The organism is Listeria immobilis (genome assembly GCF_014322765.1).
GTDB classification, from domain to species: domain Bacteria; phylum Bacillota; class Bacilli; order Lactobacillales; family Listeriaceae; genus Listeria; species Listeria immobilis.
On sequence record NZ_JAASTZ010000006.1, the window covers coordinates 115343 to 173013 of the forward strand.

58 protein-coding genes and 1 other RNA gene (1 of these 59 cut by a window edge) are annotated in these 57671 nt (G+C 36.8%); 45 read left to right on the forward strand and 14 right to left on the reverse strand.

The features are described from left to right. The first annotated feature begins 4 nt into the window (after window positions 1-4). Entirely contained in the window at window positions 5-256 is a 252-nt protein-coding gene (locus HCJ50_RS06125; RefSeq protein ID WP_185347810.1) for a TfoX/Sxy family protein, read from the forward strand. A gap of 58 nt (window positions 257-314) precedes the next feature. Here HCJ50_RS06125 and HCJ50_RS06130 read toward each other — a convergent pair whose 3' ends face one another. Beyond that, a complete protein-coding gene (locus tag HCJ50_RS06130; protein ID WP_185347808.1) occupies window positions 315-2042 on the reverse strand; it encodes an ABC transporter ATP-binding protein in 1728 nt (575 codons plus the stop codon). 322 nt (window positions 2043-2364) lie between these two features. Between HCJ50_RS06130 and HCJ50_RS06135 the strand changes: the two genes are divergently transcribed. From HCJ50_RS06135 to HCJ50_RS06180, 10 genes are all read left to right on the forward strand, one after another. Continuing rightward, on the forward strand, window positions 2365-3054 hold the full coding sequence (locus HCJ50_RS06135) for a Crp/Fnr family transcriptional regulator (protein WP_185347806.1): 690 nt from the start codon (window positions 2365-2367) through the stop codon (window positions 3052-3054). A 139-nt stretch (window positions 3055-3193) separates the two neighbouring features. Continuing rightward, the gene (gene fsa, locus HCJ50_RS06140; RefSeq protein WP_185347804.1) at window positions 3194-3838 is read left to right on the forward strand and encodes a fructose-6-phosphate aldolase; all 645 of its coding nucleotides are present in this window, start codon (window positions 3194-3196) and stop codon (window positions 3836-3838) included. A gap of 18 nt (window positions 3839-3856) precedes the next feature. Beyond that, entirely contained in the window at window positions 3857-4204 is a 348-nt protein-coding gene (locus HCJ50_RS06145) for an SH3 domain-containing protein (RefSeq protein WP_185347802.1), read from the forward strand. 115 nt (window positions 4205-4319) lie between these two features. Further along, window positions 4320-5528, forward strand: a complete 1209-nt coding sequence (lde, locus tag HCJ50_RS06150) for a multidrug efflux MFS transporter Lde (RefSeq protein WP_185347799.1) — start codon at window positions 4320-4322, stop codon at window positions 5526-5528. Further along, window positions 5518-5799 carry a helix-hairpin-helix domain-containing protein gene (locus tag HCJ50_RS06155; RefSeq protein ID WP_185347797.1) on the forward strand — a complete coding sequence of 94 codons (282 nt, stop codon included), beginning with the start codon at window positions 5518-5520 and terminating at the stop codon, window positions 5797-5799. Before lde ends, HCJ50_RS06155 begins: the two co-directional genes overlap by 11 nt. Window positions 5800-5801: 2 nt before the next feature. Beyond that, window positions 5802-6491 (forward strand): NAD-dependent protein deacylase, encoded by a 690-nt coding sequence (locus HCJ50_RS06160; protein WP_185347795.1) that lies wholly within the window; start codon window positions 5802-5804, stop codon window positions 6489-6491. 117 nt (window positions 6492-6608) lie between these two features. Continuing rightward, a complete protein-coding gene (locus tag HCJ50_RS06165; RefSeq protein WP_185347793.1) occupies window positions 6609-7943 on the forward strand; it encodes a hemolysin family protein in 1335 nt (444 codons plus the stop codon). A 67-nt stretch (window positions 7944-8010) separates the two neighbouring features. Then, entirely contained in the window at window positions 8011-8967 is a 957-nt protein-coding gene (locus HCJ50_RS06170; RefSeq protein ID WP_185347791.1) for a LacI family DNA-binding transcriptional regulator, read from the forward strand. Window positions 8968-9051: 84 nt separating this feature from the next. Next, window positions 9052-9417, forward strand: a complete 366-nt coding sequence (locus tag HCJ50_RS06175) for an RpiR family transcriptional regulator (protein WP_185347789.1) — start codon at window positions 9052-9054, stop codon at window positions 9415-9417. Between the two features lie 16 nt (window positions 9418-9433). Further along, window positions 9434-10045: an HAD family hydrolase gene (locus HCJ50_RS06180; protein WP_185347787.1), complete on the forward strand. Its 612-nt coding sequence runs from the start codon at window positions 9434-9436 to the stop codon at window positions 10043-10045. A 52-nt stretch (window positions 10046-10097) separates the two neighbouring features. On the opposite strand, the gene HCJ50_RS06185 is transcribed toward HCJ50_RS06180, so the two are convergent. The 3 genes from HCJ50_RS06185 to HCJ50_RS06195 all read right to left on the reverse strand — a co-directional run bounded on the left by HCJ50_RS06185 (window position 10098) and on the right by HCJ50_RS06195 (window position 12215). Beyond that, window positions 10098-10478 (reverse strand): MerR family transcriptional regulator, encoded by a 381-nt coding sequence (locus tag HCJ50_RS06185; protein ID WP_185347785.1) that lies wholly within the window; start codon window positions 10476-10478, stop codon window positions 10098-10100. 23 nt (window positions 10479-10501) lie between these two features. After that, on the reverse strand, window positions 10502-11248 hold the full coding sequence (locus tag HCJ50_RS06190) for an SDR family oxidoreductase (RefSeq protein ID WP_376698689.1): 747 nt from the start codon (window positions 11246-11248) through the stop codon (window positions 10502-10504). Between the two features lie 79 nt (window positions 11249-11327). Next, window positions 11328-12215 carry a PucR family transcriptional regulator gene (locus HCJ50_RS06195; RefSeq protein ID WP_185347781.1) on the reverse strand — a complete coding sequence of 296 codons (888 nt, stop codon included), beginning with the start codon at window positions 12213-12215 and terminating at the stop codon, window positions 11328-11330. 170 nt (window positions 12216-12385) lie between these two features. Here HCJ50_RS06195 and HCJ50_RS06200 point away from each other — a divergent pair, with 170 nt between their 5' ends. The 3 genes from HCJ50_RS06200 to HCJ50_RS06210 are packed head-to-tail and all read left to right on the forward strand — an operon-like array spanning window position 12386 to window position 14688. Beyond that, the gene (locus HCJ50_RS06200) at window positions 12386-12835 is read left to right on the forward strand and encodes a MarR family winged helix-turn-helix transcriptional regulator (RefSeq protein WP_185347779.1); all 450 of its coding nucleotides are present in this window, start codon (window positions 12386-12388) and stop codon (window positions 12833-12835) included. Further along, entirely contained in the window at window positions 12832-14184 is a 1353-nt protein-coding gene (locus HCJ50_RS06205) for an MATE family efflux transporter (protein WP_185347777.1), read from the forward strand. The genes HCJ50_RS06200 and HCJ50_RS06205 overlap by 4 nt, the downstream gene beginning before the upstream one ends. A gap of 60 nt (window positions 14185-14244) precedes the next feature. After that, entirely contained in the window at window positions 14245-14688 is a 444-nt protein-coding gene (locus HCJ50_RS06210) for a VOC family protein (protein ID WP_185347775.1), read from the forward strand. A 180-nt stretch (window positions 14689-14868) separates the two neighbouring features. Here the strand turns inward: HCJ50_RS06210 and HCJ50_RS06215 are convergent, their stop codons facing one another. From HCJ50_RS06215 to HCJ50_RS06225, 3 genes are read right to left on the reverse strand one after another with little or no spacing between them, the layout of a single operon-like run. Continuing rightward, window positions 14869-15504 carry a hypothetical protein gene (locus tag HCJ50_RS06215; RefSeq protein ID WP_185347773.1) on the reverse strand — a complete coding sequence of 212 codons (636 nt, stop codon included), beginning with the start codon at window positions 15502-15504 and terminating at the stop codon, window positions 14869-14871. Window positions 15505-15527: 23 nt separating this feature from the next. Beyond that, the gene (locus HCJ50_RS06220) at window positions 15528-15974 is read right to left on the reverse strand and encodes a GNAT family N-acetyltransferase (RefSeq protein ID WP_185347771.1); all 447 of its coding nucleotides are present in this window, start codon (window positions 15972-15974) and stop codon (window positions 15528-15530) included. A gap of 52 nt (window positions 15975-16026) precedes the next feature. Further along, window positions 16027-16761: a MerR family transcriptional regulator gene (locus HCJ50_RS06225; RefSeq protein ID WP_185347769.1), complete on the reverse strand. Its 735-nt coding sequence runs from the start codon at window positions 16759-16761 to the stop codon at window positions 16027-16029. Between the two features lie 79 nt (window positions 16762-16840). Between HCJ50_RS06225 and HCJ50_RS06230 the strand changes: the two genes are divergently transcribed. The 10 genes from HCJ50_RS06230 to HCJ50_RS06270 all read left to right on the forward strand — a co-directional run bounded on the left by HCJ50_RS06230 (window position 16841) and on the right by HCJ50_RS06270 (window position 24033). Beyond that, entirely contained in the window at window positions 16841-17560 is a 720-nt protein-coding gene (locus tag HCJ50_RS06230; protein WP_185347767.1) for a glucosamine-6-phosphate deaminase, read from the forward strand. Between the two features lie 145 nt (window positions 17561-17705). Further along, complete coding sequence (locus tag HCJ50_RS06235) at window positions 17706-17957, forward strand: hypothetical protein (protein WP_185347844.1); 252 nt, start codon at window positions 17706-17708, stop codon at window positions 17955-17957. Between the two features lie 12 nt (window positions 17958-17969). Next, on the forward strand, window positions 17970-18332 hold the full coding sequence (locus HCJ50_RS06240) for a hypothetical protein (RefSeq protein WP_185347765.1): 363 nt from the start codon (window positions 17970-17972) through the stop codon (window positions 18330-18332). Beyond that, entirely contained in the window at window positions 18323-19930 is a 1608-nt protein-coding gene (locus tag HCJ50_RS06245; protein ID WP_185347763.1) for a T7SS effector LXG polymorphic toxin, read from the forward strand. The genes HCJ50_RS06240 and HCJ50_RS06245 overlap by 10 nt, the downstream gene beginning before the upstream one ends. A gap of 5 nt (window positions 19931-19935) precedes the next feature. Beyond that, window positions 19936-20691 carry a G protein-coupled receptor family protein gene (locus HCJ50_RS06250; protein ID WP_185347761.1) on the forward strand — a complete coding sequence of 252 codons (756 nt, stop codon included), beginning with the start codon at window positions 19936-19938 and terminating at the stop codon, window positions 20689-20691. A 39-nt stretch (window positions 20692-20730) separates the two neighbouring features. Next, window positions 20731-21117: a hypothetical protein gene (locus tag HCJ50_RS15760; protein WP_260443054.1), complete on the forward strand. Its 387-nt coding sequence runs from the start codon at window positions 20731-20733 to the stop codon at window positions 21115-21117. A gap of 165 nt (window positions 21118-21282) precedes the next feature. Then, window positions 21283-21543, forward strand: a complete 261-nt coding sequence (locus tag HCJ50_RS15765; RefSeq protein ID WP_376699627.1) for a hypothetical protein — start codon at window positions 21283-21285, stop codon at window positions 21541-21543. Beyond that, window positions 21540-22364 (forward strand): hypothetical protein, encoded by an 825-nt coding sequence (locus HCJ50_RS06260; protein WP_185347759.1) that lies wholly within the window; start codon window positions 21540-21542, stop codon window positions 22362-22364. The genes HCJ50_RS15765 and HCJ50_RS06260 overlap by 4 nt, the downstream gene beginning before the upstream one ends. 1 nt (window position 22365) lies before the next feature. Beyond that, window positions 22366-23124 (forward strand): hypothetical protein, encoded by a 759-nt coding sequence (locus HCJ50_RS06265; RefSeq protein ID WP_185347757.1) that lies wholly within the window; start codon window positions 22366-22368, stop codon window positions 23122-23124. Window positions 23125-23253: 129 nt separating this feature from the next. Continuing rightward, the gene (locus tag HCJ50_RS06270; RefSeq protein WP_185347756.1) at window positions 23254-24033 is read left to right on the forward strand and encodes a hypothetical protein; all 780 of its coding nucleotides are present in this window, start codon (window positions 23254-23256) and stop codon (window positions 24031-24033) included. Window positions 24034-24068: 35 nt separating this feature from the next. On the opposite strand, the gene mbcS is transcribed toward HCJ50_RS06270, so the two are convergent. Continuing rightward, window positions 24069-25646: an acyl-CoA synthetase MbcS gene (mbcS, locus tag HCJ50_RS06275; RefSeq protein ID WP_185395641.1), complete on the reverse strand. Its 1578-nt coding sequence runs from the start codon at window positions 25644-25646 to the stop codon at window positions 24069-24071. A gap of 194 nt (window positions 25647-25840) precedes the next feature. Here mbcS and tadA point away from each other — a divergent pair, with 194 nt between their 5' ends. From tadA to HCJ50_RS06325, 10 genes are all read left to right on the forward strand, one after another. Then, window positions 25841-26311 carry a tRNA adenosine(34) deaminase TadA gene (tadA, locus tag HCJ50_RS06280; RefSeq protein WP_185347752.1) on the forward strand — a complete coding sequence of 157 codons (471 nt, stop codon included), beginning with the start codon at window positions 25841-25843 and terminating at the stop codon, window positions 26309-26311. 379 nt (window positions 26312-26690) lie between these two features. Continuing rightward, window positions 26691-28097 (forward strand): cytochrome ubiquinol oxidase subunit I, encoded by a 1407-nt coding sequence (locus tag HCJ50_RS06285; protein WP_185347750.1) that lies wholly within the window; start codon window positions 26691-26693, stop codon window positions 28095-28097. Further along, the gene (gene cydB / locus HCJ50_RS06290) at window positions 28084-29097 is read left to right on the forward strand and encodes a cytochrome d ubiquinol oxidase subunit II (protein ID WP_185347748.1); all 1014 of its coding nucleotides are present in this window, start codon (window positions 28084-28086) and stop codon (window positions 29095-29097) included. The genes HCJ50_RS06285 and cydB overlap by 14 nt, the downstream gene beginning before the upstream one ends. Further along, window positions 29097-30821 (forward strand): thiol reductant ABC exporter subunit CydD, encoded by a 1725-nt coding sequence (gene cydD, locus HCJ50_RS06295; protein WP_185380371.1) that lies wholly within the window; start codon window positions 29097-29099, stop codon window positions 30819-30821. The genes cydB and cydD overlap by 1 nt, the downstream gene beginning before the upstream one ends. Further along, window positions 30821-32560 carry a thiol reductant ABC exporter subunit CydC gene (gene cydC, locus HCJ50_RS06300; protein ID WP_185347744.1) on the forward strand — a complete coding sequence of 580 codons (1740 nt, stop codon included), beginning with the start codon at window positions 30821-30823 and terminating at the stop codon, window positions 32558-32560. Before cydD ends, cydC begins: the two co-directional genes overlap by 1 nt. Window positions 32561-32702: 142 nt before the next feature. Then, window positions 32703-33638 (forward strand): LPXTG cell wall anchor domain-containing protein, encoded by a 936-nt coding sequence (locus HCJ50_RS06305; protein ID WP_185380370.1) that lies wholly within the window; start codon window positions 32703-32705, stop codon window positions 33636-33638. Between the two features lie 263 nt (window positions 33639-33901). Next, a complete protein-coding gene (locus HCJ50_RS06310) occupies window positions 33902-34342 on the forward strand; it encodes an ester cyclase (RefSeq protein ID WP_038408019.1) in 441 nt (146 codons plus the stop codon). A 231-nt stretch (window positions 34343-34573) separates the two neighbouring features. Further along, window positions 34574-36088 (forward strand): gluconokinase, encoded by a 1515-nt coding sequence (locus HCJ50_RS06315; protein WP_185380369.1) that lies wholly within the window; start codon window positions 34574-34576, stop codon window positions 36086-36088. Window positions 36089-36371: 283 nt separating this feature from the next. After that, an RNA gene (gene ffs / locus HCJ50_RS06320) (signal recognition particle sRNA large type) lies at window positions 36372-36638 on the forward strand. A gap of 140 nt (window positions 36639-36778) precedes the next feature. Continuing rightward, window positions 36779-37420 (forward strand): hypothetical protein, encoded by a 642-nt coding sequence (locus tag HCJ50_RS06325; RefSeq protein ID WP_185347738.1) that lies wholly within the window; start codon window positions 36779-36781, stop codon window positions 37418-37420. Between the two features lie 208 nt (window positions 37421-37628). Here HCJ50_RS06325 and HCJ50_RS06330 read toward each other — a convergent pair whose 3' ends face one another. Further along, entirely contained in the window at window positions 37629-37793 is a 165-nt protein-coding gene (locus HCJ50_RS06330) for a hypothetical protein (protein WP_185347842.1), read from the reverse strand. Window positions 37794-38237: 444 nt separating this feature from the next. On the opposite strand from HCJ50_RS06330, the gene HCJ50_RS06335 reads away from it, so the two are divergent. From HCJ50_RS06335 to HCJ50_RS06370, 8 genes are all read left to right on the forward strand, one after another. Then, on the forward strand, window positions 38238-39602 hold the full coding sequence (locus HCJ50_RS06335) for a PTS sugar transporter subunit IIC (RefSeq protein WP_185347736.1): 1365 nt from the start codon (window positions 38238-38240) through the stop codon (window positions 39600-39602). 132 nt (window positions 39603-39734) lie between these two features. Next, window positions 39735-39956 (forward strand): hypothetical protein, encoded by a 222-nt coding sequence (locus tag HCJ50_RS06340; protein ID WP_185380368.1) that lies wholly within the window; start codon window positions 39735-39737, stop codon window positions 39954-39956. A gap of 1 nt (window position 39957) precedes the next feature. After that, a complete protein-coding gene (locus HCJ50_RS06345; RefSeq protein WP_185347732.1) occupies window positions 39958-40161 on the forward strand; it encodes a DUF3188 domain-containing protein in 204 nt (67 codons plus the stop codon). Then, window positions 40158-40622, forward strand: a complete 465-nt coding sequence (locus tag HCJ50_RS06350) for a DUF3284 domain-containing protein (protein ID WP_185347730.1) — start codon at window positions 40158-40160, stop codon at window positions 40620-40622. The genes HCJ50_RS06345 and HCJ50_RS06350 overlap by 4 nt, the downstream gene beginning before the upstream one ends. 250 nt (window positions 40623-40872) lie before the next feature. Beyond that, on the forward strand, window positions 40873-42609 hold the full coding sequence (gene dnaX / locus HCJ50_RS06355; protein WP_185347728.1) for a DNA polymerase III subunit gamma/tau: 1737 nt from the start codon (window positions 40873-40875) through the stop codon (window positions 42607-42609). A gap of 29 nt (window positions 42610-42638) precedes the next feature. Continuing rightward, window positions 42639-42956: a YbaB/EbfC family nucleoid-associated protein gene (locus HCJ50_RS06360; RefSeq protein ID WP_185347726.1), complete on the forward strand. Its 318-nt coding sequence runs from the start codon at window positions 42639-42641 to the stop codon at window positions 42954-42956. 110 nt (window positions 42957-43066) lie between these two features. Then, window positions 43067-43663 carry a recombination mediator RecR gene (gene recR, locus HCJ50_RS06365; RefSeq protein WP_185347724.1) on the forward strand — a complete coding sequence of 199 codons (597 nt, stop codon included), beginning with the start codon at window positions 43067-43069 and terminating at the stop codon, window positions 43661-43663. A 14-nt stretch (window positions 43664-43677) separates the two neighbouring features. Continuing rightward, on the forward strand, window positions 43678-43920 hold the full coding sequence (locus HCJ50_RS06370; protein ID WP_185347722.1) for a YaaL family protein: 243 nt from the start codon (window positions 43678-43680) through the stop codon (window positions 43918-43920). A 61-nt stretch (window positions 43921-43981) separates the two neighbouring features. Here HCJ50_RS06370 and HCJ50_RS06375 read toward each other — a convergent pair whose 3' ends face one another. Continuing rightward, complete coding sequence (locus tag HCJ50_RS06375) at window positions 43982-44824, reverse strand: aldo/keto reductase (protein ID WP_185347721.1); 843 nt, start codon at window positions 44822-44824, stop codon at window positions 43982-43984. 118 nt (window positions 44825-44942) lie between these two features. On the opposite strand from HCJ50_RS06375, the gene HCJ50_RS06380 reads away from it, so the two are divergent. The 3 genes from HCJ50_RS06380 (at window position 44943) to HCJ50_RS06390 (ending at window position 52736) form a co-directional block, all read left to right on the forward strand. After that, window positions 44943-45383, forward strand: a complete 441-nt coding sequence (locus HCJ50_RS06380) for an NUDIX hydrolase (RefSeq protein ID WP_187127534.1) — start codon at window positions 44943-44945, stop codon at window positions 45381-45383. Window positions 45384-45972: 589 nt separating this feature from the next. Beyond that, on the forward strand, window positions 45973-51981 hold the full coding sequence (locus HCJ50_RS06385) for a bacterial Ig-like domain-containing protein (RefSeq protein WP_185347719.1): 6009 nt from the start codon (window positions 45973-45975) through the stop codon (window positions 51979-51981). Window positions 51982-52103: 122 nt separating this feature from the next. Then, window positions 52104-52736: a cyclic nucleotide-binding domain-containing protein gene (locus tag HCJ50_RS06390; protein ID WP_246456478.1), complete on the forward strand. Its 633-nt coding sequence runs from the start codon at window positions 52104-52106 to the stop codon at window positions 52734-52736. A gap of 252 nt (window positions 52737-52988) precedes the next feature. Here HCJ50_RS06390 and HCJ50_RS06395 read toward each other — a convergent pair whose 3' ends face one another. The 4 genes from HCJ50_RS06395 to HCJ50_RS06410 form a co-directional block, all read right to left on the reverse strand. Beyond that, window positions 52989-54170 (reverse strand): MFS transporter, encoded by a 1182-nt coding sequence (locus HCJ50_RS06395; RefSeq protein WP_185347717.1) that lies wholly within the window; start codon window positions 54168-54170, stop codon window positions 52989-52991. 15 nt (window positions 54171-54185) lie between these two features. After that, the gene (locus HCJ50_RS06400; protein WP_185347715.1) at window positions 54186-54677 is read right to left on the reverse strand and encodes a PTS sugar transporter subunit IIA; all 492 of its coding nucleotides are present in this window, start codon (window positions 54675-54677) and stop codon (window positions 54186-54188) included. Between the two features lie 587 nt (window positions 54678-55264). Further along, a complete protein-coding gene (locus HCJ50_RS06405) occupies window positions 55265-56590 on the reverse strand; it encodes a 6-phospho-alpha-glucosidase (protein ID WP_185347713.1) in 1326 nt (441 codons plus the stop codon). Continuing rightward, window positions 56587-57671, reverse strand: the 3' portion of a protein-coding gene (locus tag HCJ50_RS06410) for an alpha-glucoside-specific PTS transporter subunit IIBC (RefSeq protein ID WP_185347711.1). It continues 505 nt past the right edge of the window; 1085 of the gene's 1590 nt are visible here — the last part of the coding sequence; the start codon falls outside the window, past its right edge; it ends in the stop codon at window positions 56587-56589. Before HCJ50_RS06410 ends, HCJ50_RS06405 begins: the two co-directional genes overlap by 4 nt.

The following is a 57671-nucleotide window of genomic DNA, read 5'->3' on the forward strand; positions in this document are numbered from 1 at the left end:
GAAAATGGTTGAACTGAGCGAACTCCCAAACATTGGCAAAGTTCTTGAGAAAGAACTAATCGAGTCAGGAATTAATACTCCAGAAGAACTAACTAATGTGGGAAGCAAGGAAGCCTTTTTACGAATGTGGGAAAATAATCATACAGCTTGTTTAAGCAAATTATGTGCAATTGAAGGGGCAATTCAGCATGTTAGATGGCATAATTTAGACGAAACAAAGAAACGTGAGCTAAAAAAATTTCACCAATCCTTATAAAATGAAAAAATCGACTTTGCGTTTGCATAAGTCGATTTTTTTATTTCCCGGGAAATAGTTATTTTAATTGTTGTTCAGCAAACGAAGCATATAGCGGGTGTGCTGCAACTAATTCACTATGCGTTCCATGACCAGTTATTTCTCCGTTTTCTATAAACAGGATTTGGTCAGCGTTAACAATGGTAGAAAGACGATGCGCGATAACAAAAGTTGTACGACCTTCCATTAAGTTAGCTAGTGCTTGCTGGACGATTTGTTCAGACTGGCTATCTAAGCTCGCTGTCGCTTCATCTAGCATCAGAATGTTTGGATTGCGTAAAAATGCTCGTGCAATTGCGATACGCTGTCTTTGGCCTCCAGAAAGCTTCACACCACGCTCCCCGACTTCGGTTGCCATTTTGTCAGGTAAGTCGGAAATAAATCCATCAGCATAAGCAAGCTTGGCAACATCCCAAAGCTCCTCTTCGCTAATTTCCCGGTCTAATCCATAGCATAAATTGTCACGAATTGTTCCCGAAAGCATGGCACTTTCTTGGGATACATAGCCAATTTGCGAACGCCAGGAATTAATTGAAATCTCGGAAAGCGGAATGTCCCCAACTAGTATTTTGCCAGCTTTTGGTTCATAAAAACGTTCGAGAATTGCAAATAAAGTGGATTTTCCTCCGCCACTAGGTCCTGCAAAAGCAATTACTTCGCCCGGCTTAGTATCAAACGAGACGTTTTTTAAAATTGGCTCTCCTTCATTATAAGCAAACGAAATATCAGAAGCATGAATCGTTTTTCCGCTAACGTCCACTTCTATACCTGTATTAAAATCTTCTTCTTTTTCATTTAAAATATCCGAAATTCGTTCAGTGGCTCCTTTGGCTTTTTGAAGTTGTGCAAAAAAAGTAGCGAAAGATGTCACTGGGACAATAATTTGGAATAAATAAAGCAAGAAGGCGATTAATGTACCAGTTGTCATTGTTCCGGCAGAAACGCGAATACCCCCATAGCCAATGATACCAACAATAACACCCATTACAACAAAGAAAATCAGCGGTCCTAATACAGCAACAACTTTAGCTTCCCGAATACCAAAACCAAATAGGCGATGAATACCTTGATGACCAGATGTAGTTTCAATCATTTCAGCATTAGACGCCTTTACAAGTCTAGCTTCAGCAAGTGTTTGGCTAATTGTACCAGTGAAGTCTGCTGTTTCGTTTTGCAGTCCTTTAGAAATTTTAAACATTTTTTGACCAAGCGGGGCTACAACAAGGGCAGTAATTGGAACAGCAATCAAAATAATAAGTGTCATTTTCCAGTCCATAAAGAACAAAATAGTAATAGCCCCAATGACTGAAATAATCCCTGTTACAAATTGTGGAAAATGATCAGCAATTAGCTCTTTCACAACTACCGTATCATTCACCATGCGACTTACCATTTCGCCAGTCTTCGTATTATCAAAGTAAGAAACAGGTAAGTGAACAATTTTTCTCCATAAACGTTCTCGTATGGTTGCGACGACTTTTTGCCCCATAAAGTTTAGCAGGAAAATCGAAAAACCATTCGTTATCGCTTGTAAAATAAAGGCAAGAACAATTAAAGCAATCATTTTTACATCAAGCGAGGCAATCGAAAAACCGTCGATCAAATTTTTAGTAAAGAGCGGAACAACCAAACCTGCGACAGTTGTAATTACGCTAGCAAATAAAGCGAAGAAAATAATCCAATTTGCTGGTTTGGCGCTAATGAGTAATTGAAAAAAACTCCGCCAGCTATATTTTTTTTGATTCATTCGTTTCATCCTTCCTAAAGTTCCAATTCTTTATCTATTTAAGTATAATCATTTTTAAAAATAATAAACCAGCCTAAAGTGGTAATTATTAAATTAATTTTAAAGTAGTAATTTTTTTGAAAAGTAACAAAAAGTTCAAAAATGCGACTAATATAGCTCTTTTAAAGATAAGTTTTTTAAGTATTTTATTATTTTTGTAAAATAGTTATCATAAATTAAAGATAACTATTTGCGATTCAAGTGACTAATATCACATTTTACATAGGTTTTTATGATATAATTATAGCGTGTTTTTTCAATACAATATAGCAAAGGAGAGAATATGCTATTTTTAAAAGAGCTTGAATCCAATCTAACGGTTAGCAATTTAATGGAGTTGTGCTTTGAACATCCAAATTTCAAAGACTACTGCTCGGTTATCCGCACGAAGAAGGGTGAGGTTCTAGAAAGTTTAAGTCCAACTGGAACAAAGGTTTATTTTGTTCTAAGTGGCATATACGGGATGATTGTAGAAAAAGATGCAGAAATGGAAGAAGAAAATTGTAAAGAAAGCATTATTCGTTTTTTGCAAAAAGGAGATAATTTTGGATTGTACCATCTCTTTTATGATGAATGGAGCCCGCACATTTCGATGCAAAGCTTAGGTCAGGGTGAAGTTATGGAAGTAGATAGTAATTTCTTATTTTCTATTTTTGATAAAGTAGATGAGAATAACTTTTTCATGGTTAAAGTGATGTCAGAAGAATTACGTGAAGCACATGCATTTGCAAAACTAAGCTTCTTAAAAAAAGAAGAACGAATTCGCAAAACCATTCTAAAATGCGCTCAAACTTTAGGAACATTTTCGGATAACGGGTTATTGCTACCGAAAGAAGTAACACAAGAAGTACTTGCAAGATACACGAACACATCACGAGAATATGTGGCTCAAACAGTCATGCATTTAATCAAAGAGGATATAATTAGAAATAGACCAAAACCTCTACTAGTGATGGATAAGAACCGATTGTAGAATATGTTTCACATGAAACTTTTTTAGAATGCTATGATGGCATTCTTTTTTTTGGAAAGCACTTCAAAAGCTTTATTGTTATTTTTGCGTTATAATGTCTCTGTAAATGAAAGCGTTTGATAAAAAGGAGGATGTTTTAATGAGATTTTTTATCGATACAGCGAATGTAGAGGAAATTAAAAAGGCAAATAGAATGGGATTTATTGCCGGAGTGACGACAAACCCATCCCTTGTTGCTAAAGAAGGTCGTGATTTTAACGAGGTCATTCAAGAAATCACGTCTATTGTTGACGGGCCGGTTAGTGGTGAAGTAGTAAGTTTAGAAGCAGATGGAATGATTGAAGAAGGTCGAGTTATTGCGAAAATCCATCCTAATATGGTAGTGAAAATCCCGATGACTGGGGAAGGTTTAGCAGCTGTCAAAGTGTTAACTGAGGAAGGAATTAAAACAAATGTCACATTAGTATTTTCGGCAGGTCAAGCATTATTAGCAGCTAGAGCGGGGGCTACCTATGTATCTCCATTTTTAGGAAGATTAGATGATATTGGTGATGATGGGCTGGTACTTATCCGTGATATTGCACAGATTTTTGAAATACATGGTATCCCGACAGAAATTATCTCTGCTAGTATTCGCCACCCAATTCATGTAATCGAATGTGCTAAAGCAGGAGCAGATATTGCTACAGTTCCTTATAAAGTGTTTGAACAAATGCTAAAACATCCTTTAACAGATAGCGGAATTGATAAATTTCTTGCAGACTGGGAAGCGGCAAAAAATTAGCTAGAGAGGATTAGAATTATGAATCGAACATTTATTGTAAAAACAGAGCATAAAAGTAATTATCCAGATCCACTTTTTGTTAATAAAAATGAACCTATTTGGGTTTTTCAAGAGGACACAGAGTACCCAGGTTGGATATTTTGTAAAGTGAAATCGTCTGGTAAAGAAGGGTGGGTGCCCAAACAAATTATTCAAGTCGGAAATGATAAGAAAAGTGGAACGGTAACAGAAGATTATTCTGCACGTGAATTAAATGTAAAGCCAGGAGACAAATTAGAAAGCAATCGCGAGTTAAATGGTTGGGTTTGGTGTGTGACAGAAGAAAATCAAGCTGGCTGGGTTCCGCTTGAAATTTTAGAGAGTTAAAATGTTTCACGTGAAACATTTTGCCTAAATATAGCAAAAAAGCGAAGGATTAGTTTTACTTTCGCTTTTTTTGTGGAATAATTAAGAGTAATGATAGAAGAATCTAGGTGGATTTATGGAAAGTTGGAAGAAAAATCTATATGTGGTTTGGATTGGCTGTTTTCTTACAGGAACTGGATTAAATTTAATTATGCCATTTTTGCCATTATATATTGAAGAATTAGGTGTACATAATCCCGATCAAGTAAGTTTATGGTCTGGAATTGCGCTCAGTTCCACATTTCTAGTGTCTGCTATTATGTCACCGATTTGGGGGAAACTTGCCGATCAGAAAGGGCGCAGAATCATGCTTTTACGTGCTTCTCTTGGTATGGCGGTAGCGATGATTCTTATGGGATTAGTAAGTAATGTGTATCAATTTGTAGGGTTGCGATTATTAATGGGGATTTTTTCAGGTTATATTTCCACAGCTAATGCGCTTGTTGCAACACAGGTTCCGCGCCATCGCAGTGGTTGGGCGCTTGGAGCACTTTCGACAGCAGCTGTATCAGGAGTATTGATTGGACCATTAATTGGTGGAGCTTTGTCAGATTCTTTTGGAGTTAGACCGGTATTTTATATTACAGGTGCACTATTGTTAGGGAGCTTCTTTTTAACACTTTTCTTTGTAAAAGAGAAATTTGTTCCAATAGAAAAAACGGAAATGCGCTCAGGTAAGGAAGTTTTCTTATCTCTCAAAAATCCTGGGTTAATTATTTCATTATTTATTACAACTATGATGATTCAAATTGCGTCTAATTCAGTAAATCCCATTTTGACTTTATATGTACGTGATTTAGCCGAAAATGCTCAAAATATTGCTTTTATTAGTGGGGTAATTGCTTCTGTTCCTGGTGTTGCAGCGCTTATAGCAGCACCAAGACTAGGGAGGTGGGGTGACCGAATTGGCTCGGAGCGAATATTACTTGGAGCGCTTATAGGTTCAATGGTACTGCAAATCCCGATGGCTTTCGCACAAAATCCATGGCAACTTGGAATATTACGTTTTTTATTAGGACTTACAGACGGGGCATTGCTACCAGCAGTTCAATCATTACTTGCCAAAAATACTCCTCGGGAAGTTTCTGGAAGAATTTTTGGATATAATCAATCCTTTCAATATATCGGTAATGTCATTGGACCGCTAGTTGGATCGAGTGTTGCTGCTCACTTTGGCTATGGAGACGTATTTTTAGTCGTTGCTGGTTTTATTTTCATCAATGTGCTAATCAGTTTTTATTTTAATCAAAAAATGCATAGAGAGAAGGGGAAACATGCGAACTGACTTAATAAAACTACCGGGAATTGGAAAGAAAATGGTTGAGATGTTAAATGAAATTGGAATTAATGAAATAGCAGATTTAAAGGAAAAAAATCCACTTGATTTATATATGGCGACTTGCGAAAAACGTGGCGAAAGAATGGATCCATGTGTTTTATACACGTATCGCTGTGCCGTCTATGTCGCAGAAACCGATTTGTCCGAGCAACAACCAGATTTACGGAAATGGTGGAACTGGAAAGATAAAACACATGCTAATGAAAAGGAGAAATAATAGTGAGCAATTTAGCGGAAGCAATTAAACAAGCTAGTCACATCGTTTTTTTGACAGGTGCGGGGGTTTCTGTGCCCTCCGGAATACCCGATTATCGCTCGAAAAACGGATTATATACTGGCATGGATAGTCCTGAATATATGCTTAGTCATACTTGTCTTGTACAAGAACCAGATAAATTTTATCAATTTGTGAAAGAAAATATGTATTATCCAGATGCCGTTCCAAATACGATTCATAGAAAAATAGCAGAAATTGCTCAACAGAAAGAGGTCACAGTCATCACTCAAAATATTGACGGGCTACATGAAAAAGCTGGGGCGAATAAGGTTATTAATTTTCATGGTAGTTTGTATCATTGTCATTGCCAAAAGTGTCAAAAAAGCATTCCAGCAGACACGTATTTACAGTCAAATATCCATGAGAAATGTCTTGGGATTATTAGACCGGATGTAGTGCTATACGAGGAAGCTATCCCGGAAACAGCGATAAATCAATCATTAGCAGCAGTCAATCAGGCTGACTTAATTATCATTGTGGGGACTTCTTTTAGAGTGAGTCCATTTTGCAATTTAACGGACTATCGAAATAAAAAGGCGCAAATTTTTGCTGTCAATAAAGAACAAATATTCTTACCATATCCTTTTGAAATGATAGAAAGTGATGCAATGAAAGTTTTTGCTGAGATTTGAAACCTTGCAGTAATGAGGGGAGCATGATAGAATTTTCTTAACCGGAAAAATGTCCGGAATATTTAGAGAAAATGAGCATTCGTTTTCTCGATGAAAATAAGGAGTGGAGAGTTCCATATGAACCCTGACCCCGAGAGTCAGCAGATTATCTTGCAGTTAATTCTTATTGTTGTGTTGACACTGCTCAACGCATTCTTTGCCTCAGCAGAGATGGCCCTTGTATCACTGAACAAAAATCGAGTAAAAAGCCAAGCCGCAACTGGTGATAAAAAAGCGATTTTACTTGCTAAACTTGTAGATGATCCAAGTAAATTTCTTGCTACTATCCAAGTTGGTATTACGCTTGCTGGATTCTTCTCCAGTGCGTCAGCTGCTACTAGCATTGCGACTAGATTGGAACCTGTTTTTGGAGGAAGTAGTTTTGCGAAAGAGTTATCGATTATTGTCGTAACAATTGTGTTATCTTATATCACGCTTGTTTTCGGTGAACTTTATCCCAAACGTTTAGCGCTTCAAAAATCAGAGGAAATTGCTCGAGTTTCTGTACGACCAATTATGGCGGTAGGTGTATTACTTCGTCCGTTTGTCAAATTTTTATCTTTTTCTACAGATGTTTTAGTGAAAATTACGAGAATGGAAAAGAATGCAGATGATGATAAGATGACGCGTGAAGAAATGCAGTTACTCATTGAAACTGGTCGACGTGATGGCGTAATTGAGGTAGAAGAATTACAAATGCTTCGTGGTGTTTTTGAAATGGATAATAAATATGCCCGTGAAGTGATGGTGCCGCGAACAGATGCATTTATGATAGACGCTGAAACAGAATCAGAAGCGCTTTGTGATGCATTATTAAATGAGAATTTTTCAAGAGTTCCCGTCTTTACAGGCGATCAGGACTCGGTGCTAGGTATTCTGCATATGAAAGATTTCTTTGCAGAAGCTAGGAAATCAGGTTTTGAAAATATTGATGTGAAGTCGCTTGTTAAAGAAGCATATTTTGCGCAAGAGACGATGTTTATTGATGATTTACTCAAAAACATGCAAAGAACACGAAATCAGATGGCAATTTTAATGGATGAATACGGTGGAGTTGCCGGAATTGTTACTGTAGAAGATTTATTAGAAGAGATTGTTGGCGATATTGACGATGAGAATGATGTGTTTTCAGATGAAGTGAAGAAAATTGATGATTCGACATTTATCGTGGAAGGCCGCATGACGCTTGATGATTTTAATAAAATGTTTCACGTGGAACTTCCTTCACGTGGGATAGATACTGTGGCTGGTTTTGTACTTACATTAACTGGGACAATTCCAGAAGAAGATGATAAAGTAGTTGTCGAATACGATAGCCTTCGATTTACAGTAGAAGAAATGAATGATGCTAGACTTGTCTCTGTTCGTGTGGAAAAAGATTTTCGCACAAGCGAGTTAGAACAGCTAGCTTAAAGATAAAATGAAGAGTGCGGTATGAGAAATCTAGCCGCACTTTTTTCTTAGGAATGAGGTTTTTAGGATGCCGAATATTAAAGAAATTGCCAAATTGGCAGGAGTTTCCGTGACGACAGTTTCGCGTGTGCTTAATAATCATCCATATGTGGCGGAGGAGAAGCGAGAACGTGTTCAAGCAATTATTGATGAACTTGATTATTCTCCTAACCGTATTGCTACAGACTTGGCGCTTGGGAAAACTAATACAATTGGTATCATTTTGCCTTATAATGACCACCCTTGGTTTGACAAAATTGTTAATGGAGTTCTTGAGGCGGCCTTTAAAAATAGGTATTCTGTAACACTTTTTCCAACAGGGTATGATACGAAAGAGGAAGAAAAATATTTGATGCGTCTGAAAACTAAACAAGTCGATGGGCTAATTATTACTTCGCGTGCCAATAATTGGGATGTGATTTTGCCGTACCTCGCATATGGACCAATTATTGCTTGTGAGTATGTCGATTCTCCCGAAATATCTTGTTCTTTCATTGATAGAATTGATGCTTATCGTGATGGTTTTCTTTTTTTACAAGCAGAGGGTTATAAAAAAGTTGCCTTCACAGCTGGACGAGAATCCAATGAAAGTACAAGTACATATGGAAAAATTAAAGCTTATGAACAAGTATTTGGTCCTACAGAGGAAAATCGCTTTTTAAGTGAATGCTATACTTTTGAAGATGGACTAAAAGCGGGGAAGCACTTTTTTGGTGAAGGGAAAGATTGGCCGGATGCTTTTTATGCAAATGGTGATGAAGTTGCGGCTGGGATTATGTTTCATGCGAAAGAGCTTGGGCTTCGGATACCAGAAGATGTGGCGATTCTGGGGCAAGAAAACTTGGCAATTGGAAAAGCGATGGAAATTACAACGCTTGATCACCACTTGAAAAAATTAGGCGAAAATGCTTTTGCTATTTTTGAACAGGGAAAACGGCAAAATATTCAAATTAAGCATGAATTAATCAGAAGAAAAACGGTTTAGAAAATTTTTCTGATAAATTGCTTGACATGAAACCCATTTCATCATTTAAAACTAATATATAAGGTGATGAAGGAGGCGGATGGTATGAAACTAGAAGGTGTATGCAAGATTTATTCATCTTTAGGACTAGAATATCAATTCGGAGAGTTTTACATCGATAGAGATTATCTTGTTTTTGACCAGAATTTCAGCTTAGGTATGAAAAAACGACAAACTTTCCCAGTTGCAAAATTGCGTAATATTGCGTTGACTACTGATAGAAACGAAATTTGCTTAACCTTTAGTTGCGATAATATTGAATTTGAATTAAATGAAAGTACGCAAGGAAGTTTGCGCGAATTTCGACATTTACTTGAGAATAAAGGCCTCGATGGTGCTGATTTTAAGAATGAAAAAAGTATCGAAAAAACAAGGTATACAACTCATCACTATCACAATTTTGCTCAATGATGAAGGGGGAGTTTTCGTGTATAAAACAATTATTTTTGATGTAGATGGAACGATTTTGGATACAGAAAGAGCAGTCTTGTATTCACTTCAGGCCGTTTTAGCAGAAGAAGGATTGACTTACGATTTAGCTGAGTTACGGTTTGTGCTAGGAATTACTGGTGCGACGGCGCTTGAACAACTAAATATATTAGATGAGGAGCGGATACTCGCTAAGTGGATTGAACGAGAAGCGTCTTTTATTGATGAAGTAGAAGTTTTTGATGGAATTCATAAAGTGCTTCATGCGATTCCAGAAAGTGGTGTCGTCACATCTAAAAACTCACTAGAAATGGACAAAGGTTTTTATCCATTTGGAATCCATGATCATTTTGAAGCGATTGTTTGTGCCAGTGATACTGAAAACCATAAACCACACCCAGATCCATTGCTTAAAAGCCTAGAACTTCTTGAGCGTGAACCCCATGAAGTCATTTATATTGGCGACTCTTCTTATGATATGAAATGTGCCCATGCGGCCGGTGTTCATTTTGGCTTAGCGCTCTGGGGTGCGAAATCTACTGAGGGATTTGAAGCAGCAGAGTATGTCTTTGAGAAACCAGAAGATATTTTAGCTTATGTAGTAAAATAACAAGGAAAACCCACAAACCTTCATTAAAAAGTTTGCGGGTTTATTTTTTGCCTTAAAATTCTTTTAATTTCTTTTGAGCTGGGATAAGATGCGTATCATAGTTTTCGATTTTAAAGTCGAGCCGTTCTAGTGCTTCTTGCATCATATCAATCCGATCTTGAAGTTCTGCGCGTTGTTCTTTTAATAATTCCATCCGAGGTTCTAGCGTTTTTTCTCCTTCGCGAAAAAGAACTAAATAATCAATTAGCGCTTCAATGGATATTCCAGCACGCCGCATTTGACGACTGAAATTAATCCAGCGCAAATCTTCCTCATCAAATTTGCGCACACCGTTTTCGTTGCGACTAATATTGGGGATTAAGCCAATCCGTTCATAATAGCGAATGGTGTCTGCAGAAACACCAGTTGTTTCGCTGGCTTCTTTAATATTCATTATGTTCACTCCTATACTTGAAATCATGGTTGCTGAATAGTTGGGCGCAAGAGTATTTCATTCATGGTAGTGTCTTCAGGTGTGTTGACGGCAAATAGAATTGTTTCAGCGATTCTATCCGGGCTAATTGCGACCGCTTCGTAAAGTTGATCGATGCCACCTTTTAAATCTTCATCTGTGATAGTGTTCGGCAATTCGGTTGCGACAGCTCCAGGAGAAATAATGGTTACGCGAATGTTACTCTTAGCTGCTGCTTCCTCTTGGCGAAGTGCTTCACTAATTGCACGAACGGCATATTTCGTTCCACTATAAACGCCACCGCCAGAATGTGTTTGGTGACCAGCGACAGATGATAAGTTGATAAAGTGGCCCGTTTTCCTTTGGCGCATGTCTGGAAGTGCTGCGGCTATTCCATAAAGAACGCCTTTAATATTAACATCAACCATTTGATCCCATTCGTTTACCTTCAATTTATCAAAAGTAGAATGCGGCATTAAACCAGCATTGTTGATCCAAACATCGATTTGTTTAAATTCGGTTAATGCAAGTTGTGCCAATGCTTCAACGTCAGTGTGTTTGGTTACATCTGTTATTTGGAAAACAGCCTCGCCACCACTTGCCTTAATTTCACTCGTAATTCGTTCTAAATTTTCTTTTCTACGAGCACCTAAAACGACTTTATTACCTTGTTCAGCTAAAAGTTTAGCGGTAGTTTCACCGATTCCACTGGATGCGCCAGTGATGACGATTACTTTTTCATTTTTCACCATTTCCATTTCTCCTTTACTCGTTGATAAATCAAGTCTAGTCCTTGAAGTGCACTTTAAGTCAAGTAGAAAGAAAAAATCGTTAGTCCTGATCACTATTGTTAATGTTGTTTGGAAGTGTTGCCAGATAAGCAAGAAGCAATCCATCCATTTTGCGAAGTGAGAGGTTTGTTTGTTCGTGAAATTTGTCCAAACGATATTGAATGGTATTTCGGTGCATAAAGAGTTCTTTCGCAGTGAGACTAATGTTTCCTTGATTTTTAAATAGCGTATGAATTAGCGGAATCCATGTATCGTCTTGGGTGAGAAAATCTTTAAGCTCATTAGTAAGTAGACTTTCTTTCATTCGAAGCGCAATTACTTTCAAACTTTCCGAAGCGACTGTTTGAACAATTGTCCTATTATCCAAACTAAAAATCGCTCGCTCCTCTGCAAACAAATCACGAAGCCGGATAGTCAGCGGATGAAAAAAACCCATGAAAAAAGTGGACTGCATATAAAAATCGCTTTCAAGTGTACTAGCAACTGCTTCCAATTCTTCCTCACCAATAAGCGAATTAGTAGATTTCTCGATGATAACACCGTAGTGAGCAGAAAACATAATCAATTCAGCTTCTGGGCTAAAGAAACTTAGTAAAGCTTTCTGCCATTCTAGTAACATGCTTTTGGTTGCATCTGTTTTGAGATGAAATTGAGTAATTCGATAGGCATTCTTTTCAGTTGGGATGGTAAGCTCGCTACTCCCAAATAATAAATCAAACCAAAATTGAGTTGCTTTTTTTTGAAAAGTCGGTACTGGTTCGGGAAATAATGTTTTTAGTAGGCTAGCTTCTTCATCTGAAAGGTTACTTTTAGGAATTGTAAAATAATAAGGCTCTTCAAAAAAAGAAAGCACATCAAGACTTGCCTTAATCGGGTTTTTAGAAAAAATTATATTAGGATATCTATTTTTTAATAGTTTCATATGCATGACAGATAGCACCCTTTCTCTTCTCTTTATTTTTACAAAAGTAAGGTAGGAAGTCAAATTATTACCCGGGAAATAAATGGTTGCGCAGTCAACTATATTATTGCTATACTAATAATGGTTGATGCCGCAACTAATTAGGTGGGATGGATTTTTTTAAAGGAGTAGAGGAAATGACGGAAAGACAAGAGCAACTAGCAAAAGCCATTGCGACTATTCATCGTTCGGAGAGTACTTTTAAAAATAAAAAGTTGCTTGAAACGGGTCTTAATATTGGTCAGCTACGGTACTTATGGACGCTTTATAGAGAAGATGGCATTTCTCAAGAATCCATGGCGAAACGTTTTATGGTGGACAAGGCGAATGTGACGAGGCATATCAAACGGTTAGAAGAATTAGAAATGATTCGTCGCGAAATGGATAAGAAAGATAGACGTATTCAACGGATATTTGTGACAGAAAAAGGTGTTCAGATGCGTGCGTTAATTGAAGAAGTGACAAGCAACTGGACAGCGCAATTAACAGCGGGTTTTAGTGGAAAAGAAAAAGACGAGTTAGTGCATTTGTTAGGACGACTATCTGAAAATGCGATGACAGCAGTTGAAGGAGGAGCGATTGAATGAAAGAACAGAGTAAACGATTAGGAGAAGATAGTATTTCATCCCTTATGGCTAGATTGTCGATTCCGGCATTTATTGGTATGTTCGTAATGGGTATGTATAATATTGTTGATACGATTTTTGTGTCATATGGGGTTGGGCCTTCCGGAGTTGCAGCGCTTTCGATTGCTTTTCCTGTACAAATGATACTTATGGCAATGGCGGCAATGTTTGGGATTGGTGGAGCTTCGATTATTTCTCGTTCGCTTGGTGCGGGGGAACAAAAAAACGCCAATAAAGTATTTCATCAAGTTATTTGGTTGGTAGTTATATCTAGTATTCTTATTGCTATTATTACATTTATTTTTTTAGATCCACTTATTACGCTTTTTGGCGCACCAGCTGATATTCATGGCATTGCGAGTGATTTTTTGTCACTTATTTTGCTTGGCGCGGTATTTCAAACCTTTGGAATGGCAATGAATAATATCGTTCGTTCGGAAGGTAATGCCAAAACAGCCATGCTAACAATGATTATTTCGGCTATTTTAAATATGATTTTAAATCCAATTTTTATTATGGGATTTAACATGGGTGTTCGAGGCTCAGCGCTTGCAACGGTGATTGCTCAGGCGGTTGGAGCGATTTGGCTTCTAGTGTATTTTTTATCTGGAAAAAGTACTTTATCATTAAAAGGCTTTACTTTCCGGATGGATTTCCCACTGATTCGTCGGATTATGGCAATTGGGTTCCCATCATTTATTATGATGTCTGCTGGTAGTATTGTAACCGTGGCAGTAAACTGGATGCTTAATATTTACGGAGGAACGATGGCTATTGCTGTTTATGGGATTGCTAACCGGATTGCTTCTTTTGTTATTATGCCAATTAATGGTGTAACTCAAGGGATGCAGCCAATTGTTGGGTTTAACTATGGATCTAGACAATTTGAGCGGGTGATGAAAGCTGTAAAAGTTTCGATGTTTGCTGCTACAGTTATGTCGTTAATTGCTTGGGGTTTAGTCGAGATTTTCCCAGGAATGCTAGTTCGAATTTTCTCTGATGATCCGGAACTTATAGCAGAAGGAACGACTGCTGTTCGATTTATGCTATTAGCTGCACCAACAATTGGGTTTCAAATAGTTTGTGGTGGGCTGTATCAAGCGCTTGGGAGAGCACGGATTTCGTTCATTATTTCCTTAATGCGCCAAATTATTTGCTTAGTGCCGCTACTTATTATTTTACCGCAGTTCTTTGGCTTAAATGGAATTTGGTATGCATTCCCACTTGCAGACTTGGGGGCATTTATAGTTTGTGTTATAATTATGAGCAAAACTTGGCGTCGAATTTTCAAAAACCCTGAGCTAGTTTAACCGCAAAGGGCTGAGGTGTTTTCGTTATTTACGCCCAGAAAAAATGAAGGAGTGATTTTGATGGCAGACTTGTATCCATATTTATCTTTTGATAATGCAAAAGAGGCTTTAAGTTATTATGAGGAAGTGTTTGGAGCGACGGATATTATTCGTGTACCTGTCAATGAGGAGCAAAGTGAAATGTTTGGAGTTCCAAAGGACAGCCTTGAAAATACCACAGCTCACGGAGGGTTTACCGTATTAGGGGCTAAACTATTTTGTGCAGATTCATTTGGGAAATCAGTATCAGCAACAAATCAGATTTCTATTATGTTGGAATTAAATAATGAAGACCCAGTGGCAGTAGCTGAGGCGGATGCTTTTTATGAAAGAATAAGCAAATCTGGGAAAGTAAAAATTACCATGCCCTACGCAGAACAGTTCTGGGGCGGGAAAATGGGACATTTCGAAGATGTATACGGAATTTCCTGGATGCTGCATTCTGAACCTTATTCGAAATTATAAAGATGAATTCGCTTAGCATTTTGAAAATATGAATATAAAAAGAGAGCTATGTTGGCGTGTAGTGACCCCCAAAAGTTAAACTTTTGGGGGTCAGCCCAGCGCATGCTCTCTTAATTTTTTATAAACCACTAGCTTATGAGTGGTTTTATTTTTTGTGAACAAATGATAAAATGTTTGTTTCTACATTTCTTCGCCCAACAGAGATAAAACTCGATCCATCTCATCAAAGTGGTCCTTGCTACTAGAAGAATAGGTAAAATACCCCCCAGATTCAAACAACATTATAATCGTATCATCATGGTTACCAAAAAACTCAACTCCTTCACAATGCACTCGAAAGCTAACATTTTTATTTGCAAAATTTTCATGAAGGTAATCAACATCTTCTTTTTCCACGCTACGAAATAATTTAGGCGAATAATCAAGTCCAAATATTGCTTGTAGGTAAGCCATTGCTTCAAGAAAATCCATCAATTTCTCACATTCAAGATGCCATTCTTGTTCATTGAAGCTATGGTAAACGGGAGGGTTTGGCTTAGATAAATCATCCTTGAAAATCCCCCAAACACAGGTACGTTGATTTTCTACGCAAATAATCAGATAATCGGAGTGCTTACAATACGGAAAGTCATTAATTCTTGTTATGCTATCCTGCGTTTGGTTTAGATTTTCCACATTACCAAGTTCCTTGTAATAATCCTCTAAAATCCTTGGCAAGGCACCGAAAATATTCCGGATAGATTCAATTTCCTCACTAGTAAATCCATTTGGTTCCGTGATTTTATACATTTTCTTAATCTTTGGAAAATCTGTCAAAACTAGCCCCCTTGAACCATCTCTTATAATTCAGTCAAATTTTCTTTCGTCATTAAATAATGCTCTCCAATTCCAGGGATGACAAATGATTTACCAACTTTACGATAACCATGTTTTTCATAAAAACCAACTGCGACAATACGTGCGTTACACCAAATAATTTCGGCATTATGGTGCCAAATTTCTGCTTCACCTGCTGCAAGTAACGCTGAGCCTACACCTTTCAAGCGCATACCGCGTTCTGCCGCCACCCCGCGGATTCGGTACTGGGTAGAATTCATAATAATGGCCGATTTCTCTGGATAAAAACTGGCAATTCCAATTAAAACATCATTTTCAAAAGCACCTAAATGAAAAGTGCCTTCTAAATCATCATTCGGATAAATCGCATTACTTTCAGGCTGCTCTGGGCGAAGAACCCGGTGTCTAATATCTTGAGTATCTTTTGCATTGATTTGTTTAATCTCCACCGCACTCACCTCCACTTTATTTCTTTCTATTATAACCATTCTTCAGAAAATGTCACTCAAAATATAAATTCGTTTCATAGGAGTAGCCGTTAACTAGCTTCTTATCAATCAAAGCAACCGTTTCCTGTAGCAAATAGTTTTCGTTGTTAGGCTTCATTTCCCAGTTTTGTGGCATGCAAAACGGTTGTCGTTCACTTGCTAGCAAATAGCGTTCTCCAGCTGCTTTAACGGAGTGATCTAGCTCAATGAAAAGATATGCTTGCCCATTTAGCATGAGATAGCCTGGAAACTGTGAGTAGCTTTTGGATAGGTTTAGCCGACTTATCAAGGCTTGAACTTCTTGGTGAAATAATGAATCATTCAAAATAGTGGGATGAATAGGTATTTGCAAGGGCTCTGTGAGTATTAGTCTAGCCGTTTTTACGGGTTGTGTTTTCTCAGGCGAACGTCTTAATAATCCTTGATAACGATTAATTAGCCATTTTTTTCGAGCAATTCGCGCTTCGTCTTCTTGTAATTTTTGCTGGTATGTAACGAGTAACTCTGGTAAAATTTCCGGAGCATTTTTAGCAAGGTATTGTTTAATTGCATGCAGGGAAAACCCCATATATTGTAGCGCTTGAATAAAATTTAATTGTTCCTCTTGAATTGCTTCATAATAGCGATATCCAGAAGTAGGATCGGTAAATGCTGGAACTAAAAGCCCGATTTTGTCATAATAACGCAGTCGTTGTATGGATAACTGACTTTTCTTTGCCATTTCACCAATGGATAAAAGCGGTTTCATTATTATCATCCTTTCAGCTTGACTCTATAGTAACTATACACTTTATCATAAAGGTAATTCAAAGCGAGAGGTGAAAAAAATGAAAATAATTATCGAAAAAGATTATGAAAATATGAGTAAAACTACAATGCAGCTGCTTTTAGGGAAGATGTATCAAGATAAGGAAGTACATCTGGCCATCACAGCAGGCTCTACGCCAAAACGAATGTACGAAATGCTGGTGAATGAAATGCGTGAGAAGACACCGCTTACGAATGTTTGCTATTATAATTTTGATGAAATTCCAATTGGGGAAGAAAAATTTGGTGTGACAGTTGGTAATTTAAAAGAAATGTATTTTGATCCAGCGGGAATTCCAGAAGAGCAGATTCATGTGCTTGATACGAAAAACTATACCGAGCATGAGGCGCATTTAAAACATGTTGGTGGACTGGATGCGATTTTAATTGGTATTGGCGAAGATGGTCATTTTTGTGGAAATCTTCCAGGTGTCACTAAATTTGGCGATGAAACTAGGCTTGTTTCAGTTGATTCCTTACCAAGTATGTTCGACGTTTTGCTTGATGAGGTTGGTGGCAATCCAGAGAACGTACCGAAAAACTATGTAACAATGGGTCCAAAAAGTGTTATGCATGCGAAAGAAGTTATTATGTTCGCAAATGGAAAGAAAAAAGCAGCTATTATTAAAAAAGCATTGCAAGGTGAAGTTACCGAAAACGTCCCAAGCTCGATTTTCCAATTGCATCCTAATTTTACAGTAGTGTTGGATGAGGAAGCAGCGAGTGAGTTGAATATTTAAAATGCATGGCTAGCAAGCGCTAGCCATGTTTTAGTTTATAAAAATGACAAGCAGCTAATTAGCGAATAGAAGTGAGTATATAATGCATTATTTTTATGTTAAAATAGTTTCATATAAATAGAACAAACAGAAAGGGATAATGAAAATGGTGAATATTGCTTCAAATTCAGGTTTAGCGCAGATGGCAGTGTCTGATGTGGCAACAGTTTCTGTAGATAAGGGTGAACAAGTTTCTTTGGATAAGAGCAACCTTTCTAGCATGAAATCCGGGAAAAAGCTTAACAATCAATTGTTATCAGATTTAGTAGATTTAATAAATTGTGTTCAGGAACAAAGTGAAAAGTTTCCTAAAATCGCCAAAATGATGGACTTACAAGACAGTCAGATTAAATTTTAAGGGATGAAAATAATGAGAGAGAAGATACACGAACAAGAACGGGCAGCTTTTACCCAACAAATTATTCAAAAAGAAAATCAGCTGGATAAGCTGAGAGAAGAAAAACAAAAAGTAGAAAGATTACTTTATCAATTAGAAGAAGATTTTCAAAGAGGCTATCAGAAGTTAAGAATGTTGAATGATGAAAATGTAAAAGAAAGGCAATCAGATTTCTTTCAAATACAACAGAGAATGGACGATCAAGAAAGAAGATTTCGGCAGCGAGTAATGGATGCTAAAGAACAATTTGCCAGTGTCTTTAAAAAAGAAATAATTCAAGCTGATGATGAACGTGAAATATTATACAAGCAAAGAGGTGAAATTCCTTGGGACTGATTTATTCAAGTGAAGATTCAGAGAAATTGATACAAGCTTTATCTAAAAACTTAACAAGTGGAAAAGAAGCGCTTAATAAATTAAAAATCGGAAGCGAAAAGATTATCCAAGCAATAGATGGTCATACACTGTCAGGAACTGCTTATACAGCAGGGAAAGGCTTGTTTATGGATCTTATTTTACCGACAATTACAAAGGTAACATCAGCTTGCGACACGCTTAATCAAGAATTACAGAAATATAAGGCGGCTGATTTGGATGTTTCAAGTGAGGGATATTTAGATGAAGATAACTTACAGGAACAAATCGAGACGAAAAGGAATATGAAGGAATCAGTAGAACGCACATCCATGTTTATGAAGGTGATAAAAACAAGTGTAGTCGCTGCTCTATCGGATGCAGCATCGGATCATTGGAGAGAATTAGATCAAATGTCAGATAATCTTCAACAAGATATTGATGAGTTGCAGAAGAAGATAGAAAAATTACGTGAGTTTGATGCAGAAACCAAAGAACTTTTTACTAGTAGCTTAGATGAAATGAAGTTAGCTATGCAGGGGGTTTTAGTTTTAAATGGCACTACTGTAAACGCCGATGGAACATATCAATTGCCTGTAGGTTTGGATAAAAGTTGGTTTACAGAATTAAAAAGTAAAAAACAACAAAAGGAAATGGAAGAGAAGGCAAAGAAAGCAGCAATTAAAGAGATAAATGATTTATATGAGAAAAATCCAATGGCAGCGATTGAGAAAATTAAAAATAATGATCGTTTATTTGGATATGTAATAGGAGCTTTAGATAAATTTCCAGAAGGTATTCAAAATGCGGCACTTGGCATCTTCATTGCGCAAGAGAGCTGGAATAAGTTACCAAAAGATACAGCTGTAAAAGTCCTGAATAGTCCGAAATTTGCTTCTTATATTAGTGAAGCATCGATGGCGACGCAAGCTGTTGTTTATGGCGGACTAATTAAATTAAGCGAAAAGGGTTGGAGCGTACTTGCACCAATTGGATATACAACTAAAATTCTTTCTAAGACTAGTGAAGGGGCTAAACTCATAGCTAGCTCTAAGGTAGGGCTTGATTTGTTTAAAAAATTAAAGCCGGTTTCTGAGTTTGTTAAAACAAACAAGGTGGCTATCGAAGGTATTGGTTATATTGGTGATGGACTTAGCGTAACATCCTATGCTTATGATGAGTATATCAATCCTAAAAGTCCAGCTTATGGTAATGCAAGTAAATCAGTGTATGGAGGACTTAATTTATTTTTATTAAAAGCAGGACCTCTTGAAGGCGCTCAATACGGAGGACTACCAGGTGCGATAACTGGAACTATCAATACGGTGGTTCAAGGGATTGAGTTTCAAACGCCATTTAAATGGTTGGGTAATAACGGGAAGATAGGCTGGGATGGAATAAATGGATTTGGTACAGACAAAGATGCAGAAAAATGGTTAGCTGAACAATATGAATTATATGATCAAAGAGAAAAGAATCTTAATGACGGAAATATCGGCAAAATAAAGGAAGATTGGTTTGGAAAACAAAATGGTCGTGTTGACGTAGAAGATTTCAACAATGGTATCCCGAGGTGGTAAAAATAATGAATAATGTGAGTTATGAGAACGCAAAGCAAAAAATTAATTCTCAGGAAATAGAGCAACTTAATTCAAAAATAGAACATACATCCTCCTACACTGGTAAGATAGTGGGAAGTATATTGTTTGCCCTTCTATTAGGCCTTCCATCAACAAACTATTACGCAATATATTTAATTGGAGCTCTATTTTTTTTAAGCATTTTAGTTGTAAGGTATGTAACTTTTAAGCCCATTTTTAAAATATTAAATTATAACACGGTACTATTTCTAGTATGGCAGACCGCGGCAATATTTTTTATGATTGTTTTTTTAAGAGTAAAGGCAGATACATATCATCTTATTCCTTTACTGTACATCATTTTAAGCTATGGATTCTCATTTTTATTTATACGAGCTCGTACAAATACTTATGTGAAAGAGACATTTGGGGAGATACATAACTCGAAAAAAAGAGTATTTTCAAAGACTATAACTAAGATTTTAAGTATTTTTCTCGCTGTGGTGATTATTTCTATCTTATTTTATCGTGGAAACAAATGGTGGCTAATAAATATGAATACAACATTGGAAACATCGGGCTTTTTACAGTATGCTATTTGGGGTATCGGGCTATTGGTCTTACTTATCGGCTTTACTTTATTGCCAACCTTATTATTTTCACCTTCACAGTATGTTAAAGGAAGATTGATAAAAAAATATGCTGAAGAATTTCGAAAAGAGTATGGATTTACTGAAAAAGAATGGTATGGAGAAAAGTAAACAACGCTAAATACACATATTCAGACATGGGGGTAATCAATGAGAACATTTTCTAAACTAGTAGAACAAGTTTCATTTGTAGATTCATTAAAAAGTAATTCAATACATCATGTTTATGAAACCTTAAATGGTACTGGCAAAGAGTTGTTACCTATGTCACTAAAGATAGTTATATTTGCTGCTATTTCTTGGCTGATATGTATTTTTTCTGCGAGTAACTGGTATGTGTTTCCTATTGTGGCATCAATTATAGTTGTAGTTATTGGCGTAGGTTACTTTAGAAGCAGTCTTTTTTTCAGGAAAGCTGCATATACAATGGTTGTTTATTTATTTACGCAAACAGCCCTCATTTTTTACATAGCTTCTCTGGAAATATCAGATAGTAATGTTATAAATAGAATAGGTGCTTCACTTTATATTTTGTGAATGTATGGACTATCCTTTTATGTCATACAAATCAAACTTATTGAAAATATCCAGACAAAGTATCTGGCAGATGATGGGAAGCAAATAAAGAAAAAAAGAACAATAAAGATAGTAAAGGTATTATCTACTGTGTTAGTGAGTTTTATAGTAGTTGTAATCGTGGGAATGCAAGTTTATAGGGTTAATAAGTGGTGGATTGATGGGGCAAATTATGAGTTTCTTTCGGGTTTTAATGGAACCCTCATAGGAACAGTATTATCAGCTGTTTTTATATTTATTGGTATTACAGCTTTAATACTAATCACGCTACTTCCCACCCTCCTTTTAAATGCATCTGTTGTGGTGGATGGATATATTTATAAAAAATACGCAGAAAACTATAGAGTGGAATATGAATTTACGGAAGAGGAATGGTACGGGAAATGAAGAAAGATTTTTTATCATCCGTTTCCTTTGAAGAAGCAAATAATAGTCTCAAAATGAAAGACATTTACCAGGTTATGAAAAATGATAAAAAGCAAAACTTTTCAATTGAAATGAAGAAAATTATTATTCTGATACTAGGACTAGCTTTTCCAGTTTTAATGGTATTTAGTTTCGCTTTGGCTCTTACAAAAAAAAGTTTAATTATTTCTAATAGTATTGTGATTGTAGCGGAATTACTTATTATTATTGTGATGTGTTATCAGTTTTTTAGAGCATATCCTCCTTTTTTAAAAAATTATGGATATGTAACTTATTGCTATTCAATAGCTAAACTAGCATATATATCCTATTTTGCGGTGGGGCTTGGAATGACAAGAGGCAGCTATATCATAAACTTTTTTGTGTTTTTAATTGCTATACTAGTCTTTTTATATCTTTATCATAAAGTTGAAAAAAATATGATTTTAGAAGAAATTAATAAAACGTTTAATCAAGATTATAAAATTTCGAAAGTGTTAACTATTATGTTAAGATTTTCTGGGCTCTCTGTTGTGGTTGCTTTAGTAGTTATGCAATTTTATAGACTGAATAAATCCTGGATTATAAATTTAAGGGGAGTAAGTGGAGAGATTTCTAGTAATATTACAGATGATGTGATAGGTATTGTTTTTGGTATCCCATTATTATTGATAATCACCTTAATCCCCACTTTCTTACTGTTTAAACCGAATCTTTTTGTTCGGGGAGAAGTGGTTAAGAAACATGCAGAAGAATTTCGAAAGGCAACCAATTCTACTGAAAAAGAATGGTATGGGGCATAAAATGAAATTAACAAATATTTTATTCAACAAAAAGATAAAAGAAAGTGTCGAGAAAATTGATTTTAATAAAGCAAGCCAGATAATTACCTATACAAAGATAAATAAGCTTATGAACCAAAAATTATTGTTTATGAGATATAGTATTTTCGCAATAATAATTATTATTGAAATATTACTAGCAAGCACTTTATCCGGTTGGGTAGTTAGTAGTCCTATTTTTGCATTAATGGAATGGTTAGTTATTTTATTGACGATTATCTATTTTTTTAAGATAATTTCGAAATGCTTCTCTGAGAACTATTTGACCAGATTTTATTCTTGTTGTTCGATTATTTTTAGCATAGTATCATGTATCTTCTCGCTTGGATTATGGTTTGTACTAGCAGCATTTTCGAGCGGGATAAAGGAAGAATACTTAGCCCAAATCCTACTGCAAACCATTATTACGGTAGTTGTTGCAATTTTAGTCGGGTATGCAATTTACAAATATTTACAGTATTTAGCAATAAAGGAGTTAGCTGATTTTGATAAAACTCTAAAAGTTCCTCTATGGGGAAGAATTGTTGATAAATCAGTAATTTATGGAATAGTTATTGTGATAGGTGGTATGCAAGTATATCGAATGAATAAGTTTTGGTTGTTAAATGACTCTTCGTGGGTTTCGACATTGCTAGTTCCTATCGCTCAGACAGTTTTGGGAGCGATTATCTTTATTCTTTTGATAGCCCTCCCGGTACGTTTTTTTACCCGGAATTCGTGAAAAGCTATTTGCTTCAAAAATACACAGAAGAATTCCGCAAAGAAAATGGTATGACGGAAAAAGAGTGGTATACTGAGTAACTATTTAAAGAGAATCGGAACACTACTTCTGTAGAAATGGAGCTTTCAAATGAAAACCATAATGAGTAAAATCTCTTTTGAAGAAGCTAAACAATTAGTAGATACAAAAGAAAGCATCACTTCAAGAGGTATACAACTATTTATGCTTGGATTGTTTTGTGGTTTTATGGCTGTACTACCTTTGAAGAATTCTATCATTATAACAAGCATTTTAATTCTAATGATTTTAATAAGCTTTATTTATTATTTTATAGTGAAATCTAGCGATAAACTTTTGGAAGACTTTGGATGGCAGATGGCAAAATATTTAATGATTCAAACTATTACCGTGAGCATACTTTTAGGAATAAGAGTTGATGGTGATAAGCCTTTTGGGGAGTATTATATTTTAGTGGCGCTGTGTTATTTGTTTGTGGTTGCTTTGCTTTGCTATTTCCGATGTAAAGCGATGATGCTAAATTATTTGAAAAAAAATGGCATAAAATTAAAAGAATCCTCAGTAACTAAGGTATGGAGTAAATTTTTTTTAAAGCTTTCGATTGGTTTATTAGTGGCTATTGTCTTGGGGACACAAATATACAGGCTAAATAAATGGTGGTTCATTGGAAATGACAGCTCGCCGGGAGTAGTATCTATTCAAAATGAATGGCTGGGAACTTTAATAGTTTTAGTTGGTGGGGTTTTACTAATAGCATTTGTGGTTGTTTTTTCGTTGTTGCCAACTTTATTATTTAATGCAAAAACAATTTCAGAAGGTATTTTGTTAAAAATGTATGCAGAAGAATTCCATAAAGAAAATGGCTTTACTGAAAAAAAGCATAGTGAATAAAAAAAGTTCTCATTTGAGAACTTTTTTCAATCACATTATTTATGCATACTCGCAAATTCAGCATCACGTAATTCCACACGACGAATTTTTCCAGAATCGGTTTTTGGCAGAGCGCTTGTAAACTCGATACGGCGCGGGTATTTGTAAGGTGCGGTTTGTTCCTTTGTAAATGTTTGTAACTCGTGAACAAGGTCATCTGTGCCTGCGTAACCATCTTTTAAGACGATGAAAGCTTTTACGACGGTGCCGCGGATTTCGTCAGGGCTTGCGACAACAGCTACTTCTTTTACAGCAGGGTGATGAGTCAAGGCGTCTTCCACTTCAAAAGGTCCGATTGTATAACCAGAGCTAATGATAATATCGTCGTTTCTACCTTGGAACCAGTAATAGTTATCTTCGTCACGAATCGCACGGTCACCAGAAACAAAATAGTCACCGCGAATCGCTTTTTGAAGGCGTTCAGGTTCTTTATAATATTCCTTAAATAATGCTGGGAAATCTCTCTGCATCGCAATATCACCAATTTCCCCAACACCAACCGGATTTCCATCAGCATCAATAATCGCCATAAATTCAGGCATAATTGGTTTGCCCATTGAACCGGGGCGAATTGGCGTATCTACAAGCGTTCCAATCAATAGCGTGCTCTCAGTTTGACCATAGCCATCCCGAACTTTAATATCAAAATTATTTTGGAAAACTTGAATTACTTCTCGGTTTAGTGGCTCACCAGCTGAAACGGCGCTCCGCAATGAACTTAAATCATGTTCGCGCAAATTATTCACTTTCGCCATTAAGCGATATTCGGTTGGCGTACAGCATAGGACGTTAATTTTCTCTTCGCTAAGCAAGTTAAGTTGTTTTTCAGGGATAAAACGACCATTATAAACGAAGCCAGTCGCGCCTTTTCCGAGTACAGATAAGAAAGGAGACCAAACCCATTTTTGCCAGCCAGGACCAGCAGTAGCCCAGACAATATCATCTTCATGAATGTCTAACCAGTGATCGGCTGCGATACGAATATGTGCGTAACCCCAACCATGAATATGCACAACGCCTTTAGGATTACCAGTAGTTCCGCTAGTAAAAGCAAGCAAACATGCATCATCACGAGAAGTTTCCACTCGTTCGAAATCGCTTGAAGCAGTTTCCATCAATGTTTCATAGTGGTCCCAACCGGGCAATTTTCCACCAACAATAATTTTTTTAGAGACAGAAGGAGTGTCGTTAATTTTATCAAATTCAGCCGTCATTCCATTATAGGAAACAATCGCTTTTACGTTTGCGTGGCGAATACGATACTCCAAGTCATGGGCTTTAAGTAACTCAGAAGCAGGGATGATAATTGCACCAGCTTTCCATAAGCCCATATAAATTGCATACGTTTCAAGCAGACGAGGAGTCATGACGATAACGTGATCGCCTTTTTTTACGCCAGCATTTTTTACAACATTTGCGAATTTACTTGCTTGTTCAAGCAAATGACGGTAACTCCAAGTTTTTGTTTCATCATGTTCATTTTTCCAAATTAAAGCCGTTTTTTCAGAACTAAATTTAGCAATCTCGTCGGTAATATTATAAAGTTCTGGAGCAAGTAGGTTCTCTGAATTCATAATAATTCTCCTTTATAAGTAGATTGTATATTTTGATAATTTTGTTTTAGTACCTAGTATTAATATATGGTAATATAAATAACTTATGAAAGCAACTAAAAGTATCCTGTGAAAGCCTGAGCAGATTATTCCTATATATTATAGAAGCTATGCTAAAATGACAGTGAGTGACTTTTTAGAAATGAGGTGCGTGGATGGACGAAGCTTTCTTTATGCAACAAGCGCTTGAAGAAGCAGAGAAAGCCCGAGAAATAGGAGAAGTTCCAATTGGTGCAGTGGTTGTTTTAGATGGAGAAATTATTGGTCGGGCGCATAATTTGCGTGAAACTAGCCAGAATGCAGTGACCCATGCGGAATTACTTGCAATTCAAGATGCTTGTCAACACCAAAATTCGTGGCGATTAAGTGGCGCAGAACTATATGTCACCTTAGAACCATGTCCAATGTGCAGTGGAGCGATTTTGCTTTCAAGAATTGATAAGGTATACTACGGCGCTAAAGATCCAAAAGCAGGAACGGTAGGCTCCCTTATGAATTTACTGCAAGATGACAGATTTAATCATACTTGCGAAGTGGAAGCAGGATTAATGGAAGCAGAAAGTAGTGCGATGTTAAAAAATTTCTTTCAAGAATTGCGAAAGAGAAAGAAAATAGATAGGCCTTAAGACTCATTATGCAAAAACGCAATTTTAAATATATATTTGTGAAATAAAAAGCAATAAGTCTTACCAACATTTACAGCGCCATAACTCTTGAGAAATTTGTCACAATCTATTTAAATGAAAATAACATCTAAAGTACTAAATAAATTTGTCTCAAAATAGGATAAAATATACTCCAGATAGAACTTATTATAAAATAAAAATCTTTCTTAACTAGTTCCTAAATCTGTGAAAGCCAAGAATACATATTATATTGCTATGTTTTGTGAATAACAGAGCAACTGAGCACGTCACTTTGGGCGATTTTTCACAAGGTTTTTAAGAAAGATGCGAAATGAGGAGCAAAACTAGTAACATTTAGCATAAAAAGGAGGAGAAAAGGGTGGATAAACTATTTTTAGCCCGTTTTCAATTCGCATCAACAACGATTTTCCATTTCTTATTTGTACCACTTTCAATTGGACTTGTATTTATGGTTGCTCTTATGGAAACGTTGTATGTCGTGAAGGGGAAAGAAATTTACAAAAAAATGTCGAAGTTTTGGGGACACATATTCCTAATTAACTTTGCTGTCGGTGTTGTAACCGGGATTATTCAAGAATTCCAGTTTGGGATGAACTGGTCGGATTACTCTAGATTTGTTGGAGATGTATTCGGAGCGCCACTTGCTATTGAAGCGCTACTTGCATTTTTTATGGAGTCTACTTTTATCGGACTATGGATTTTCGGTTGGGATAAACTAGGAAAAAAATTACATTTAGCATGTATTTGGCTGGTTTCAATCGGAACAATCATGTCTAGTTTCTGGATTTTAGCAGCAAACTCATTTATGCAACATCCGGTTGGTTTTGAATTTAAAAACGGTCGTGCAGAAATGAATGACTTTTTACAACTAATTACTAACGGACAACTACTAGTGGAGTTTCCGCACGTTATATTCGGGGCTTTTGCCACTGGAGCCTTTTTCATCGCCGGTGTCAGTGCGTATAAGATGCTCAAAAAACAAGATGTCGCCTTCTTTAAACGATCATTCCAAATTGCAATGGTAATGGCCGTTATTGGTGGCTTTGGTGTTGCGTTTAGTGGACACTCACAAGCACAATACTTAGTTAAAACACAACCAATGAAAATGGCAGCAACAGAAGGGATTTGGGAAGATACAGCTGACCCAGCTCCGTGGACAATGCTCGCCAAAATTGATCCTGAGAATAAAGAAAACGACTGGGAACTCAACGTCCCATATGCGCTAAGTTTCTTATCTTACGGAACATTAAGTGGTAGCGTAGAAGGTATGAATACGTTACAAAAAGAATACGAAGAAAAATATGGTGAGGGTGATTACATTCCACCAGTAAAAACAGCATTTTGGAGTTTCCGCATCATGGTTGGCGCTGGTATGCTAATGATCATGTTCGCGCTAATCGGTATTGTACTTGCTTGGAAGAAAAAACTTGTTAATGCAAAATGGTATTTACGTTTCATGATTCCAATGATTGGCTTCCCATTCCTTGCGAACTCAATGGGTTGGATTATGACAGAAATAGGGCGGCAACCATGGGTAGTTTTCGGTTATATGAAAACAGCTGATGCGGTATCGCCAAACGTATCATCCGGACAAATTTTATTCTCGATAATTGCCTTCTCTACAATCTATACAATTTTAGCAATTCTCTTGGTTTACTTGTTCATTCGTGAAATTAAAAAAGGACCAGACGGACACAAACCAGAAAAAGAAGAAGTTTCCATAGATCCGTTTGATAAGGGGGATGCAAGCATTGTCACTAAATGAGTTATGGTTTCTATTAATCGCCATCTTGTTCATTGGGTTCTTCTTCCTTGAAGGTTTTGACTTCGGTGTAGGGATGTCTACACGCTTTATGGCTAGAAATGCTTTAGAACGCCGCGTACTCGTAAATACGATTGGGCCGTTCTGGGATGCAAATGAAGTTTGGTTATTAACAGCTGGGGGCGCAATTTTTGCCGCTTTCCCTAACTGGTATGCAACAATGTTTAGTGGATATTATATTCCGCTAGTGTTCTTATTACTTGCCTTAATCGGCCGTGGTGTTTCGTTTGAATTCCGTGGTCAAAAAGATTCTGCTCTTTGGGTAAAAACATGGGACTGGGTTATTTTCTTCGGTAGCATTTTGCCGCCATTCCTATTCGGTGTATTATTTGCAAGTTTGATTCAAGGAATGCCAATTAATAGCAATATGAATATGTATGCTGGATTCTTTGATTATATAACTGTATTTTCTGTTTGGGGCGGACTAACGATTACATTGATGTGTCTGCTACACGGACTATTATTTATTACCCTACGTACTGAAGACGATATTCAAGACCGCGCTCGTCGTATGGCAAAACGAGTTTGGTTCATTACCATACCAGTACTACTAATTTTTGTTGTGCTAGCTTACTTTAATACAGATATGTTCCAAGTTAGACCTGTTCTTGTTCCATTGATGATTGGGATAGTAGTCGTTATGTATTTATTATCTGCTTTGTTCATCTGGAAGGACCGCGATATTTTAGCCTTTACATTTGGTGGGCTTGGAATTGTGTTCACGATTGGTTCTATTTTTGTGGCACTCTTCCCACGTGTAATGATCAGTTCTATAAACAGTGCGTTTGATTTAACAATAGAAAATGCTGCTTCCGGGCAATATTCGCTAAGTGTGATGACCATTGTTGCTGTTACACTCTTACCGTTTGTGCTTGGTTACCAAATTTGGAGCTACTATGTTTTCCGGAAACGCGTTTCTAGTAAGGAGAAAATGACGTATTAATGGGAAAAGATTTAAGGAATTACAAAGGTATTAAAAAAATAATGGCGATACTCGCAGTTTTCACGCTTATTCAAGGTGCTGCGATTATCGTAATGGCAATAACTTTAGCTCGTGCGATTACAGATTTATTTCATGAGCATCCATTTCAATCAGTCACACTTCAAATAGGTCTCTTCGCGGGGGCCTATTTCTTGCGTCACTTTTTGAATGTATGGAAAAAACAAATCGTTTATCGTTATGCTTCTAACTTAGCGAAAACGATGCGGGAAGAGTTGCTGGATAGTTTGTTTGCACTTGGTCCGCGTTTTGCTCGTGCGGAAGGAACTGGGAAAGTTGTAACGATGGTGATGGAAGGTGTAGCAGATTTCCGGAATTATTTGGAACTATTTTTGCCTAAAATGATGAACATGGCGATTATTCCAGCAATGATTTGGGTTTATATTGCTTTTCAAGACTGGACATCGGCCTTTATTTTAATGATTACATTGCCAATTTTAATTGTATTTATGATTATTTTAGGACTTGCTGCAAAAAAACAAGCAGATTCGCAGTTTGAAACGTATCGTGTCCTATCTAATCATTTCGTAGATTCACTAAAGGGTTTGGAAACGTTGAAATACTTAGGATTAAGTCATGTGCATGAGGGGAAAATTGCTTCGGTTAGTTCGCGCTATCGAAAAGCAACGATGAAAACCTTGCGTGTGGCCTTTATGTCGTCGTTTGCGATGGATTTCTTCACGATGCTTTCGATTGCGCTTGTGGCATTATTCCTAGGGCTTGGCTTGATTGATGGCAATATGAACTTGCCGATTGCGTTAAGTGTGCTCATCCTTGCTCCAGAATACTTTTTGCCAGTGCGGGAAGTTGGCTCGGATTACCATGCTACCCTTGACGGACAAGAGGCTGGACGAGTTATTCAAGGTATTATTGACCGCGCGAAAGAAGAAAAACAGGATGAACATGCGCTATCGTTAACAACATTTGCTGAAAATACGAACTTTTCGTTTGAAAATATTACGGTTAAACATGGTGATGGGGATGCTGAGTCGTTGCACGAAGCTAGTTTTACGGTAAATGGTTTTGAAAAAATCGGGATTATTGGTGCGACTGGTGCTGGGAAATCGACGCTGATTGATGTGTTAAGTGGCTTCTTAAACCCAACGTCTGGTGAATTTCACTATAATGATCAAGTCGGTGCCACGCTGTCGTCGCCTGATTGGCAAACACAAGTAACCTATATCCCGCAACATCCATATCTTTTCCACGATACGATTGCTGGTAATATTCGGTTTTATCATCCAAATGCTACCGAAATAGAGATGAAAAAAGCGGCAGAATCAGCCGGCTTAAACCAGTTAGTTGCCGGACTTGAAAATGGTTATGAAACACTTGTGGGAGAAGCAGGAAGAATGCTAAGCGGCGGACAGGAACAACGTGTTGCACTAGCAAGGGCTTTCTTAACTAATCGTCCAGTTGTACTGATGGACGAACCTACTGCTCACTTAGATATTGAAACAGAATACGAGCTTAAAAAACCAATGCTAGATTTATTTGAAAATCGACTAGTCTTTTTTGCAACACACCGTTTACACTGGATGCTAGAAATGGACCGGATAATCGTACTCGACCACGGGGCTGTGGTTGAAACAGGAACCCATGACGAACTACTCGATAAAAAAGGTTTCTATTACGATTTAGTCAAAGCCCAATTGGAGGAAGTATAATGCGGAAAAGCAGCTGGATTATCCCATATATAAAAGAAAATCGTGGCTTGTTCTTGCTTGTTATCTTCCTCGGAACGCTTACTTTTGCATCCGCCGGGGCGCTAATGTTTACGTCAGGGCACTTAATTTCTAAATCTTCTTTAATGCCTGAATCAATTATGGCTGTATACGTTGCGACTGTTGGTGTACGGGCATTTGGAATTATGCGTTCCGTTTCCCGCTACGTAGAACGACTTATGAGCCATTCGTTAGTACTGCGAATTCTGGAAAAAATGCGGGTGCGTTTATACCGTTTACTTGAACCGCAAGCATTATTACTTAAATCTCGATATAAAACTGGCGACATTTTAGGACTACTCGCTGGTGATATTGAACATTTGCAAAACTTCTATCTTACAACGATGCTACCGGCAATTGTTAGTTTAGTCCTTTACGCTGGAGTAGTTATCGCACTAGGCGTGTTTTCAGTACCATTTGCGATACTATTTGTCTTTTTAATTGGGATGTTGGTACTTGTTTTACCATGGGTGTCGCTTTTATATGCTCGCGGGAAAAATGCTTATTTAAAACAAGGGCGAAATGGACTTTATCAAAAGTTCACGGATGCTGTTTTTGGAATTAGTGATTGGAAGTTTAGCGGTCGAGAAAAAACCTTCATTACTAATTACGAAAAAGACGAAGCGAATATGTTGCATACGGAAAATAAACAATTCCATTTTGTGAACTGGCGTGATTTTTTTAGCCAATTAGTGGTAGGTTTTATGGTGATAGCGATGGTTTATTGGAGTACAGCTGAGTCACGTGATGGCGCATTTTCAGGTACGATGATTGCTGCATTTGTTTTAGCTATTATGGCACTTGCAGAAGCATTCGTTCCAGTTTCTAGTGCTATTAGCGACAAATCGCTTTACCAAGACTCCCTTTCTCGTTTAGACAAAATAGAAGACCCAACCTTACCAACTTTTGAAGAAGAGGCTAATGAAACGGAGCGAATTGATACAAAACAAGTTATTTTACAGGCGGAAAATGTCACTTTCGCTTATGATGAAAAATCGGCGAATATACTAAACGGCTTTGATTTTACTTTGCAACAAGGGGAAAAAGTGGCGATTATTGGGCGAAGTGGAACTGGGAAATCTACTTTTCTAAAATTAATTCAAGGGGCACTGCTCCCAACTGATGGAAAAGTGACTTTGAATAATATGGAAGTGGAAAAATTGCGACCACAAATTCCAGAACTTATCTCCATGCTAAATCAAAAAGCCCATCTTTTTAGTACAAGTGTATTAAATAATATTCGACTAGGAAACCAAGATGCTAGTGATGAAGAAGTTTATGCGGCAGCAAAGAAAGTCCAACTACATGATTTTATTATGAGCATGCCAGATGGTTATCATACACAAATGAATGAAATGGGTGAGCGTTTTTCAGGCGGAGAACGTGGCCGGATTGCGCTAGCACGGATTTTACTTCAAAATACTCCAATCGTTATTTTAGACGAGCCAACTGTTGGGCTGGATCCAATAACAGAACGAGATTTACTAGCGACCATTTTTGAAACTTTAGCAGATAAATCATTAATTTGGGTGACACATCACTTAGTTGGCGCCGAAAAAATGGATCGAGTTTTATTTTTAGAAGATGGAAAAACGCTGATGGAAGGTCCTCATGCTGAATTAATGGCAGCTGAACCACGATATAAACGACTTTACCAACTAGACCGACCAATCGAATTATAAAATTAATGGTTTGCTAATTTCCCGTTAGCAAGCCATTTTTGTCGTCAATTTTTAATAATTGTAACAAACATGTAATTTAAAATTGACTTTATGCTCATTTCTGATTATGATTGAGGTAAGTAAAAAGAAAGGGGAATTTATTATGAACAAATTCCGCGGACTAGTAGTTTTAGCTTTATTAACTTGTCTTATCACCCCATTTTCATTGGCAGCAAGTGCTGAAACGAATGAAAATGGTAATAATCAACCGAGTACAGAAGAGCAAACAATGGATTCCAATGAAAATACAGTTCCGGAAGTGGAGTCGAAAACAACGGAACCTGTAAAAGAAACGGCAACACCCGAAACACCCCAAACAACAATAGATATTACCGACTCAACGGAAGTTTACACGTATGAACAAAACAGTGACATCAAACTAACTGATTTCACCGCAACTTTAAGTGAATATACAGGTACGGAATTATCTAATTATCGTTTGGCCGAGGATGTGTCGCTAACAACAGCAGATGCTGGCTTGCAAGATGTGACATTACTTGGTGATACAAAAGACGGTGAAACAACTGCGGTTAAGTTAAATTACTTGGTAAAAGCACCTGTTGCAACTTTATCAGTTACTAATTTAAATTTTGACTTAGAAACGAAAATTTTCTCAGGAAAAACCAAACCTTTTGCCAGTGTTTATATGAGCTCTCCAGAAGATGAAAACTTTGGAGAAGGGCGTGTTGATGCGGACAAAGATGGGAATTTCTATGCTTCATGGGCAACCACACCAAAGGAAATTACTACCTATGCATTTGATGAAGCAGGAAACTTTAGTAAGGAAGTAACTTACACTGTCCCAGCTAAAAAAGAAAATGAAGAAGCAGTTCAAGTTCCTGAAAAAGTGAAAAAAATCGAAAACAATAATTCTGTAAAAAGTGTTACTACAGCTACTTCAGAGGAACCTAAAAAAGAAGCAGCGTCTAAATCAGAACTCCCAAGTACAGGTGACCAAGGCGTTGAATGGATTTTTGTTGTCATTGGCGCAATAGTCGTTCTTATAGCAATAGTACTTTTAAGAAAACGCAAAAAATAACTAAGCAATTTTCATAGCAAAAAACACTAAATTTAACACGATAAATTAAGTTCTGGCAAAAAGCGGCAGAGAAAATCAGTTAGTTTGATTTCTCTGTCGCTTTTTTGTTAATTATGCAAAAATAAGCTTTTCTGTGGTAAATACACATAAAATAGAAGCTTTTTTTATTAATGTTCATCAGTTCTACACATTATGAAAACGTTTTTTTGATATAATTAAGTAGGAAAAAGCTTTTCATATTAAAAATACAAGGGGCGATATAAATGGGAAATCCAATGACAATTGAAGAGAAAAGAATGATTCCACATCTTTTCCATACGAATCTTAATAATAGAGACTTTGATAAGCAGTATGAGTTAATTACACCAGACATTATTTTCCATAAAAATGGTGCAGTGATTGAAGGCGCGGATAATTTTATCGCTACCATTCGTGCAATTGTTGACTTTTCAAATGATGCCAAAGTAGAAGACCATGAAATTTATGCGGATGATAACGTAGCAATAAGTCGCTTTAGCATATCTGGAACTTTAACAGGAGATATTACTTTCCCGAATGGAGATAGCGCAAGTAAAACGGGGAAAAAATTTAGTTATGGTGCGGTAGAGTTTTTTGAATTTAATGATGAAGGAAAAGTATATGAAATTCGTCAAATCAATGATTCTGGATTAACACCAACAACAATCGAAAATCAAGTTAAATAAAGCTGAAAAGGGGCTAAAATAAAAACATCTCAATAATAAAACGCAAGCAGGAATCTTGTATAGAACATTTTTTAATGATGCTATGCAATGATTTCTGCTTGTTTATTTTGGGTTATATCTGGCTATTCCATATAGTTTTGCATTTTTCATCAAAAATGAAGTACCCCAGCCACCAAATTTTTTTCGATTTAACGTATAATGGTAAGAAAAGCAGTTACGAGGTGAAATATTTTGACGAATAGCTCTTACATAATGGGCGTGGACATTGGAACCTCTAGCACAAAAGCAGTTCTTTTTAATGAGCAGGGAGAGGTTATCCACCGAGAAGCAATTCACTATGATTTAGTGACGGATGAAACTGGCAAGGCGGAAGAAAGTCCTACAGAAATTTTTGAAGCGGTAATTACCTCCATCCGTCACGTGATGAGTAAGATAAATAAAGCTGATTTGCGTGGAATATCGTTTAGTTCTGCCATGCATAGTTTGATTGCAGCCAAAAGTAATGGGGAACTTCTAACTGAATGTATTACCTGGGCGGACGGACGAAGCAGTGAGGCGCTCGAAAATGTTAAACGGGATAATTACCTCTTTCAACTTTACGAAGCGACAGGGACACCGATACACCCAATGAGCCCATTTGCAAAAATCTGCTGGTTAAAAGAAACAGAACCCGAGCTATTTAATCGCACGGAAAAATTTATAGATATTAAAGCTTATATTTTGTATCGTTTTTTCGGAGTGTGGGTGATGGATGAGTCTTTGGCATCTGGAACGGGGCTTTACAATATTTTAGAGCATGACTGGGAATTTGAAGCAATGGAAATTGTGAAATTAACACCAGATTTCTTTCCAAAAGTGGTTCCGGAAACGTATCAATTAACAGGCATGAAGGCGAAATATGTTGAATTTATGGGAATTCCAGATGATGTTCCACTTATTGTTGGCGGTAGTGATGGCGCACTTGCGAATATCGGAATCCAAGCGACAGGGCGCAATGATGTGACGATTACTGTTGGTACAAGTGGTGCTGTTCGAAAATTAACAAATGAATTTCAAGTGGATTCTCGCGGTCGAACATTTTGTTACGGGGCGGGTGATGGGTATTTCATCGCTGGTGGTGCAGTGAACAATGGTGGTAAAGTAGTCGAATGGGGTCTGGAACAATTTGGCTCTGAAAGTGAAATTGCCAATCGAGACTTTGCTAGTTTTATTGCCCGTATTGATGAAGTGAATCCAGGAGCAGCAGGTCTTTTATTCCAACCGTACTTACTAGGAGAGCGTGCGCCTTTTTGGACTAATGATATTCGTGGTGGCTTTGTTGGACTGACAATTAATCATACTAACGCCCATTTTATAAGAGCAATTTTAGAAGGGATTGCTTTTAATCTTGCAGAAGTATATGAGGCAGTTTCAGCTCCAGATGATATTATTTATGTAACGGGAGGAATATCCGCACACGAGCCTTGGTGTAGATTGCTTGCTGATATTTTAAACCGCGAAATTCGGGTTCCGCATACAATTGAAGGATCAAGTTTAGGCGCTGCTATTATTGGAATGCGTTCACTTGGAATATTAAAAGATCTAAATCTCCAAAAAACATTGCCAATCAAAGCTATTTATCATCCTAGTGAAAACGTAGAAAAGTATGCGGAATTGCGTTTGATTTTCACACAAGTATCAACCCAGCTAATGTCTAGCTATAGCCAATTAAATAGTTGGCAGAAGAAGTTTGAAAATAACAGCTAAATTTTCCATTTCATGATATAATCACTAAAAGAAAAGCGAAAATGTGAAGTAAGGGGGAGATGAACGTGAATAAGAAAATAGTATGGATTGCCTTAACATTAGTAGGTATTTGTGTAGTTGGAACAATAGTTGCCGCGATCATGAGTTTTTACTTACGTTAAAAAATTTCCCGAGTTTCTACTTGCACTTTTCATATGAAAAAGGTACACTAGTAATTGAGCTCTTTTCAGAGTTTAGGCTAAATATTTTTTGTTTTGCGAACTAATTATTGGTAGCAAATTTGTCGTGCTAGACGGGGAGGTAGCGGCGCCCTGTAACCCGCAATCCGCTCTAGCGGGGTTGAATTCCTCACTTGAGGCATCGTAATTGTTTGGTCTGCCCTTGACAAGTGGTGTTGAAGGTTGGGTCTTGCGCAATGAGAACCTGTGAACCATGTCAGGTCCGGAAGGAAGCAGCATTAATCAGTGCTTCTCATGTGCCGCGAGGTTGCCTGGCCCGAGCTAACTATCAGGGTAACGCAGGTGATTGCATGTCGATGTGAGGTGCGCGACACTAATTTTAAATATATTAAAAGACTATTTTGCTCAGCGCGAAGTAGTCTTTTTTAGTTAAATTGACACCTGTAATTATATAGCATAAACTGGTACAATATAAGATAAGTAATGTAATTTATAACAAAGGATGAAAATAATGCAACGGCTAAAAACAAAAAAGAAATGGCTACCAGCTTTAATTGTCGCAATTTTAATAGGTATAGTAGTCATCCTGGCAATTATGTTCGGTTTCTTCCAGCGTCAAGAAGTTTATGATAAATATGATGTAGCATATGAAATAGAAGGCGAATTATATGAAGTATTTCCAATTAGCACAACGGATATTGGTGTAGATAAAAAATCATCGGATAAACATTTCTATTTCCGAGTGAATAGTTATTATAATATCGATTATTTATTTAGATTAGCCTATAAACAATACGAAATAAATGAGCCATCTACCAATAAGTATTACTCAGGTTTAATTGATTACAGTGTTGCCGATAACGCCTACGTAACGCAGAAAGATGTCTATATGACGAAGGATGAATCGTATGCAACGTATGATTTTTTTGATAAAACTGGTAAGAAAATCTATACGTATAATCCTGAAGAAACCTCTACAGATGATTATATCGTCCGCATTAAACCAACCATTTTACAAGGCTACGAAAAAAGTGATATTGGTAGTTATGACGACTACTTAGATATTACAGCGCTATTTAAGGATAAACTTGGAATGGATGTAAACGTTCGAATAGATGATGCAAAAAACATGGTGATTTTCTCTATTAAATAAAGAAATGCCACCATATACAGTGCGCCCCTAAATTTAGACCAAAAAATCTAATTTTAGGGGCGTATTTTAATTGGCTAAATAGGATAAATTCAAGGGGGAAATAAAAAAGTCAAGCCTTCTTTAAAGGGACTTGACTCAAAATTTTTATTAAATCGTTTTCTTTTTTGCAGTTTTAAAATGACAGAGTGAATAACTAAATTCTTATAATTTAGCTTCGTTCATTCCGCTTTTCTTCATTGTTTACTGCTTCTTTTTGCAATTCCTGCTCGGTTTCTGGAACTTTTATGTCATCCGGAAAAATAATCGAAAAATGTTCTTTTTTGACTACTTTACTATTTTTAGATTCTTCCGGCATATCACGTTTAACAGCCATCATTATCACCTCGAACTATTTGTATTACTTACTCCATGCTCATTATAACACAAAACGGAATAAGGATAAATTCATTGGAACTGTGTAATGTTAGCGCTTACTTACACAGTTTTTTAGGCTATGTGTGTAAGCGTTTTTTGGGGATAAGAAAGATAGTAAATACAAGTAAGTTTGTATCCTTGGAACATTTCAATGAGTTGGCACAAAAATTGCAATAAAGTAAAGTGAATCTAAATGTAAGCCTTATCATGAAGCGGAGAGGAGGACTCCCAATATTTCACGAGGTGTGCAAAGGTTCCATCTGATTTATTTTTCGTAATGGGGATTGTGAAAAATAAAGTGAACAGATATAGCTGACTAGCTTAAAGGGGATATATACATAGAAATTATATTTGGTTTCAAGAGATGAGCGATAAATAAAAAGGAAAAATGGGAGGATATAATATGAATGGATTAACAGCATTTTTAGAAAAGTATTTTGTACCAGTAGCTGCGAAAATTGGTTCGCAAAAACATTTAGTGGCATTACGTGATGCATTTATTTCAACAATGCCAATTACAATGGCTGGCTCAATTGCGGTACTTTTAAATGCCTTTTTCAGAGATTTTCCGACTGACTGGGGATGGACAGGCTTTGTTTCAGCAATGCAACCGCTAATCGAAGTTAATGGATACGTATACAATGGGACGTTAGCGATTGTATCAATTATTTTTGCTTTTTCACTAGGTTATAATTTATCGAAAGTGTATGAGGTGGATCGTCTAGCTGGGGGGCTAGTATCACTTGCTGCTTTTGTTATGAACTTAACTGTTACTGTTAGCTTAGATGCAGTAAAAGGTGCAATTGCCGCTGCTAATGCTAATTTTGATGTAAATATGTTACCAGAAGAATTTACTGGAGTTCCAGGATTCTTTAATCTTAGCCAGGTAAATGGTACAGGTTTGTTTACTGCAATGATTTTCGGTTTTATTTCAACTATTATTTACGCGAAACTTATGCGTAGAAATATTATTATTAAAATGCCAGATACTGTTCCACCGGCAGTAAGTAAAGCATTTGCAGCGATTATTCCTGCTCTTGTGGCGCTTTATGTAGTGGGGATTATTGACTGGGCGTTCTTTAAAATTACGGATATGGATGTTATTACGTGGATTTCCAAAACAATCCAAGAACCGTTGCTTTCACTTTCGCAAGGTTACGGGGCAGTTTTACTAGTTACTTTCTTAGTGCAGCTATTATGGTTCTTCGGGATTCATGGTCCAAACGTTCTTGCACCAGTTTTAGAATCGCTATGGGGTACGGCACAACTGCAAAACATTAGTGCAGCACAAGAAGGCGTTAAATTACCATTCGAATGGGTACGTGGCTCTTTCGATGCTTATGTATGGATGGGTGGATCAGGTGGAACGCTCGTACTGATTATTGCCTTACTTATGTTCTCAAAACGAGCGGATGCGCGAACAGTGGCAAAATTATCACTGGCTCCGGGTATATTTAATATCAATGAACCAATCATGTTCGGTTTACCTATTGTATTAAATACTATCTATTTAATACCGTTTCTTATCGCACCAATGGTAATGGTTACGATTGCTTATTTTGCAACAACACTTGGGCTGGTTGAACCAGTTAAAATTGCAGTAGTTTGGGTAATGCCACCACTGCTGAATTCATTCCTAGCAACTGGAGGAGATTGGATGGCACCGGTGATTTCACTCATAAATATGGTCGTCGCTTTCTTGATTTGGGTACCATTTGTTATTACCGCAAATCGGGTTGGTGTACCAGAAGAAGAGATGAAAGCTTAGAAATAATAAGTTTCTGGCTAGGTACATTCACTTTGTATCTAGCCAGTATATCATGTAGGATTTCCTGCGCTATTTTTATTCATTGCAAGAAGCAGAAGATAAAGTTAAACTATATATAAGGAGGTTTTTTAAATGATTATTCTTAATTGCCCAATGAAACGAGATTATATTACTGAATTACTAGAAACATACGATAAAGATGGTGTGACTTTTAAAAAAATAGATGAACAAGGCATGAAATTGACATTTGAAACAAACATTGAGGATGAAGATAAAGCAGTAAAAATTGCAAAAGAAACAATTAAGGCAACGGAAATAGGTTCAGTTCTTTATTTCCAAGTTAGTGTGGGCTAAAATGAAGATTGTTAATGCACTATTTATTATTAGTATTGGTCTTATTATTATTATGTTTAGTCCTTCCTATGGAAAAGATGGAATGGCTAGTGTGCCTCTTTTAGTTACTGGTCTTGTAGTTGTTCTAATTGGCTGCCTTTTTATCGTGCTAAAAATCCGTAAAGATAAGAAAGAAAAGAATCAGAAGGAGTCGGTTAAAAAGTGAATGTAACACAGAAATTATATATATCCCAAAAGGAATGCTTTGACACAATAGTTAATTCAGCAATTTATGACGTAAAAAATGCTACGGGAAAAACAGTTCAAAGACATAAATTAGAAGGATATAAATATCAAAGAACCATGTCCAACGGGGCTCTTGCTACAACAAAAATTGTTCAAGTAAAGCCATATGAACTATACCAATTCGAAACGAGCAGCCGAGTAAATAAACATACAACCACCTATACAATTAAATCTACAAGTGAAACAACATGTGAGGTTACATATAACGAATCAATCGAAACAGAAAAAGCATTAAATAAAATGAATAATATTATTGTTGGCTTTATGTTTGGTTTTTTCCGTAAGAAACGTGTGAAAAATTTGCTAAAATCAATTGAGCTTTCGGTTATTAATGAAAGTAAGAAGAAGCAAGAGAAGTTAGCCGCTAAAAGGGAACAATAAAATCTAGAATCGGGCTTTTTCGAAAGTCGGGTTCTTTTTTTGAGGATAGCTGGGTTTAGTGTAGTAAGGCGTGGGTTTAAATTGGGTTTATAAAACAAAGTACGTTTTGAAAGTTCTGCAAAGGATTAAATCCTCGCGTTGCTCGGATCTATATTGAAGAACTAAATCAAAACAAAGTACGTTTTGAAAGTTCTTCAACATTACGTTATAATAAAACTATTAAATGGTTTTAGATAAAGGAGAGTGGCAGATGGCGTATCAGGCTTTGTATCGGGTTTTTCGGCCGCAGTCGTTTCAGGATGTTGTGGGACAGGAACATGTGACGAAAACGTTGAAGAATGCCATTGTGCAAAATAAAACATCGCATGCTTATTTATTTTCAGGGCCTCGGGGAACCGGGAAGACAAGTGCGGCGAAAATTTTTGCGAAGGCGATTAACTGTGAGCATGGTCATGACGGAGAGCCTTGCAACGAGTGTGAGGTTTGTAAAGGAACAACGGATGGTTCTATACCAGATGTTCTTGAAATTGATGCCGCTAGTAACAACGGAGTCGAGGAAATTCGAGACATTCGGGAAAAAGTAAAATATGCGCCTACTGTGGCGAAATATAAAGTATATATTATTGATGAAGTGCATATGTTATCGACGGGAGCATTTAATGCATTACTAAAAACGCTAGAAGAACCGCCGAAGCATGTCATTTTTATTTTGGCAACTACAGAGCCACACAAATTACCACTAACCATTATTTCACGTGTTCAACGATTTGATTTTAAACGAATCACAACACAAGATATTATAGGGCGTTTAGAGTTTATTTTAAAAGAAGAAAAAATTCCTTATGATGAAAAAGCATTAATGATTGTGGCGCGAGCAGCTGAAGGTGGGATGCGTGACGCACTTAGCTTACTGGATCAAGTGATTTCTTATGGGTCAGAAGAAGTTACCGTGGAAGATGCGCTTGAAATTACAGGATCAGTTGCACAAGGATTACTTACTAAACTCGTTAGTGATGCTTTCGATGGTGATGCGGCAGAAGCGATTTCCACATTGACAGCATTACTTGCAGAAGGAAAAGATCCAGTTCGTCTTGTAGAAGATTTACTTGTTTTCTTTAGAGATGTATTGCTTTATCAAAAAGCACCTAATTTGGAAGAAACACTAGAGCGAGCATTAATTGATGATGAATTTGTGACCCTTGCAAAACGAGCAGATTCATTAAAAATATATGAGTTTGTTAAAATTTTAAATACGGCACAGCAACAAATGCGTTTTTCAAATCATCCGGGCATTTATGTGGAGGTAGCACTCGTTCAGCTAACACAAGCTGGGCAAGGAGCGGCTGGGAATGTGGCGTCAGTTGAGGCAGTAGCAACTGGGGATGTATCAGATTTAAAAAAACAATTGGAGCAAATGCAACAAGAACTTCAAACATTAAAAAAACAAATTGTAAGCGGAGCGAGCGCGGGACCTGCCGAAAAACCGGCACAAAACCGAGGCGGCTCAAAAAAACAAATCAATAATGGCAAACAATTCAAAGCACCTATTGGTAAAATTAATCATGTTTTAGGAGAAGCGAAAAAAGAAAATTTACAGTTGATCAGAGGGTGTTGGGGCGAGTTATTATCTATGTTAATGGCCTCTCAAGCCGCACTTTTAAATGATGCGGAACCTGTGGCTGCATCTCTAGACACTTTTGTGTTAAAATTTAAGCATGAGATTCACTGTCAAATGGCGATGGATAATCCAAACTTTGTAGAAACTATTACGTCGAGTATTGCACGTCTTACCAAAATAAATTATACTTTTATTGGAATCCCAGAAGATCAATGGGCTGAAGTAAGAGAAAATTTCCTGCAAAGTCACGGCGGAACTGCGGATTCAGAGGAAGGTGTAAATTCAGAAGCTAGAAAACCAGCTGAAGATTCATTTGTTTCAGAAGCGACAAAACTAGTTGGTGAAGATTTGCTTGAAATTAAAGATTAAAAAACAATAGAAGAAAGAGGAGATTATTCATGCGTGGAATGGGAAATATGCAAGGTATGATGAAACAAATGCAAAAAATGCAAAAGGAAATGGCGAAAGCGCAAGCGGATTTAGAAGTACAAGAATTTACTGGAACAGCTGGGGGCGGAATAGTTACAGTAAAAGCTACTGGTAAACGCGCCATTACAGATGTGATTATAAATGAAGAAGTAGTAGATCCGGAAGATATTGAAATGCTACAAGATTTAATACTTGCTGCTACAAATGATGTACTAAAACAAATTGAAGATACAACTTCACAAACAATGGGTAAATTCACACAAGGATTAAATCTTCCTGGAATGTAATATTGTTTGATTTGAGACTCTTGGATAAATTACAAGAGTCTCAACTATTTTTTAAAAGATTGTTTCACGTGAAACATTGTGTAATTCAAAGGTGAGAGGAAGACGAGATTATGCATTATCCTGAGCCGATAACGAAATTAATGGACAGTTTTATGAAATTACCGGGTATCGGACCCAAGTCGGCAGCGAGATTAGCTTTTTATGTGCTTGATATGAAAGAAGATGATGTGTTAGATTTTGCAAAAGCATTAGTTGATGCAAAAAGAAATCTGAGCTTTTGTTCTGTTTGCGGTCATATTACTGATAAAGATCCATGTTATATTTGTGCAGATACTTCACGGGATCGTAGCGTTCTTTGTGTAGTTCAAGAATCAAAAGATGTAATTGCAATGGAAAAAATGCGCGATTTTCATGGTTTATACCACGTGCTGCATGGGACAATTTCTCCAATGGATGGGATTGGACCAGAAGATATTAATATTCCAGATTTACTTAAACGTTTGCAAGATGATACGATTGAGGAAGTTATTTTAGCGACAAACCCCAATGTAGAAGGGGAAGCTACTGCAATGTATATTTCCAGACTCTTAAAACCATCTGGTATAAAAATAACTAGAATAGCGCACGGTCTTCCAGTTGGCGGAGATCTTGAATACGCTGATGAAGTAACGCTTTCCAAAGCAATGGAAGGACGCAGAGAAGTCTAAACCGAGGTGATAAAATGGAGTCTAGAAGTAATAAGTTTGGCCGAAAAAAAGAAAAGAAAATTGGAAAGTTACACAAAACCTATGATGCTTATCTAATGGAGTTAATTGAAGTTACACAAGAAAACTGGCATAAACAAAAAGTGCTATTGCGTAAAAGCTTCGAATACGACCCAAATTTAGAATATGAGGAAAAAAAGGCGGAAGCTCGCTATTTTTATCTTTTCAAAGAAGCTCGGAAAAGACAAATGAAGAAATAAATATAAAAAATCTACTAAGCCATTTGGGATAGTAGATTTTTTTATTTGAAGTTAAGAGTAGCTATACTTCCGAGCGAATGTACATTACATCTGGCGCATGGCTTACGCGTTCACCAGTGTTTAAACGATCCAATTGATGCATATCTTTATCATCTAATGCAAAATCATAAATAGCGGCATTTTCTTTTATTCTTGCAGGAGTTTCTGATTTAGGAATAATTGAAATATCATTTTGCAAATGCCAACGAAGCACGATTTGAGCAGGTGTTTTTCCGTGTTTTTGTCCTAAATTAATTAAAGTAGGTTCTTTTAAAACACTACCTCGACCAAGCGGGCTCCATGCTTGATGCACAATATGAAGTTCCTCTAAATAGCGGTGTAGCAAGTGATTTGGAAAGTATGGATGGGTTTCAACTTGGTCTATAACAGGAAGCACATTTGCGTTTTTGCGAAGACGATCTAAGTGATGCGCTTCAAAATTACTTACACCAATTGCACGAACAAGCCCTTCATCATATAATTTTTCAACTGCACGCCATGTCTCGAAAAAAGTATCCTGTTTTGGCCAGTGGACTAAATATAAATCAACTTGATCTAATTGTAATTTTTTCTGTGACTGCTCAAAAGCACGAAGCGTCTCATCATAACCCTGCTCGTTGTTCCACATTTTCGTAGTGACAAAAAAATCATTTCGGTTTAAGCCGCTTGATTGAAAAAAATCCCCCAATTGTTTTTCGTTGTGGTAAAAAGATGCGGTATCAAATAAACGATACCCAACCTCCGCCGCTGTTTCAAGAGCAGTGCGCATCCGTTTTTCATCGGTTAGTTTATAAACTCCAAAACCGTGTTTAGGCATTTCAATTCCGTTGTTCAGTCTGTACGTATCAGAGAAAGAAAGTGTCATTTAAATTACCTCCTACTTAGTTTATTAATTTAAGCATACCAGAAAATGATAGATTTCTGTATAATGAAGGGGAGATTTAGTGGGTTTTAATAATTTAGTGAAAAATATAGGAGGAATTATGAGGCAACCATTTCAAGTGTTAGTCATTCCATGTGTTCAAAGAAAACAGGAGTATTTATTTGGTGTCTTTTTAAGAACAGATATGAATGTTTGGCAATTTATCGCAGGTGGCGGGGAAGACGAAGAAATTCCTATAGAAACAGCTATCAGAGAAAGTAGAGAAGAATTAAATCTACAACTGGATTTTACGATGCTTCCGCTAGATTCTCTGGCATATACTCCGGGTATCTATTGCGGATTTAATACACCCTATGTCATCCCCGAATATTGTTTTGCAACCAATTTAACAAAATTTAGTCATAATATAAAAATATCTCCAGAGCATATGGAATTCCAATGGCTCTCATACGAGGACGCTCTCGATTTATTGGAGTGGGATAGTAATAAAACAGCTCTTTATGAACTGAATGCACGGCAAGAAGCGAGGCAACAACAGTAAAGAACACTCAAAAAACGTATTTATATTTTTCCTTTGAAAAGCCCAAGATAGAGGGCTTTTTTATTTGTTTAGCAAATTTTGCTTTAAAAATGTTGGCAGGCCTTGGTAAATCTGCTTTATTAAGAAGCATTTATGGACAAGACACAATATGGAAACAATATGGTTTTTTTTTGTAAAAATTACACAATTACTTATTAAATGTAAGTGCTATACTATTCATTGAAAAGCCCAAAATGGAGGGACTTTTTTTAATTTATTTAGCGAATTATGCTTAAAAAATGTTGGAAGACCTTGGTAAATCCGCTTTATAAGAAGCATTTATGGACAAGACACAATATGGAAACAATTTAGCCGTTTTTTTGTAAAAAACACACACTGGCTTATTAAATGTAAGTGTTATACTGTCCATTGAACTAGATATACATTAGGGTATTTCTGGTAAACGTTAGGTGCGTTTTCAAGGGTAAGCTAATCTTTTTTGTGGGGGGAATAACTAAATTTGAAGAGGATTACCAAGGGCTGGTAAGCAGATGCAACTAAATATATATTTCATGCTAAACAAATCTAATAATTTTGAAGGAGCGTATTTATGAAGAGAAAAAAACCGATACATCGTTATTTAGTGTCGCTAATGGCAATTTTCCTAGTATTAGGTCAATTCAACTTGGCAACAATTAGCGCGTTTGCTAAAGAAAATAGTAACGAAGAACTTTCTTATGAAGTTAAGTCTGAACTCTCAAGCGATAAAAAGTCTGCTGATTTGAGTCTTAAAGTAACACCTGCAAATGAACAGGTGGAAATTCTAACTATCGAAACACCAGATGGTAAGAAAACAGAAGGTGAAGAAGCAAACTATAAAGCTGAAAAAAATGGTAACACAGACTTTTTAGTTACCTATAAAAATACAAGTACAGAAAAAGCAGAAACTAAAACATATACAGCTTCATATGATGTAACTGGAATTGTTTCTGATGATACAAGTAAAACAACAGAACCAAAAACACAAGCTGCTCCTGTAAAAGAAACAGTGAAAGCAGAACCAGCAACTCAACTTGCAGCTGGTGAGGCAAATGTTAGTCTAAGTATCCCAGATTATGACCAAACAGCTTGGGCTAATGGTGATATTAAAGAAGTAACAGCAACAGTGGAGTTTGGAGATAGTACTTCTACAGGAAAAAAAGTGAATTTCACTCTACCTGATGGAATGCGTTTTGTCACCGTTCCAGTACCAAGTAATTATCAAGCTACTTCTAATGTAGATTCAAGCATTTTGAGTTATTTAGGTGCAAGCGATCCACTAAGTGTAGCAATTACTTCTGCTACAGTACCTGACCTTGAAACAACTTATAATAAAGCAACTTTTGGTACAGTTAGCTATGACCTAGATAAAGGAACAGAAAAAGCAAGTTTTACATTCTCTGTTCGTTTAGATGCAGCAAAATACTATGGTGCAACAGATTTGAAAACACCAATTAAAGCAGATGCTTTCGTAAACGGAGATACTACACCAGTTTCTTCAGCTGAACAATCGATTCATGCAGAAGGAAATAAAGTAGTTGGTTATGCGAATCAAGACCACGTAAAAACGATGTTCCGTAATTGGTATGATTCGAAATGGCTAAAAGAAGTAACCGCAAGTTCTGGTTCATATGAATCCTATAATTATACAAAACCTTATTCTGTAGTTAATGCCTTGAACCAACAAGATGCTCGTGGTGCGCGTGTTTTCATGGCAAAACATGTAACAACAACACTTTATTATCCAGCAGGTATGGAATTTGTCGGCGTTGCTGATAGTAATGGTAATTTATCCCCAAGCAATGCTAACAAAACCATTACGAACTATCCTGAAGAAAATAAAGTAGTGATTGAATTTGATCAACTGAATTATAATGGGGTAAATGATGCAGTATACTCCGTGAAATATAAAGTACCAGAAGGAACGCCAGCTGGAACTTATACAGCTGCTAAAGCTCCACATGCCGTAATTACCACTTATGATGGGGAAGTATTTGAGTCAGATGCATTAACAAGAGATGCATCGGATCTAACTACAGTAGCAGATTTAGACAACTGTGTAGTAGTAGACCCTGGCGAAAACAAAATGAATTTAGTTGCCAATGATGGAAGTCTCAACCCAGATAATGAAACATGGGCTGGTAGTATTAGAATTGATAATAAACAAATTGCCGGTGTAAAAACGGATCAAATGTATCAAATTGAATTTGATCCAAATTGGGAAGCTTATATGGTAAATCTACCATTTGATAGCACCATGCCAGATAATGAAATAACTGGTGTCTTGTATAAAACTAATTTAGATAGCGACTATAGACCGTACACAGGAGCACTTACTAAAAACAACAACCAATCCTATAGATTAGATGCACAGGCAGCAGGACTTAAGGATGGCGAGTATTTCACAGCAGTAAGAGCAAACGTAGGTGCTTTCTCACCAGGTTATGTTAGCTCAGAAGGTTCTGCTATTTATCGCTGGAACTCCACAACTTCTTATGGTAAGGCTAAACCAGGTATTACTTCAGTTAAATTTACAGGATCTGTTTGGGCTACTGGTCATCAGGATACAACGAAATCCACTGGCGTATCCACGTACAGTGTTCCTGATACAACTACCTCTGCTGCAGATGGGACAGCTACTTTCTATAATACAGACGGTACAGCTATCCAAACAGCAAAAGCTGGGGATACTGTAAGTACTAAAGCAACATTATCCTTAAATGATTATCCATTTGGAACAGCAACTGTACTCAATAACCCAGATGTATATTTACAAGAAATAGACGGTACAACGATTAAACCTTCCACGATTAAACTTACTGACCAAGATGGAAATAATGTTGATTTCACTGTCAAACAAGAAACAGCAAGTAATGGTAACAAAGTATATGTATTGAAAACAACCAATGCAACTGTGGGTGCATATGTTGGCTACCCAACGAAAAAACAATATTTAAATCTAAGTTATGATACAGTCTTTGATCTTACAATAGATAGCACAATTAGTATGGATGCAAAAGATGTCATTGCTTGGGGCGGACCAGATGTTGCTTCTGCAGTATCTTATAACAGCTTCGATGATATGGGTATAGACATCAACCAAAATGGTGTAACAGATGAGAAATTACTTTCTGTTCAAGCTAGTCCACTAAATATTTCCAAACAAGATACTGTAGTAGTTCAAACATTCTTAAGTCTAGCTGGAGAAGGGGCTAAAGATCCGTATGTAGAAGGAGAAGACAGCACAGTTTCTTACTTCACTCCTGGAACGGATGCAGATTACACGGTTCAAATTACAAATACAGCCAGCAGTGCAGCTAATACTTTTGAACTTTATATTCCAATTCCAAAAACAGGTCAGAATTTTGGACCACAATTCCAAGATGCAGCTTTCAATTGGGATATGAAATTGAGTGGAGCATTACCATTAACTACAGATCAACAAGCACAATTTGAAGTTGGTTATGCAACGGCAGCAACAGCGGACGACTATGAATCAGCAGGACTTTACACGGATACAGTGTCCGATTTCAGTAAAGTAAATATGGTTCGCATCAAAGTGAAAACGCAAATTAATGCAGGCGAAACACAAACATTCGAAGTACCACTAAATGTAGATGAAACATTTGACTCAGCTACATCTGATAATAAAATCGGTGAACGGGACGTTTATAACCCTTACTACCGTGTAGTTACCAATACTTTCTCTGGTTCTCTATCAGGAACAAAAGTAGGTGCGGAACTTGTTATTGGTGAAGTATCAGGAACATTATTTAATGATAAAGATGCTAATGGAATTTATGAAGGTGCACAAGGCGATACAGCACTTGCAGGCGAAACTGTAGAGCTTTACAAATGGAATGAAGCTACTTCTAGTTATGAGCCAGCAACATATAATGGTGCCAATGTGACAACCAAAACGGATGCCAATGGTTCATATAAATTTGATTACAATGATGGCGTTGGTTATGGAACTTATGCGGTGAAATTCCCAGACAAAGCAGGTTATCAATATTCACCAAATGGTAAAGGTAACGATGGTTCTATTGATAGTGATGTAGTAGCTAGTGGAGCTGATAAAGGTTGGGTTAAAGGAATTGATTCCACTATCCCAGAATCCCAATATATCAATGCTGGATACTATGACTACACACCAGATCAAGATTTAAAAGTGAATTTAAATGAAAAATTAGTACAAGCAGGAAATAGTTTAGAAATCACCTTGCCAAAAGTTGCTTCTACAAGCGGACAAGCGGCAGAAGACACAATCGAACCAGAATTCTTCAACAATATCCAAGCAAGCACAGATGGATATAAATGGACAGTTGCTGATTCAAGTGTAGCTACAGTACAAACACAAAGTGATGGTTCTGCAGCGGTTGTCGGCGTTTCTGCTGGCGATAAAACCATTGCGGCAACTGATTTAACAATTGCACTTCAAGACATTTTCGGAACAACACAAAGTTCCACAGCACCAGTATATGTAACAGCACCAGGTGGAACAGTTACACAAAAAGATGGTTATACAATGGGTGCTACTGATTTCAATATGACTTACAAAGATTCCGTTGCATTAACAGACACACAATCGATGGATCTAGGTAAGACTGCAGCGTTTGAAGAAGTGAAAAGTGGTGTAAACTCTAGCGCTGAAGACCGTACAAGTTTAGTGGAAGTAAATCAAACACAATTAGATGCTATTAAAAATGGTCCAAATACAGGCGGAACATATCCATTAACATATACGTTAACTAAAGATGGCAAAACTACCGAAGTAACCATTCAAGTAACTGTTGCAGCTGACTTAACTGCAGTTAATGCCCATGATTCTACTATTTATGTAGGTGATACATGGACAGCAGAAGACAACTTTGACAGTGCGCTAAATAAAGCTGGTGAAACAGTAACATTTGCAGATGTCACAGTTTCAGGAACGGTTGACACAAATGTTGCCGGAACATACCCAGTAACTTACTCTTATAATGGCGTTTCTAAAACAATTAACGTAACAGTCAAGGATAAACAAAGTGCCATCAATGCCCATGATTCAACAATCTATACTGGAGATACATGGACAGCAGAAGACAACTTTGATAGTGCTTTAGACAAAGATGGAAATCCGATAGACTTTGCAGATATCACAGTTTCAGGAACAGTTGATACTACTAAAGCTGGAACATACGACGTCACTTACACACATGACGGAGTATCTACAGTCGTTACCGTTACTGTCAAAGAAAACAAAGAAGGTATCAGCGCGCATGACTCTTCTATTTATGTGGGAGATGCATGGACAGCAAAAGATAATTTCGATAGTGCTTTTGATAAAGATGGTAATGCAGTAACATTTGATGACGTTACTGTTACAGAAAAACCAACCGTAGATAATAATAAAGCCGGTGCTTATGAAGTAACTTACACTTATGGCAAAGTATCTAAAACAATCACGGTAACAGTGAAAGATATCCAAACAGCTGTTAATGCACATGACTCCGCTATTTATATTAATGATAGCTGGAGTGCAGAGGACAACTTCGATAGCGTACTAGATAAGGATGGCAACACAATAGCATTTGCTGATGTAGATGTGAGTGGCACTGTAGATACCGATAAAGCCGGCGTTTACCCAGTAACTTACACTTATGATGGCGTTTCAACAACAATCAATGTCACTGTAAAAGATCCATCAACAGCAGTTATGGCTCATGATTCGGTCATTTATGCAGGTGATAAATGGAGTGCAGAAGACAACTTTGATAGTGCAACAGATAAAGCTGGCAATAAAGTTGATTTCAAAGATATTAAAGTAACAGGTGCTTCCAAAGTGGATGTGAATACGCCAGGTGTATATCAAGTGACTTATAGCTATGATGGCGTTTCAACAACAATCAATGTCACTGTAGAACCAAGACAAACTACCGTGAAAGCACATGATAGTACCATTTATGCAGGTGATAAATGGAGTGCACAAGATAACTTCGATAGTGCAGTGAACAAAAAAGGCAATAAAGTAGCCTTTGCAGATGTAACTGTCACTGGAAAAGTAGATCCAAATACTGCTGGAACTTATGAAATCAGCTATAGTTATGACGGTGTAAAAACAGTTGTACATGTGACTGTACTAGAAAACAAAGCACAAATCACTGTTAAAGACAGCGTTATTCAAAAAGGTGATAAATGGAGTGCGAAAGACAACTTCATTAATGCAATAAATAGAGATGGAGAAGCTATTCCATTCTCTAAAGTAACAACAAGCGGTACAGTTAATACAGATAAAGTAGGGACATATAAAGTTGTTTACACTTATGATCCAAATGAAGGAACAGCAGATGCTGGTAAAGAACTACTTTCTGTTACAGCAACCATTCGTGTAGAAGCGAAAGATGCAAGTTCAGACAATCCAAATATTAATATTAATAATAATGATCAAAACTCCCACAAAGCAACATATCTAGAAGCAAAACCACTACCAAAAACTGGTGACCAAACAAACCTATGGACAGTTTGGGCTGGTGTTGCGTTACTAGGACTTGGCGTGCTTTTATGGGCAACAACAAGAAGAAGAAAAAGACATCAATAATTAAATAGTAGAACGAAGAAAAAGGTAGGGTATGGGTAACAACGACATACCCTATCTTTTTTTAAGTGCAGATAATGCTTTTCTAAAAGTTGTTAAAGAAAAAAGGAAGAAGTGATATTAAGATGGATTTTATGGAATTTCATCAATTTGTTAAACAAGATTTACTAATTTATTCGTGGATTACAAAAAATTTCCATCCTATAAAAAAAGAACTAAAGAAAAGGCATCAATTTATCTTGGACTCAAGCCAAATGCTTATCATCGAGAGTGGCTTGGTAATACAAGAAAGAATGACAAGTCAATATAATGGCTGTCGAATTGTTGGGGAGCAAGAAATTATCTACACTACACAAGGAAGTCTTACTATATATGGGTTGGAAGATACAACCTATAGCTTGGTTCCGGTGCATGAGGTTTTTGCTAAATTGGAAGATCAAAAACTATTGTCTAATTTCTTTTTGCAAATAGCAGAGGATTTAGAGAAAGATTTAGAGTGGGAAATACAATTAAGCGCAGGTAATGCAAAAGAACGAGTGGATATGGTTTTAAAAATGCTTATTGATAAATATCAGCTCAATTATCATACAAACCCTGAATTTCCAAGATGGTTAAAAATTTATGTACTAGCAAAGTTAGCAAAATGTTCTGTTTCCACAGTGTCTTCGATTTTGAAAGTGCGAAATTCTAATAGAGTGCTTAACAGAAAATCCACACCTTGGTTATTACTAGAGGATTATCAAACGTTATATAATTAAGTCTCAGGGAACACTAATGGATTGTGTCTAAGTCAAGCTACATAAAATGACTAAACCAATTCAATTTATTATTTTAAAGAAAATTAGTATCTAGATTATAGGAAAGTATTTAAAAAGCACCTCCTGTTGAATTCGAGTAAAATGAATTTAACAGGAGGTGCTTTTTATTTTGTCCCACATTCGTAGGTCAGTTCCAGAAATAAATCTGGTAAGAAAAGTTTTTTAATGGAATAACTAGTGAGAATTAGCTTTTTAACAGATGGCTAACTTTTCTGCACGTTGTTTCTTTTCATAAATACGTAATAATAAAAAAGCGATGACTGGAAGAATTGAAAGGAGTAGTAAACTCATATTAACAGAAGTATATTTTGTTAGTGTACCGGCAATCACAGGAATGATGAGAGAAGAAACACCTGTGAAAATACTGAGTGCAAATAATTGGGCAGTCGATTGGAGTTTTGCAGAAAAATTTTGCAAAATTAACTGCTTTGAAGCAATCATCAAAATCGGAGTCGTTAAAAATTGAAGACAACTAATAAGGATAATTGCCCACACATTACTCGCTAAAGTAAACAAGACAAATTGCGTAGTCAGCGTGATTGCGGTTATACGCAATAGTGTGTAGTTGCTGAAATGCTTCATGATTTTCTGTCCGAAGAAGTAAGCTGGAATCTCAAAAATGGATTGGACTGACCACTTATAACCAATTTGAATATCTGAAGCGCCAAGAGTTAACATTTTATCAATTACAGTGATATTGTTGGCAATAATTACGCTATAAAGTAAAAATAATATTAAAATAAGTAAATCATAATTTTTATCTGCAATGAGTGCTTTGAAGTCAGCTGCTTGAAGTTTCTTATGATTTAATGACGGTTCTTTTTCGATATCGCTCAAACGAAAAATAAAGAAAAGTGTCAAAAGTGATAACAAGAAAATTCCAATACTAAGACCAAAATAGCCATTTGTGGATAATAAAAATGATAAGAGCACACTACCAATTGCCCATCCAATGGATCCAAAAGCTTTGATATATGGAAAACTCATCTGAACAGAATAACTACTTTTTAATACCCATGTATCAGTAAGTCCCGTACAGGTATTGATTAAGCCTCCGCTAAAGGCAATTAATGTTAAGTGTATGCCTAAAAGCGGCGTATCTGTAAGGTAAAAAACGCATGTGGTAACTAGAAAAATAATAATGAATAAAAACATGAATTTCTTGATAGTTTGAAACTTATCAGCAAAAAAACCAATGGCAATTTGTAACAAAATGGTTGTGATTGCATAAGAAGATAATAGGATCCCCCGTTCCATTTCATCATAGCCAATTTTGGAAAGAAACGGAGTGAACTGGGTCATTGAAAAAGAAAAAGCCATATACATGCATAAATAAAGTAGCGTAAATCTGCGTCTTTTCTTGGCATCTTCCACGGGGATACCTCCTGTTTAAATTTGCGTACAGCTGATGATTGCAGTTTGATTAGCAACCACTTTCGCACCAATTGCTAGTGGTGTGAGGGCAAGGTTTTTATTCTCCAGTAGAATAATCGGTGTCATCAAGTTTAACTGGGAATTTTCTAAAAATGCAGAATCAAAAGAGAGCAATTGTGTGCCCGCTGTGACTTCTTGTTCCGGAATAACATCCAGTGAAAATCCTTCTCCATTTAGTTCCACTGTATCTAATCCAACATGAATCAATAATTCATAGCCATCAGTTGTTACGAAGCCAATCGCATGTTTTGTTTCAGCAATAAAAGTTATCTTACCATCTGTTGGAGCAAATAATTTATTGCTAGTGGGCTGAATAGCTACCCCGTCTCCCATCATTTTGCTTGAGAATACTTCATCCGGTACTTCTGATAAAGCGACACAGGTACCATCAATAGGTGCAGAAAGTGATAATACTGTTTTCTTTTTTTTCTTGAAATTAAATAACATTGCACACAGACCTTTCTAATTTATTTTTAGTATTAAACGAAGAACAAAAATGAGTAGCGACACTACTAGAATGTAGCATGTGATAATAAACGACCAACTTTTAAATTTTACTGATTGTTTTCTCAAGGTTATCTTAAAGATATTTTGCCCGTATTCGCGTTGTATATACCAGACCAAGAGCGCTGTGCCAAAAAGATTTAGAACAAGCAACTGTGATCCTGTCAATAGGAGAAGTTCCAGTTTCAAAAGCGGATTTTCTTTATTTATGTGGCTATCCTTTCGAATAAAGTGGATAACAAATCCGCAAAAAAAGAAGCTAAGAAACATAATAAAATAAAGCGTATAGACAGGGTTTTGTTTAATTGGTTCGAGCATATCTAAATGTGTTTGCCAGGAAATTAGTAACAAATACGATAAGAAAAGAATCGGAGCTACAAAAAAAAGTATTTCAGTAAATTGTAAAACTCTAGCAGAGATGTTATTTCTCTTAATAGAGCTAAACAGTGTTAAAAAAGCGCTTCTCATTTTTATCTTCCTCCAAGGATAAGCGAGCTGGTTTTGTAACCAACTCGCTCTGAAATTTGAACTTATTTTAATTCAGGCCAATATGGTTTATTTACTTCAATTAAATCATCGAGAATTTCTTTGGCTACTTTAGCGCTAGGAACGGTTTTATTTAACGTGATGGATTGCCAAACTTTTTGGTAAGAACCTTCAATCCAACCTTCTACAGCTAATTTTTCAGAAGCAACTTGCTGTTCCATTAGCCCTTTTTGGAAAGTAGGGATTTTACCCATTGTGAGTGGTTCAAAGCCATTTTTTCCTACAATACATGGGACTTCCACCATTGCATCCGCAGCAAAGTTTTCAATTGAGCCGTTATTTTCTGTAATTAGTAGCATCCGTTCTTTTGTATTAAATGTGAGCGCTCTTGCCAAATCAACAATAAAATTAGCATGCTCATTGGAATGGAATGTAGTATCTTTAGCGGTGTTTTGTTTTACAATACGTGCACATTCACTAAAGACTTCTTTTTCACGACCATCAATAATCTCATTGGCACGTGTGTAGGATTTATTCGCATGAGCAACAGTTTCATCTGCCATCAAGTAGTATTTCAAATACGTGTTAGAGAGGAAGGCAGGCTCAATTTCTAGTAATTGCTCACCTGCTCGCATTGCCTCAAGCCAGCTCTCTTCTTTATGCTGTCCAGCAGGAGTGTTTTCTGTGTAACCTTGTTTTGCTACATGTGCTTTGATTTGTGGCATTAAGTCATTACCGGAATGATCTTGAATGCTTGTCCACCAGCCAAAATGATTAAGTCCAAAATAGCGAACTTCCATTTCTTTTCGATTTTTTAGTCCAATTGCTCGAGCCATAATATCTTCTAAGCAAATTGGCATGTCACAAATGTTGATAACTTTTGAATTTGGACGCAGTCGTCGTGTACCTTCAGCAACAATTGCTGCTGGGTTAGAATAATTTAATAACCAAGCATCTGGCGAATAGCTCTCCATATAATCAATAAGTTCAATAATTGGTCCGATAGAACGAAGTCCGTAAGCAATTCCACCAGGGCCACAAGTTTCTTGCCCAACTACACCGTGTTTAAAAGGAATTTTTTCATCTTGTTCACGTAAAGCGTATTTACCAACACGAAGTTGCGCCATTACAAAATCAACATCAGTAAAAGCTTCTTCTGGATCAGTAGTGTAGGAAAAAGCAACTTCTGGCGCGCGTTCGCGAATAATAATTTCGCAGGCCTCAGCGACTTTTTTCTGTCTTTCTTTGTCATTGTCATAGAATTTAATTTGTCGGACTGGGAATGTTTCTTTTGCTTCTAGTAACATGACCACGATTCCGGCTGTATAAGTACTTCCTCCACCAGCTATTAATATAGAACTTTTTTTCATGATTCTTCATCCTCTTCTTTTAATAAATTTTCAAATTCTGAGCGAACAGATGGGACAGATAATCCCACGATAATTTGAATTGCTTGACCATTTCGAACGACTCCATGAGCACCAGCTTGTAAAAACTGGGCATCTGGTCCCATAAGGTTAGGGTCTTTCAACGTAAGGCGTAGACGTGTTGCACAGTTAGTAACATCAGTGATATTTTCAGAGCCTCCTAGTGCTCCTAAAAACAGACCAGCTTTTTTCAAGTTAGGACTTTCCTTTTTAGTACCTTTTTCTTTTTTCTCTTTATAGTCTGCTTTGGTGTAGAATTTTACTTCGCTATCCTCAGGTTCACGACCAGGAGTTTTTAAATCCATTTTTTTAATAATGAAAACAAAGATAATGTACCAAAGAAAAGCGAAAATTAATCCGATAATAATTTGTGTTATATAGGTTGTCCAGTGGTATTTCCAAAGCGGTAGCCAATTGACAGCAAACCAGTTAATTAAACCACCACCGAAGTCTCCAACGACGCCAAATGCATAGGCGACTGTTGCAGTAGTTGCGGCTAGCACAGCATGAACGATAAACAGTACCGGCGCAACAAAAAGAAAGGTGAATTCTAGTGGTTCAGTAATACCCGCAAAAACAGCTGTAGCAGCAACAGGAATCATCAAACCAAGGACAGCTTTTCTTTTTTCTGGACGTGCTGTTTTGTAAAAAGCAAAAACGATACCTATTGAACCAAACACTTTTGACATACCTGACAAAGCAAATCCACCAGCCGGATACATTTCTTTCAGTGATTGAGAAGAAGTTTGGAAATCTCCCAGATGAGTCGCCCAGTAAGCAGCCATTCCCCCAGGAACTACTGCATTGTCATAAGCAAATGGTGCATAAATAAAGTGATGTAGTCCAGTTGGAATCAGGATTTCTTGTAGGAAAGAGTAAATCCAAACGCCAATATTCCCTGATGAAATGAAGAAACTTTGTAGGCCAAGCATAAATGATTGGAAATGTGGCCAAATAAAAGCAAATAAGAAAGCGATAGGTAACATAACAATAAAACCAAGGATTACAACAAATGAAGTTCCTC

What these genes read in the sequence shown, in the direction of transcription:
- HCJ50_RS06125 (WP_185347810.1), top strand. Translation starts at nt 5, where the DNA reads ATGGTTGAACTGAGCGAACTCCCAAACATTGGCAAAGTTCTTGAGAAA.
- HCJ50_RS06130 (WP_185347808.1), bottom strand. Translation starts at nt 2,042, where the DNA reads ATGAATCAAAAAAAATATAGCTGGCGGAGTTTTTTTCAATTACTCATT.
- HCJ50_RS06135 (WP_185347806.1), top strand. Translation starts at nt 2,365, where the DNA reads ATGCTATTTTTAAAAGAGCTTGAATCCAATCTAACGGTTAGCAATTTA.
- fsa (WP_185347804.1), top strand. Translation starts at nt 3,194, where the DNA reads ATGAGATTTTTTATCGATACAGCGAATGTAGAGGAAATTAAAAAGGCA.
- HCJ50_RS06145 (WP_185347802.1), top strand. Translation starts at nt 3,857, where the DNA reads ATGAATCGAACATTTATTGTAAAAACAGAGCATAAAAGTAATTATCCA.
- lde (WP_185347799.1), top strand. Translation starts at nt 4,320, where the DNA reads ATGGAAAGTTGGAAGAAAAATCTATATGTGGTTTGGATTGGCTGTTTT.
- HCJ50_RS06155 (WP_185347797.1), top strand. Translation starts at nt 5,518, where the DNA reads ATGCGAACTGACTTAATAAAACTACCGGGAATTGGAAAGAAAATGGTT.
- HCJ50_RS06165 (WP_185347793.1), top strand. Translation starts at nt 6,609, where the DNA reads ATGAACCCTGACCCCGAGAGTCAGCAGATTATCTTGCAGTTAATTCTT.
- HCJ50_RS06170 (WP_185347791.1), top strand. Translation starts at nt 8,011, where the DNA reads ATGCCGAATATTAAAGAAATTGCCAAATTGGCAGGAGTTTCCGTGACG.
- HCJ50_RS06175 (WP_185347789.1), top strand. Translation starts at nt 9,052, where the DNA reads ATGAAACTAGAAGGTGTATGCAAGATTTATTCATCTTTAGGACTAGAA.
- HCJ50_RS06185 (WP_185347785.1), bottom strand. Translation starts at nt 10,478, where the DNA reads ATGAATATTAAAGAAGCCAGCGAAACAACTGGTGTTTCTGCAGACACC.
- HCJ50_RS06190 (WP_376698689.1), bottom strand. Translation starts at nt 11,248, where the DNA reads ATGGTGAAAAATGAAAAAGTAATCGTCATCACTGGCGCATCCAGTGGA.
- HCJ50_RS06195 (WP_185347781.1), bottom strand. Translation starts at nt 12,215, where the DNA reads ATGCATATGAAACTATTAAAAAATAGATATCCTAATATAATTTTTTCT.
- HCJ50_RS06200 (WP_185347779.1), top strand. Translation starts at nt 12,386, where the DNA reads ATGACGGAAAGACAAGAGCAACTAGCAAAAGCCATTGCGACTATTCAT.
- HCJ50_RS06205 (WP_185347777.1), top strand. Translation starts at nt 12,832, where the DNA reads ATGAAAGAACAGAGTAAACGATTAGGAGAAGATAGTATTTCATCCCTT.
- HCJ50_RS06210 (WP_185347775.1), top strand. Translation starts at nt 14,245, where the DNA reads ATGGCAGACTTGTATCCATATTTATCTTTTGATAATGCAAAAGAGGCT.
- HCJ50_RS06225 (WP_185347769.1), bottom strand. Translation starts at nt 16,761, where the DNA reads ATGAAACCGCTTTTATCCATTGGTGAAATGGCAAAGAAAAGTCAGTTA.
- HCJ50_RS06230 (WP_185347767.1), top strand. Translation starts at nt 16,841, where the DNA reads ATGAAAATAATTATCGAAAAAGATTATGAAAATATGAGTAAAACTACA.
- HCJ50_RS06235 (WP_185347844.1), top strand. Translation starts at nt 17,706, where the DNA reads ATGGTGAATATTGCTTCAAATTCAGGTTTAGCGCAGATGGCAGTGTCT.
- HCJ50_RS06240 (WP_185347765.1), top strand. Translation starts at nt 17,970, where the DNA reads ATGAGAGAGAAGATACACGAACAAGAACGGGCAGCTTTTACCCAACAA.
- HCJ50_RS06250 (WP_185347761.1), top strand. Translation starts at nt 19,936, where the DNA reads ATGAATAATGTGAGTTATGAGAACGCAAAGCAAAAAATTAATTCTCAG.
- HCJ50_RS15760 (WP_260443054.1), top strand. Translation starts at nt 20,731, where the DNA reads ATGAGAACATTTTCTAAACTAGTAGAACAAGTTTCATTTGTAGATTCA.
- HCJ50_RS15765 (WP_376699627.1), top strand. Translation starts at nt 21,283, where the DNA reads ATGCAAGTTTATAGGGTTAATAAGTGGTGGATTGATGGGGCAAATTAT.
- HCJ50_RS06260 (WP_185347759.1), top strand. Translation starts at nt 21,540, where the DNA reads ATGAAGAAAGATTTTTTATCATCCGTTTCCTTTGAAGAAGCAAATAAT.
- HCJ50_RS06265 (WP_185347757.1), top strand. Translation starts at nt 22,366, where the DNA reads ATGAAATTAACAAATATTTTATTCAACAAAAAGATAAAAGAAAGTGTC.
- HCJ50_RS06270 (WP_185347756.1), top strand. Translation starts at nt 23,254, where the DNA reads ATGAAAACCATAATGAGTAAAATCTCTTTTGAAGAAGCTAAACAATTA.
- mbcS (WP_185395641.1), bottom strand. Translation starts at nt 25,646, where the DNA reads ATGAATTCAGAGAACCTACTTGCTCCAGAACTTTATAATATTACCGAC.
- tadA (WP_185347752.1), top strand. Translation starts at nt 25,841, where the DNA reads ATGGACGAAGCTTTCTTTATGCAACAAGCGCTTGAAGAAGCAGAGAAA.
- cydD (WP_185380371.1), top strand. Translation starts at nt 29,097, where the DNA reads ATGGGAAAAGATTTAAGGAATTACAAAGGTATTAAAAAAATAATGGCG.
- cydC (WP_185347744.1), top strand. Translation starts at nt 30,821, where the DNA reads ATGCGGAAAAGCAGCTGGATTATCCCATATATAAAAGAAAATCGTGGC.
- HCJ50_RS06305 (WP_185380370.1), top strand. Translation starts at nt 32,703, where the DNA reads ATGAACAAATTCCGCGGACTAGTAGTTTTAGCTTTATTAACTTGTCTT.
- HCJ50_RS06310 (WP_038408019.1), top strand. Translation starts at nt 33,902, where the DNA reads ATGGGAAATCCAATGACAATTGAAGAGAAAAGAATGATTCCACATCTT.
- HCJ50_RS06325 (WP_185347738.1), top strand. Translation starts at nt 36,779, where the DNA reads ATGCAACGGCTAAAAACAAAAAAGAAATGGCTACCAGCTTTAATTGTC.
- HCJ50_RS06330 (WP_185347842.1), bottom strand. Translation starts at nt 37,793, where the DNA reads ATGGCTGTTAAACGTGATATGCCGGAAGAATCTAAAAATAGTAAAGTA.
- HCJ50_RS06335 (WP_185347736.1), top strand. Translation starts at nt 38,238, where the DNA reads ATGAATGGATTAACAGCATTTTTAGAAAAGTATTTTGTACCAGTAGCT.
- HCJ50_RS06340 (WP_185380368.1), top strand. Translation starts at nt 39,735, where the DNA reads ATGATTATTCTTAATTGCCCAATGAAACGAGATTATATTACTGAATTA.
- HCJ50_RS06345 (WP_185347732.1), top strand. Translation starts at nt 39,958, where the DNA reads ATGAAGATTGTTAATGCACTATTTATTATTAGTATTGGTCTTATTATT.
- dnaX (WP_185347728.1), top strand. Translation starts at nt 40,873, where the DNA reads ATGGCGTATCAGGCTTTGTATCGGGTTTTTCGGCCGCAGTCGTTTCAG.
- HCJ50_RS06360 (WP_185347726.1), top strand. Translation starts at nt 42,639, where the DNA reads ATGCGTGGAATGGGAAATATGCAAGGTATGATGAAACAAATGCAAAAA.
- recR (WP_185347724.1), top strand. Translation starts at nt 43,067, where the DNA reads ATGCATTATCCTGAGCCGATAACGAAATTAATGGACAGTTTTATGAAA.
- HCJ50_RS06370 (WP_185347722.1), top strand. Translation starts at nt 43,678, where the DNA reads ATGGAGTCTAGAAGTAATAAGTTTGGCCGAAAAAAAGAAAAGAAAATT.
- HCJ50_RS06375 (WP_185347721.1), bottom strand. Translation starts at nt 44,824, where the DNA reads ATGACACTTTCTTTCTCTGATACGTACAGACTGAACAACGGAATTGAA.
- HCJ50_RS06380 (WP_187127534.1), top strand. Translation starts at nt 44,943, where the DNA reads ATGAGGCAACCATTTCAAGTGTTAGTCATTCCATGTGTTCAAAGAAAA.
- HCJ50_RS06385 (WP_185347719.1), top strand. Translation starts at nt 45,973, where the DNA reads ATGAAGAGAAAAAAACCGATACATCGTTATTTAGTGTCGCTAATGGCA.
- HCJ50_RS06390 (WP_246456478.1), top strand. Translation starts at nt 52,104, where the DNA reads ATGGATTTTATGGAATTTCATCAATTTGTTAAACAAGATTTACTAATT.
- HCJ50_RS06400 (WP_185347715.1), bottom strand. Translation starts at nt 54,677, where the DNA reads ATGTTATTTAATTTCAAGAAAAAAAAGAAAACAGTATTATCACTTTCT.
- HCJ50_RS06405 (WP_185347713.1), bottom strand. Translation starts at nt 56,590, where the DNA reads ATGAAAAAAAGTTCTATATTAATAGCTGGTGGAGGAAGTACTTATACA.